Origin of the sequence: Psychrobacillus sp. (genome assembly GCF_032154225.1) — a bacterium.
Classification (GTDB): Bacteria; Bacillota; Bacilli; order Bacillales_A; family Planococcaceae; genus Psychrobacillus.
This window is the reverse complement of the sequence record NZ_JALDYF010000010.1, coordinates 1-57,671: the sequence shown is the minus strand read 5'-3', so window position 1 is coordinate 57,671 and position 57,671 is coordinate 1. Positions and strand designations below refer to the sequence as shown.

Annotated in this window: 65 protein-coding genes and 1 rRNA gene; 14 read left to right on the top strand and 52 right to left on the bottom strand. The window is 36.9% G+C overall.

What is annotated here, in order from left to right; all coding sequences use genetic code 11:
- Positions 1-490: 490 nt before the first annotated feature.
- Together groL and groES are read right to left on the bottom strand one after the other, a co-directional pair.
- Positions 491-2,122, bottom strand: coding sequence for a chaperonin GroEL (groL, locus tag RUH95_RS13680; protein ID WP_313893441.1), 1,632 nt, complete (start codon positions 2,120-2,122; stop codon positions 491-493).
- 31 nt (positions 2,123-2,153) lie between these two features.
- A complete protein-coding gene (groES, locus tag RUH95_RS13675; protein WP_313893440.1) occupies positions 2,154-2,438 on the bottom strand; it encodes a co-chaperone GroES in 285 nt (94 codons plus the stop codon).
- A 183-nt stretch (positions 2,439-2,621) separates the two neighbouring features.
- On the opposite strand from groES, the gene RUH95_RS13670 reads away from it, so the two are divergent.
- On the top strand, positions 2,622-3,335 hold the full coding sequence (locus RUH95_RS13670) for a CPBP family intramembrane glutamic endopeptidase (protein WP_313893439.1): 714 nt from the start codon (positions 2,622-2,624) through the stop codon (positions 3,333-3,335).
- Between the two features lie 22 nt (positions 3,336-3,357).
- Here RUH95_RS13670 and tatC read toward each other — a convergent pair whose 3' ends face one another.
- The 3 genes from tatC to RUH95_RS13655 form a co-directional block, all read right to left on the bottom strand.
- A complete protein-coding gene (tatC, locus tag RUH95_RS13665; protein ID WP_313893438.1) occupies positions 3,358-4,128 on the bottom strand; it encodes a twin-arginine translocase subunit TatC in 771 nt (256 codons plus the stop codon).
- Between the two features lie 17 nt (positions 4,129-4,145).
- Complete coding sequence (locus RUH95_RS13660; RefSeq protein WP_313893437.1) at positions 4,146-4,340, bottom strand: twin-arginine translocase TatA/TatE family subunit; 195 nt, start codon at positions 4,338-4,340, stop codon at positions 4,146-4,148.
- A gap of 101 nt (positions 4,341-4,441) precedes the next feature.
- The gene (locus RUH95_RS13655) at positions 4,442-5,074 is read right to left on the bottom strand and encodes a redox-sensing transcriptional repressor Rex (protein WP_313893436.1); all 633 of its coding nucleotides are present in this window, start codon (positions 5,072-5,074) and stop codon (positions 4,442-4,444) included.
- A gap of 129 nt (positions 5,075-5,203) precedes the next feature.
- Here RUH95_RS13655 and RUH95_RS13650 point away from each other — a divergent pair, with 129 nt between their 5' ends.
- A complete protein-coding gene (locus tag RUH95_RS13650; RefSeq protein WP_313893435.1) occupies positions 5,204-7,138 on the top strand; it encodes an ABC-F family ATP-binding cassette domain-containing protein in 1,935 nt (644 codons plus the stop codon).
- A 410-nt stretch (positions 7,139-7,548) separates the two neighbouring features.
- Here RUH95_RS13650 and tsaD read toward each other — a convergent pair whose 3' ends face one another.
- From tsaD to RUH95_RS13570, 16 genes are all read right to left on the bottom strand, one after another.
- A complete protein-coding gene (gene tsaD / locus RUH95_RS13645) occupies positions 7,549-8,568 on the bottom strand; it encodes a tRNA (adenosine(37)-N6)-threonylcarbamoyltransferase complex transferase subunit TsaD (RefSeq protein WP_313893434.1) in 1,020 nt (339 codons plus the stop codon).
- Positions 8,565-9,026 (bottom strand): ribosomal protein S18-alanine N-acetyltransferase, encoded by a 462-nt coding sequence (rimI, locus tag RUH95_RS13640; RefSeq protein ID WP_313893433.1) that lies wholly within the window; start codon positions 9,024-9,026, stop codon positions 8,565-8,567. The genes tsaD and rimI overlap by 4 nt, the downstream gene beginning before the upstream one ends.
- Positions 9,016-9,702: a tRNA (adenosine(37)-N6)-threonylcarbamoyltransferase complex dimerization subunit type 1 TsaB gene (gene tsaB / locus RUH95_RS13635; protein ID WP_313893432.1), complete on the bottom strand. Its 687-nt coding sequence runs from the start codon at positions 9,700-9,702 to the stop codon at positions 9,016-9,018. The genes rimI and tsaB overlap by 11 nt, the downstream gene beginning before the upstream one ends.
- Positions 9,699-10,151 (bottom strand): tRNA (adenosine(37)-N6)-threonylcarbamoyltransferase complex ATPase subunit type 1 TsaE, encoded by a 453-nt coding sequence (tsaE, locus tag RUH95_RS13630; protein ID WP_313893431.1) that lies wholly within the window; start codon positions 10,149-10,151, stop codon positions 9,699-9,701. The genes tsaB and tsaE overlap by 4 nt, the downstream gene beginning before the upstream one ends.
- A gap of 301 nt (positions 10,152-10,452) precedes the next feature.
- On the bottom strand, positions 10,453-10,863 hold the full coding sequence (locus RUH95_RS13625; RefSeq protein ID WP_313893430.1) for a YugN family protein: 411 nt from the start codon (positions 10,861-10,863) through the stop codon (positions 10,453-10,455).
- A gap of 262 nt (positions 10,864-11,125) precedes the next feature.
- Positions 11,126-12,130, bottom strand: coding sequence for a histidinol phosphate phosphatase domain-containing protein (locus RUH95_RS13620; RefSeq protein WP_313893429.1), 1,005 nt, complete (start codon positions 12,128-12,130; stop codon positions 11,126-11,128).
- Entirely contained in the window at positions 12,130-12,912 is a 783-nt protein-coding gene (locus RUH95_RS13615; protein WP_313893428.1) for a DeoR/GlpR family DNA-binding transcription regulator, read from the bottom strand. The genes RUH95_RS13620 and RUH95_RS13615 overlap by 1 nt, the downstream gene beginning before the upstream one ends.
- Positions 12,909-13,913, bottom strand: coding sequence for an ABC transporter ATP-binding protein (locus RUH95_RS13610; protein ID WP_313893427.1), 1,005 nt, complete (start codon positions 13,911-13,913; stop codon positions 12,909-12,911). The genes RUH95_RS13615 and RUH95_RS13610 overlap by 4 nt, the downstream gene beginning before the upstream one ends.
- On the bottom strand, positions 13,910-14,695 hold the full coding sequence (locus RUH95_RS13605) for an ABC transporter permease (RefSeq protein ID WP_313893426.1): 786 nt from the start codon (positions 14,693-14,695) through the stop codon (positions 13,910-13,912). The genes RUH95_RS13610 and RUH95_RS13605 overlap by 4 nt, the downstream gene beginning before the upstream one ends.
- Entirely contained in the window at positions 14,695-15,495 is an 801-nt protein-coding gene (locus RUH95_RS13600; protein ID WP_313893493.1) for an ABC transporter permease, read from the bottom strand. The genes RUH95_RS13605 and RUH95_RS13600 overlap by 1 nt, the downstream gene beginning before the upstream one ends.
- Before the next feature lie 72 nt (positions 15,496-15,567).
- Positions 15,568-16,404, bottom strand: a complete 837-nt coding sequence (locus RUH95_RS13595) for an alkaline phosphatase family protein (RefSeq protein ID WP_313893425.1) — start codon at positions 16,402-16,404, stop codon at positions 15,568-15,570.
- A complete protein-coding gene (locus tag RUH95_RS13590; RefSeq protein WP_313893424.1) occupies positions 16,394-17,482 on the bottom strand; it encodes an ABC transporter substrate-binding protein in 1,089 nt (362 codons plus the stop codon). Before RUH95_RS13590 ends, RUH95_RS13595 begins: the two co-directional genes overlap by 11 nt.
- 268 nt (positions 17,483-17,750) lie before the next feature.
- On the bottom strand, positions 17,751-18,449 hold the full coding sequence (locus RUH95_RS13585; RefSeq protein ID WP_313893423.1) for a 3D domain-containing protein: 699 nt from the start codon (positions 18,447-18,449) through the stop codon (positions 17,751-17,753).
- A gap of 148 nt (positions 18,450-18,597) precedes the next feature.
- A complete protein-coding gene (locus RUH95_RS13580) occupies positions 18,598-19,791 on the bottom strand; it encodes a thiolase family protein (protein ID WP_313893422.1) in 1,194 nt (397 codons plus the stop codon).
- A 41-nt stretch (positions 19,792-19,832) separates the two neighbouring features.
- The gene (locus RUH95_RS13575) at positions 19,833-20,465 is read right to left on the bottom strand and encodes a 3-oxoacid CoA-transferase subunit B (protein ID WP_313893421.1); all 633 of its coding nucleotides are present in this window, start codon (positions 20,463-20,465) and stop codon (positions 19,833-19,835) included.
- Positions 20,462-21,148: a CoA transferase subunit A gene (locus RUH95_RS13570; protein WP_313893420.1), complete on the bottom strand. Its 687-nt coding sequence runs from the start codon at positions 21,146-21,148 to the stop codon at positions 20,462-20,464. The genes RUH95_RS13575 and RUH95_RS13570 overlap by 4 nt, the downstream gene beginning before the upstream one ends.
- Positions 21,149-21,355: 207 nt before the next feature.
- Here RUH95_RS13570 and RUH95_RS13565 point away from each other — a divergent pair, with 207 nt between their 5' ends.
- Together RUH95_RS13565 and RUH95_RS13560 are read left to right on the top strand one after the other, a co-directional pair.
- Positions 21,356-22,162, top strand: coding sequence for an IclR family transcriptional regulator domain-containing protein (locus RUH95_RS13565; protein ID WP_313893419.1), 807 nt, complete (start codon positions 21,356-21,358; stop codon positions 22,160-22,162).
- A gap of 19 nt (positions 22,163-22,181) precedes the next feature.
- Entirely contained in the window at positions 22,182-22,706 is a 525-nt protein-coding gene (locus RUH95_RS13560; RefSeq protein ID WP_313893418.1) for a cysteine hydrolase family protein, read from the top strand.
- Here the strand turns inward: RUH95_RS13560 and RUH95_RS13555 are convergent.
- The 3 genes from RUH95_RS13555 to RUH95_RS13545 form a co-directional block, all read right to left on the bottom strand.
- A complete protein-coding gene (locus RUH95_RS13555) occupies positions 22,656-23,300 on the bottom strand; it encodes a LysE family translocator (RefSeq protein WP_313893417.1) in 645 nt (214 codons plus the stop codon). The genes RUH95_RS13560 and RUH95_RS13555 overlap by 51 nt on opposite strands.
- A gap of 11 nt (positions 23,301-23,311) precedes the next feature.
- On the bottom strand, positions 23,312-23,752 hold the full coding sequence (locus RUH95_RS13550; protein ID WP_313893416.1) for an Lrp/AsnC family transcriptional regulator: 441 nt from the start codon (positions 23,750-23,752) through the stop codon (positions 23,312-23,314).
- A gap of 225 nt (positions 23,753-23,977) precedes the next feature.
- Complete coding sequence (locus tag RUH95_RS13545) at positions 23,978-24,355, bottom strand: rhodanese-like domain-containing protein (protein ID WP_313893415.1); 378 nt, start codon at positions 24,353-24,355, stop codon at positions 23,978-23,980.
- Positions 24,356-24,498: 143 nt separating this feature from the next.
- Between RUH95_RS13545 and RUH95_RS13540 the strand changes: the two genes are divergently transcribed.
- Positions 24,499-24,825: a nucleoside triphosphate pyrophosphohydrolase gene (locus RUH95_RS13540; protein WP_313893414.1), complete on the top strand. Its 327-nt coding sequence runs from the start codon at positions 24,499-24,501 to the stop codon at positions 24,823-24,825.
- A 126-nt stretch (positions 24,826-24,951) separates the two neighbouring features.
- Here RUH95_RS13540 and RUH95_RS13535 read toward each other — a convergent pair whose 3' ends face one another.
- From RUH95_RS13535 to RUH95_RS13515, 5 genes are all read right to left on the bottom strand, one after another.
- Positions 24,952-26,001 carry a Gfo/Idh/MocA family protein gene (locus tag RUH95_RS13535; protein ID WP_313893413.1) on the bottom strand — a complete coding sequence of 350 codons (1,050 nt, stop codon included), beginning with the start codon at positions 25,999-26,001 and terminating at the stop codon, positions 24,952-24,954.
- Positions 26,002-26,012: 11 nt separating this feature from the next.
- Positions 26,013-26,987: an ABC transporter permease gene (locus RUH95_RS13530; RefSeq protein WP_313893412.1), complete on the bottom strand. Its 975-nt coding sequence runs from the start codon at positions 26,985-26,987 to the stop codon at positions 26,013-26,015.
- Entirely contained in the window at positions 26,980-28,494 is a 1,515-nt protein-coding gene (locus RUH95_RS13525; RefSeq protein WP_313893411.1) for a sugar ABC transporter ATP-binding protein, read from the bottom strand. Before RUH95_RS13525 ends, RUH95_RS13530 begins: the two co-directional genes overlap by 8 nt.
- A 78-nt stretch (positions 28,495-28,572) precedes the next feature.
- Entirely contained in the window at positions 28,573-29,541 is a 969-nt protein-coding gene (locus RUH95_RS13520; protein WP_313893410.1) for a substrate-binding domain-containing protein, read from the bottom strand.
- Between the two features lie 120 nt (positions 29,542-29,661).
- Positions 29,662-30,645 carry a LacI family DNA-binding transcriptional regulator gene (locus RUH95_RS13515; protein ID WP_313893409.1) on the bottom strand — a complete coding sequence of 328 codons (984 nt, stop codon included), beginning with the start codon at positions 30,643-30,645 and terminating at the stop codon, positions 29,662-29,664.
- Positions 30,646-30,847: 202 nt separating this feature from the next.
- On the opposite strand from RUH95_RS13515, the gene RUH95_RS13510 reads away from it, so the two are divergent.
- Positions 30,848-31,816, top strand: a complete 969-nt coding sequence (locus RUH95_RS13510) for a sugar phosphate isomerase/epimerase family protein (RefSeq protein ID WP_313893408.1) — start codon at positions 30,848-30,850, stop codon at positions 31,814-31,816.
- 54 nt (positions 31,817-31,870) lie between these two features.
- Here the strand turns inward: RUH95_RS13510 and trhA are convergent, their stop codons facing one another.
- Together trhA and RUH95_RS13500 are read right to left on the bottom strand one after the other, a co-directional pair.
- Positions 31,871-32,509 (bottom strand): PAQR family membrane homeostasis protein TrhA, encoded by a 639-nt coding sequence (trhA, locus tag RUH95_RS13505; RefSeq protein ID WP_313893407.1) that lies wholly within the window; start codon positions 32,507-32,509, stop codon positions 31,871-31,873.
- A 115-nt stretch (positions 32,510-32,624) separates the two neighbouring features.
- Positions 32,625-32,825 carry a cold-shock protein gene (locus RUH95_RS13500; protein WP_090568674.1) on the bottom strand — a complete coding sequence of 67 codons (201 nt, stop codon included), beginning with the start codon at positions 32,823-32,825 and terminating at the stop codon, positions 32,625-32,627.
- A 321-nt stretch (positions 32,826-33,146) separates the two neighbouring features.
- Between RUH95_RS13500 and RUH95_RS13495 the strand changes: the two genes are divergently transcribed.
- The 4 genes from RUH95_RS13495 (at position 33,147) to RUH95_RS13480 (ending at position 35,551) form a co-directional block, all read left to right on the top strand.
- Positions 33,147-33,866: an ABC transporter ATP-binding protein gene (locus tag RUH95_RS13495; RefSeq protein WP_313893406.1), complete on the top strand. Its 720-nt coding sequence runs from the start codon at positions 33,147-33,149 to the stop codon at positions 33,864-33,866.
- A 12-nt stretch (positions 33,867-33,878) separates the two neighbouring features.
- Positions 33,879-34,622, top strand: a complete 744-nt coding sequence (locus RUH95_RS13490; protein WP_313893405.1) for an ABC transporter permease — start codon at positions 33,879-33,881, stop codon at positions 34,620-34,622.
- 63 nt (positions 34,623-34,685) lie between these two features.
- Positions 34,686-35,144 carry a LytTR family DNA-binding domain-containing protein gene (locus RUH95_RS13485; RefSeq protein WP_313893404.1) on the top strand — a complete coding sequence of 153 codons (459 nt, stop codon included), beginning with the start codon at positions 34,686-34,688 and terminating at the stop codon, positions 35,142-35,144.
- Positions 35,141-35,551, top strand: a complete 411-nt coding sequence (locus tag RUH95_RS13480; RefSeq protein WP_313893403.1) for a DUF3021 domain-containing protein — start codon at positions 35,141-35,143, stop codon at positions 35,549-35,551. Before RUH95_RS13485 ends, RUH95_RS13480 begins: the two co-directional genes overlap by 4 nt.
- Before the next feature lie 218 nt (positions 35,552-35,769).
- Here the strand turns inward: RUH95_RS13480 and RUH95_RS13475 are convergent, their stop codons facing one another.
- The 9 genes from RUH95_RS13475 to RUH95_RS13435 all read right to left on the bottom strand — a co-directional run bounded on the left by RUH95_RS13475 (position 35,770) and on the right by RUH95_RS13435 (position 45,101).
- Positions 35,770-37,296, bottom strand: a complete 1,527-nt coding sequence (locus RUH95_RS13475) for a tripartite tricarboxylate transporter permease (RefSeq protein ID WP_313893402.1) — start codon at positions 37,294-37,296, stop codon at positions 35,770-35,772.
- Positions 37,297-37,313: 17 nt separating this feature from the next.
- A complete protein-coding gene (locus RUH95_RS13470; RefSeq protein ID WP_313893401.1) occupies positions 37,314-37,763 on the bottom strand; it encodes a tripartite tricarboxylate transporter TctB family protein in 450 nt (149 codons plus the stop codon).
- A gap of 57 nt (positions 37,764-37,820) precedes the next feature.
- Complete coding sequence (locus RUH95_RS13465) at positions 37,821-38,834, bottom strand: Bug family tripartite tricarboxylate transporter substrate binding protein (RefSeq protein WP_313893400.1); 1,014 nt, start codon at positions 38,832-38,834, stop codon at positions 37,821-37,823.
- 187 nt (positions 38,835-39,021) lie between these two features.
- Positions 39,022-39,711 (bottom strand): response regulator, encoded by a 690-nt coding sequence (locus tag RUH95_RS13460; protein ID WP_313893399.1) that lies wholly within the window; start codon positions 39,709-39,711, stop codon positions 39,022-39,024.
- Positions 39,695-41,320 (bottom strand): ATP-binding protein, encoded by a 1,626-nt coding sequence (locus tag RUH95_RS13455; RefSeq protein ID WP_313893398.1) that lies wholly within the window; start codon positions 41,318-41,320, stop codon positions 39,695-39,697. The genes RUH95_RS13460 and RUH95_RS13455 overlap by 17 nt, the downstream gene beginning before the upstream one ends.
- 6 nt (positions 41,321-41,326) lie before the next feature.
- The gene (locus RUH95_RS13450) at positions 41,327-42,256 is read right to left on the bottom strand and encodes an AEC family transporter (RefSeq protein WP_313893397.1); all 930 of its coding nucleotides are present in this window, start codon (positions 42,254-42,256) and stop codon (positions 41,327-41,329) included.
- A 104-nt stretch (positions 42,257-42,360) separates the two neighbouring features.
- Positions 42,361-43,524 carry a PstS family phosphate ABC transporter substrate-binding protein gene (locus RUH95_RS13445; RefSeq protein ID WP_313893396.1) on the bottom strand — a complete coding sequence of 388 codons (1,164 nt, stop codon included), beginning with the start codon at positions 43,522-43,524 and terminating at the stop codon, positions 42,361-42,363.
- A 52-nt stretch (positions 43,525-43,576) separates the two neighbouring features.
- Positions 43,577-44,122 carry an NUDIX hydrolase gene (locus tag RUH95_RS13440; protein WP_313893395.1) on the bottom strand — a complete coding sequence of 182 codons (546 nt, stop codon included), beginning with the start codon at positions 44,120-44,122 and terminating at the stop codon, positions 43,577-43,579.
- Positions 44,123-44,141: 19 nt separating this feature from the next.
- Positions 44,142-45,101 carry a D-2-hydroxyacid dehydrogenase family protein gene (locus RUH95_RS13435; protein ID WP_313893394.1) on the bottom strand — a complete coding sequence of 320 codons (960 nt, stop codon included), beginning with the start codon at positions 45,099-45,101 and terminating at the stop codon, positions 44,142-44,144.
- A 155-nt stretch (positions 45,102-45,256) separates the two neighbouring features.
- On the opposite strand from RUH95_RS13435, the gene RUH95_RS13430 reads away from it, so the two are divergent.
- Positions 45,257-47,419, top strand: a complete 2,163-nt coding sequence (locus RUH95_RS13430; RefSeq protein WP_313893393.1) for a M28 family peptidase — start codon at positions 45,257-45,259, stop codon at positions 47,417-47,419.
- A gap of 52 nt (positions 47,420-47,471) precedes the next feature.
- On the opposite strand, the gene RUH95_RS13425 is transcribed toward RUH95_RS13430, so the two are convergent.
- Positions 47,472-48,206 (bottom strand): sulfite exporter TauE/SafE family protein, encoded by a 735-nt coding sequence (locus tag RUH95_RS13425; protein WP_313893392.1) that lies wholly within the window; start codon positions 48,204-48,206, stop codon positions 47,472-47,474.
- 163 nt (positions 48,207-48,369) lie between these two features.
- Between RUH95_RS13425 and RUH95_RS13420 the strand changes: the two genes are divergently transcribed.
- Both RUH95_RS13420 and RUH95_RS13415 read left to right on the top strand, forming a co-directional pair.
- Complete coding sequence (locus RUH95_RS13420) at positions 48,370-49,368, top strand: PQQ-dependent sugar dehydrogenase (protein WP_313893391.1); 999 nt, start codon at positions 48,370-48,372, stop codon at positions 49,366-49,368.
- A gap of 37 nt (positions 49,369-49,405) precedes the next feature.
- Positions 49,406-50,545, top strand: a complete 1,140-nt coding sequence (locus tag RUH95_RS13415; protein ID WP_313893390.1) for an FAD-dependent monooxygenase — start codon at positions 49,406-49,408, stop codon at positions 50,543-50,545.
- A gap of 45 nt (positions 50,546-50,590) precedes the next feature.
- On the opposite strand, the gene RUH95_RS13410 is transcribed toward RUH95_RS13415, so the two are convergent.
- The 10 genes from RUH95_RS13410 to RUH95_RS13370 all read right to left on the bottom strand — a co-directional run bounded on the left by RUH95_RS13410 (position 50,591) and on the right by RUH95_RS13370 (position 56,747).
- Positions 50,591-51,484: an IS3 family transposase gene (locus tag RUH95_RS13410; RefSeq protein ID WP_313893389.1), complete on the bottom strand. Its 894-nt coding sequence runs from the start codon at positions 51,482-51,484 to the stop codon at positions 50,591-50,593.
- Positions 51,485-51,608: 124 nt separating this feature from the next.
- Positions 51,609-51,776, bottom strand: a complete 168-nt coding sequence (locus tag RUH95_RS21525) for a hypothetical protein (RefSeq protein WP_397469510.1) — start codon at positions 51,774-51,776, stop codon at positions 51,609-51,611.
- A 586-nt stretch (positions 51,777-52,362) separates the two neighbouring features.
- Positions 52,363-52,593 carry a hypothetical protein gene (locus RUH95_RS13405; RefSeq protein WP_313893496.1) on the bottom strand — a complete coding sequence of 77 codons (231 nt, stop codon included), beginning with the start codon at positions 52,591-52,593 and terminating at the stop codon, positions 52,363-52,365.
- A gap of 152 nt (positions 52,594-52,745) precedes the next feature.
- Positions 52,746-52,967 carry a phage holin family protein gene (locus tag RUH95_RS21575; RefSeq protein WP_483880138.1) on the bottom strand — a complete coding sequence of 74 codons (222 nt, stop codon included), beginning with the start codon at positions 52,965-52,967 and terminating at the stop codon, positions 52,746-52,748.
- A gap of 29 nt (positions 52,968-52,996) precedes the next feature.
- A complete protein-coding gene (locus RUH95_RS13395; RefSeq protein ID WP_313893388.1) occupies positions 52,997-53,698 on the bottom strand; it encodes a hypothetical protein in 702 nt (233 codons plus the stop codon).
- A complete protein-coding gene (locus RUH95_RS13390; RefSeq protein WP_313893387.1) occupies positions 53,695-54,429 on the bottom strand; it encodes a hypothetical protein in 735 nt (244 codons plus the stop codon). The genes RUH95_RS13395 and RUH95_RS13390 overlap by 4 nt, the downstream gene beginning before the upstream one ends.
- Positions 54,413-55,291 carry an ABC transporter ATP-binding protein gene (locus RUH95_RS13385; RefSeq protein ID WP_313893386.1) on the bottom strand — a complete coding sequence of 293 codons (879 nt, stop codon included), beginning with the start codon at positions 55,289-55,291 and terminating at the stop codon, positions 54,413-54,415. Before RUH95_RS13385 ends, RUH95_RS13390 begins: the two co-directional genes overlap by 17 nt.
- A 2-nt stretch (positions 55,292-55,293) precedes the next feature.
- The gene (locus RUH95_RS13380; RefSeq protein ID WP_313893385.1) at positions 55,294-55,662 is read right to left on the bottom strand and encodes a GntR family transcriptional regulator; all 369 of its coding nucleotides are present in this window, start codon (positions 55,660-55,662) and stop codon (positions 55,294-55,296) included.
- Positions 55,663-55,767: 105 nt separating this feature from the next.
- Entirely contained in the window at positions 55,768-55,893 is a 126-nt protein-coding gene (locus RUH95_RS13375) for a hypothetical protein (protein WP_313893384.1), read from the bottom strand.
- On the bottom strand, positions 55,890-56,747 hold the full coding sequence (locus tag RUH95_RS13370) for a helix-turn-helix transcriptional regulator (RefSeq protein ID WP_313893492.1): 858 nt from the start codon (positions 56,745-56,747) through the stop codon (positions 55,890-55,892). The genes RUH95_RS13375 and RUH95_RS13370 overlap by 4 nt, the downstream gene beginning before the upstream one ends.
- A 177-nt stretch (positions 56,748-56,924) precedes the next feature.
- On the opposite strand from RUH95_RS13370, the gene RUH95_RS13365 reads away from it, so the two are divergent.
- Positions 56,925-57,278: a VOC family protein gene (locus RUH95_RS13365; protein ID WP_313893383.1), complete on the top strand. Its 354-nt coding sequence runs from the start codon at positions 56,925-56,927 to the stop codon at positions 57,276-57,278.
- 130 nt (positions 57,279-57,408) lie between these two features.
- Here the strand turns inward: RUH95_RS13365 and rrf are convergent.
- Positions 57,409-57,524 (bottom strand): 5S ribosomal RNA (rrf, locus tag RUH95_RS13360).
- Positions 57,525-57,671 lie beyond the last annotated feature (147 nt).

Here is a 57,671-nt window from a genome sequence, read left to right as displayed (position 1 = left end):
CTTTCTATCATTATAACCTATAGGAAGAATGAACGACATATGTGAACGTTGAATACCCAGTTTATTAATTAAAGCAGTTTTTGCATAAGCATACATCCTTCCATTATTGAAAACTTGGATATTCGGTTAACAACATAATGAATAAAGAAGACACCCTTAGGATATAGATTTCATTTGAAAACTACTGACAATAAGCGTTTGCGGTAAAGAATACTCCGCCGAATCGGAAAAGTCTTCTAATTGATATTAATGCTATCCAATCTATTCCCTAATCCGTAAAGGATAAACCACAATGATTGTAACTCATGAGAAAACGTCTACATAAGTTTATTTATACATTATAAAAGAAAAACAAAAAAGGCCTCTCAAAAGTTTGGTCAACTAATGAGAAGCCTTCAATGGCCCGAAAATTATTTAAATTAAGTTTTTGGGCTTCAAAAATGATGACATATGACGCGAAAACCTTGTACGAAAGGGTTTAATATTCTAATTACATCATGCCGCCCATTCCACCCATGTCAGGCATGCCCATTCCTGCGCCGCCTTTTTCTGGAATATCTGCTACTACTGCTTCTGTTGTTAAGAATAAAGCAGCTACTGATGCAGCGTTTTGAAGTGCTGAACGAGTTACTTTCGTTGGATCTACGATACCAGCGTCCATCATGTTAACCCATTCGCCTGTTGCAGCATTGAAACCGATACCGATTTCTTCGCGTTTTAGGCGGTCAACTACGATTGAACCTTCAAGACCAGCGTTGTTTGCGATTTGACGAACTGGTTCTTCTAGTGCACGAAGTACAATTTTCAGTCCAGTTGCTACGTCGCCTTCTTGGCCAGCAGCTACTTCAGCTACTTTGTTGTATACGTTTACTAGTGCAGTACCACCACCAGATACGATACCTTCTTCAACAGCTGCGCGTGTTGCGTTTAGAGCATCTTCAATACGAAGTTTGCGTTCTTTTAGTTCTGTTTCTGTTGCTGCTCCGACTTTCACTACTGCAACACCACCAGCAAGTTTTGCAAGCCGTTCTTGTAGTTTTTCTTTGTCGAATTCAGAAGTTGTTTCTTCTAATTGAGCACGGATTTGACCAACACGGCTAGCGATGCGATCTGAATCTCCGTTACCTTCAACGATTGTTGTATTTTCTTTTGTTACAACAACTTTTGACGCGCGTCCTAGTTGAGTAATGTTTGTAGATTTCAATTCTAATCCTAAATCTTCTGTAATTACTTCAGCGCCAGTTAGGATAGCAATATCTTCTAGCATTGCTTTACGACGATCTCCGAATCCTGGTGCTTTAACAGCTACAGCATTGAAAGTTCCACGAAGCTTGTTCACAACTAGAGTAGCTAATGCTTCTCCTTCTACATCTTCAGAGATAAGTAAAAGAGGTTTACCTTGTTGTACAACTTGCTCAAGCACTGGAAGGATATCTTGAATGCTAGAGATTTTTTTATCTGTAATTAAAATATATGGATTATCTAAAACAGCTTCCATTTTATCAGTATTTGTCGCCATATATGCAGATGCATATCCACGATCAAATTGCATACCTTCTACAACGTCAAGCTCTGTCGTGAATCCTTTAGATTCTTCGATTGTAATAACACCGTCGTTACCAACGCGTTCCATAGCTTCAGCGATTAATTCGCCTACTTCTGTATCACCTGAAGAAATAGCAGCAACTTGAGAGATGGACTCTTTGCCTTCAATTTCTTTAGAAATTGCTTTTAGTTCTGTAATTGCAGCTGCAACAGCTAAGTCGATTCCTTTACGGATACCAACTGGGTTTGCACCAGCAGTTACGTTTTTCAATCCTTCACGGATCATAGATTGCGCTAAAACAGTAGCAGTAGTTGTACCGTCACCAGCGATATCATTTGTTTTAGAAGCAACTTCTGCAACTAGTTTTGCACCCATGTTTTCAAATGCATCTTCTAGTTCAATATCTTTTGCAATCGTTACACCATCATTTGTAATTAGTGGTGAACCGAATTTTTTTTCTAAAACGACGTTACGCCCTTTTGGTCCAAGCGTTACTTTTACAGCATCTGCTAGTTTATCAACCCCACGTAGCATTGCACTACGAGCATCTTCACTGAACTTAATTTCTTTTGCCATGTTTTTTTACCTCCTAATTATTATCCGTATATTAGCCGATTACAGCTAGAACATCGCTTTCGCGTAATATTAAATATTCAGTACCTTCATATTTCACTTCTGTACCTGCGTATTTAGAGAAGATGATGCGGTCCCCTTCTTTTACGTCCAATTCAACGCGAGTGCCGTTATCAAGTACTCGTCCAGAGCTTACAGCAATAACTTTCCCTTCCTGTGGCTTCTCTTTAGCAGAGTCTGGAAGTACGATTCCGAATGCTGTTTTTTCTTCAACTTCGATTAATTCGATTACGATACGATCACCTAATGGTCTTAACAAGTGAAACTACCTCCCTAAAATAGTGGTATTTTGTATTATTAGCACTCTTACTCTTTGAGTGCTAACACACTTTTAATAATAAATAATCGCTATCTATATTGCAAGCAAGAAGATTAACTTTTTGTTTTATTTCAAAATTGCTTTACAATTGAAAGAGAATTGATATTAGAAAGGAATAAACAAATGAAACAACAAAAAACCGCTCTATACATTTTAATTACTTATTGCATCATGCAACTTTCTGGTGTCGTGTTTGCACCGCTTCTTTATAAACTGTTCATAGCAATGGACTTAAAAAATTCCGAGCTTCTTGCTTCAGGTTGGTGGATATTTTTAAGTATGGGAATCGCTACCCTAATGACATTTTTAATCATTCGAAAAGATAAAACCTTTTTAAAACCATTAAAAGGACAAAAGTCTACGATGTCGGGTGCTATTGGTTGGGGAATTATTGGGTTTTTCCTTGTCTTTTTTGGGCAAGGTATCGCAGCATATATTGAGCTTACCCTTGGTGTAGAGCCTGGTTCTGAAAATACAGCACAATTTATTGAAATTGCTCATTCTGTACCGTTTGCTATATTTTCAATTGTTATATTTGCTCCGATATTAGAAGAGATTATTTTTCGTCGGATTATTTTCGGTACTTTATTGCCAAAAACTAATTTTTTCGTTGCTGCGATGGTCAGTGCCATTGTGTTCGCAACTATTCACTTTGAGTTCACACACATCCTACTATATGCGGTTTCGGGTTTTATATTCGCTTTCATTTATTACAAAACAAAGCGCATCATTGCCTCGATAATTTCACATATGATGTTAAATGGGTTCGTCGTACTCTTTCAATTTTACGGGGAAGCAATCCAAAAGTTTCTAGAAACATATTCTCAAATGCCATAAGAAAAAGCCTTCTCCCGAATGATTAATTCGATTGAAGGCTTTCTTGTTGTTCTTCTATTTGACGCTTTTGCTCTGCTTTTAAATACTTACGATAACCAATTTTAGAAATCGCTATACTAATCTCATACAAGATAAGTAATGGAACTGTCACTAATAAATGAGACATAATATCCGGTGGCGTAATAAATGCCGCAATTGTAAATAAACCAAAGTAAGCATATTTTCGTACTTTTACCATCATCATCGGGGTAATAAAGCCAAGTCTTGTGAAAAATAACAAGGCAACTGGCAACTGAAATATTACTCCAAAAGGTAATGTGATTTGAAAAAGAAAATTAAAATAATCATTAATCCCAATGAGTGGGGTAACTCCAAGATCCCCCGCTAATGTAATCATAAATTTCATCACAAATGGAAATAGCACAAAATAAGAAAAAGAAATTCCCGCTAAAAAAAGGATGAAAGAGTATGGAATATAACTTAATGTTGCTCTTCGCTCCGTTTCATGAAGACCCGGGCTTACGAATGACCATAATTGATACAAAATAACGGGTGACGTAATAACGAAGGCAAGAAATAAAATAACCTTCAAATAAATCATCACTGGGTCCGTTACTTGGAACACATTTAACGGTAAATTTTCCATTTGCTCATTAGCTTGTAAAAAGTGAATAAGCGGCTTTGCAAGAAAAAAACTTCCTACAATCCCAAGAATGAATACAATGGCAACTAGCCAAAGCCTTTTTCTTATTTCTTCTATATGTTCAATTACAGTTAAATCTTTTGAATTCATCGGACATACATCCTAACTTACTTTTCTTCAATCTTCTGAGTGTCGACTTTTTTTACCTCTTCGTCGTCATCATCTGCAAGACCTTTTGTTGCATTTTTAAATTCACGCAATGTAGTACCCATCGCTTTTCCAAGCTCCGGTAATTTCTTTGGACCAAACAATAGTAATGCAACAATTCCAATGATGATTAAGCTTAACGGACCTGCACCCATGTTAGGCACCTCCTCGTGTAATATTCTCTTATTTTACAACATAATTGATCATTTAGCTATTTCTGAGCGTCATTAAATGTGACATTTTTACGTCATTCGACTTACTCATTTCGTATTTGATAGATTAATGTTTGCAATTCAACAGACAAGTCAATGGATTGCACCCTTATATGATCTGGAACTGTGAGTCTCACTGGAGCAAAATTTAATATTCCTTTAATACCTGTTTTTACTAGACGATCTGCAAGGTCTTGTGCTGATCGACTTGGTACAGTGAATATTACTATCTCAATCCCATACTCTAGTAACTTTTCCTCTAGAACACTAGGATTAAACATCGGAATATCGCTTTTTACTACTCCTTCTACCGGTGCTTTTGTATCGAAGGCAATAACAATCTTCGTATTATGGTTCTTTTGAAAATTATATTTTAAAAAGGCTGTCCCGAGACTACCAACACCAATAAGTGCAACATTAGTAGCTTCATCTTGATCTAATGTTTGTCTGAAAAAGTTAAGTAAATGTGCGACATCATATCCGTATCCTTTTTTCCCTAATGCACCAAAATGAGAAAAATCACGCCTAATTGTAGCGGAATCGATTTTCATCGCATCGCTCAGTTCCTGTGAGGAAACTCTCTTTTGACCAGCATTAAAAAAGTTTTGGATAAATCTATAATATAAAGGAAGTCTCTTTGTTGTTGCTTGCGGAATTCTTTGAAGTTCAGGTTTCATAAAAACCTCCTAGTTTATTCGACGAAATCGATTTTATATTACTAGACATTTATCCTATTGTAAAGCTATAGCGTTGCAACCCCAAGCCCTATCTATTACACTTAAGAGAGAATTGAGGTGCCAATAATCGTGATTATTCTACAAGTGAATCAAGTAACAAAATCCTTTGCGGGAGAAGATATATTAACAAATGTAAAATTAGAAGTCCAAGACCGTGATCGCGTTGCATTAGTTGGTCGAAACGGTGCTGGGAAATCTACTTTACTTAAAATAATAGCTGGTGAAATGTCTCATGATTCTGGAGACATTATTATCCCTAAAAATATTCGATTCGGCTATTTAGAACAACATGCCGGTCTTGAATCCAAGTTGTCTATTTGGGACGAAATGATGACTATTTTTAATCATTTAATCGACTCTGAAAAAGAGCTTCGTTCCTTAGAAACACAAATGGCTGATCCCTCCATCTATGAAGATCCAGAGGCTTATGCAAAAGTTACTGCGACATATGATGAATTGCAAATTTCATTTAAAGAAGCTGGCGGCTATAGATTTGAGTCTGACATACGCTCTATCCTTCACGGTATGCAATTTTTCCCTGAAGACTACGAAAAGCCAGTCCAAGCATTATCTGGTGGGCAAAAAACAAGACTTGCTCTCGCGAAAATGCTGCTAAGTAAGCCTGATTTACTCATTCTAGATGAGCCTACTAACCATCTTGATATTGAAACATTAAGCTTTTTAGAAAACTACTTAAAAAACTATAATGGTGCCGTACTCATCGTTTCCCATGACCGCTACTTTTTAGATCAAGTTGTTAACTTTGTCTATGAAGTGTCTCGTCATAACGTCATTCGATTTGTCGGAAACTACAGCGCTTACTTGGATCAAAAAGCTAAAAACTATGAGCGAGACAAAAAAACATTTGATAAGCAGCAAGAAGAAAAAGCAAAACTTGAAGACTTTGTTAGTCGTAATCTTGCCCGTGCCTCTACGACGAAAATGGCACAATCTAGACGAAAAATTATCGAAAAAACAGATTGGATGGATGCGCCAGATGGGGATGAAAAATCCGCCACTTTTGGTTTTACGATTGATCGTCCTAGTGGCAATGACGTACTTCGACTTGAAAAAGTAGCTATCGGCTATCCAAACAAAACAATTTCTTCGAACATATCTTTTTCTGTCTACAAACAAGACCGTATTGCCCTTGTCGGACCGAATGGCGTCGGCAAATCTACTTTGCTTAAAACTATTATGAAGCAGCTAGAGAGCGCAAACGGGACGATTCAATACGGAACAAACGTCCAATTCGGATACTACGACCAAGAGCAAGCAGCCCTTTCTGGCAATAAAGCCGTCTTAAAAGAACTATGGGATGAATGGCCATTAATGAATGAACGAGATGTGCGAACAGTACTTGGACGATTCTTATTTTCAGGAGACGATGTGCAAAAAACAGTTTCCACCCTATCTGGTGGCGAAAAAGCGAGACTTGCTTTAGCTAAACTAATGCTGTTAAAAGCAAATACACTTATACTAGATGAGCCTACCAACCATTTAGACTTAGATAGTAAGGAAGTTCTCGAAAATGCGCTACTTGAGTTTCCAGGAACAATTCTTTTCGTATCGCATGACCGTTATTTTATTAACAGAATTGCAACGAAAGTAATTGAATTATCTACGGAAGATGCTGCACTATTCCTTGGGGACTATGACTATTACTTAGAGAAGAAGCTGGAACTAGAAGAAATCGCTTTAGAAAATGCAGTCGTTGAAAAAACCGTTGTCGTTAAAGCTAGCACTTCGTTAATTGACAAAGATGCGAAAAAGAAAGAAAGACAACTAAGACGACAATTAGAAGAACTAGAAGACCAAATTCCAACAGTTGATGACGGAATTGCTGCTATTGAAGAAAAGCTTTGCCATCCGGAAATTTTCCAAGACCACGAAGCAGTCCAACAACTACAAAGTGAATTGGATGAACTAAAGGAGAAGCAAGACAATTTATCGAATGAATGGCTTGAGCTACAAGAGCAAATTGAAGAACTTGAAACAAACTAAAGATGCCCTTGATGGGTATCTTTTTTTGTTCATTTGTCGGAATCGCAAGTTCAAGTGTCCAAATCGCAACATTAAGCAAATATATCCAACTATCCTGTCGATTCTCCTCCATATATGTAGGTCAAGTAGTTTTTTCAGCCAAATGTTTTTCCACAAATTTATTCACATAAAAAAACAAGTGATACCAACATATCAACAGACTTATCCACATCATCCACAGTTTTCAAAGTTTTTTTTCCACATAATTGTTTGTTAAATAGACACAATATATTGATATAGTTAATGTTATACACAACTTATCCACAAATTGTGCATAAGTACGAACGTTCCCTATTGACAACTCTCATTATTCCTGTTAAAAAAATCCTCTTTTCTTGTCGAAGAAAAGAGGATTTCATTTTATTGCTTATTTAGTTCCAGCTTTTAAGCTCTAATCCTGGTAAACCGTTCATCGATAAATCACCCGTTTTTCCAGCCGTAAACTTAGAACTTCCTGCTGCCGCAATCATCGCTGCATTATCTGTACATAGTGCAATTGGTGGCACATAAAAAGGAATGTTTTCTTTTGTAAATGTTTCTTCAAGCGCCTGACGGAGTCCTTTATTTGCAGCAACTCCACCTGCCGCTATTACCTGTTTCACGTTAAACTCTCTTGCGGCACGAAGTGTTTTTTTTGTTAATACTTCAATAACACTTTGTTGGAATCCAGCTGCTAAATGGTTTGGATTAATTTCTTCCCCACGCTGCACTGCATTATGCTGATAATTGATAACGGCAGATTTCAAGCCGCTAAAACTGAAATCATACGATCCTTCTTCCAACCACGATCGTGGAAATGGCACTGCTCCATCGCTTTCATTTGCTAGCTTGTCAATATGTGGTCCGCCTGGATAAGGAAGATTTAGCACTCGTGCTACTTTGTCGTAAGCTTCACCAGCAGCATCGTCTCGCGTTTCTCCAATTAGTTCAAACTGACCTTCTTCTTTCATTAACACTAGCTCGGTATGTCCGCCAGATACTACTAACGCTAAGAGTGGGAATTCCATCGGCTGTACAAGTGCGTTTGCATAAATATGACCTGCAATATGATGTACTCCGACTAACGGAAGTCCATTCGCAAAGGCAAAAGCTTTCGCTGCATTTATCCCTATTAAAAGTGCTCCTACAAGTCCAGGTCCTTCTGTAACTGCTACAGCATCCAATTCATTCGGTGTCATATTCGCTTGTTTTAATGCTTCTTCCAACACAATCGTAATTTGTTCTACATGATGTCTAGAAGCAATTTCTGGCACAACTCCTCCAAAACGTTTATGACTTTCGATTTGAGAAGCGACTACGCTAGATATAATTTCTCGGCCATTTTTTACAATCGAAGCTGCTGTTTCATCACAGCTCGTTTCAATTCCTAATATATATTGATCTTTTATCATTTGAACTCCACCCACATCACTAGTGCATCCTCTCCGGTATCTACATAATAATTTTTCCTAATCCCGCCATCTTGGAAACCTAGTTTATAATATAAGTTTTTGGCTACTTCGTTCGTTACACGTACTTCTAATGTCATCAGTACAACTTTCTGTTCAAGGACAATTCGAATAGCTTCTCTCATTAATCCTTCCCCAATTTTCTGCCCTCGCATACGTTCCGCAACTGCCACATTCGTAATATGGCTTTCATCCATTACAAGCCACATTCCGCAGTAGCCAATAATTTCATTCTGCTCCGTCTCTGCAATAACATAGTAGGAATATAGGTTTGTCGTCATTTCATGCTCAAATGCTTCTCGCGTCCAAGGAACCGTAAAAGCCTCTTCTTCTATAAGCAAAATTTGATCAATATCTTCTAATGTCATTTTTCGATAGGTGATTAGTTGATTATTTTCCATTTTTCTTCTGCTCTTTCATCCAGTTTGCTTCGGCCTCTGTCACTCGTAAATACTCTGGCACAGTCGCATGGACTTCCGTTGCCTCTTGTTTTTTCGCAAGTTCGATTAATACAGCTGCACTTGGCAAAGATAATGCTGCGGTTGCATATTGCACCTTATCTCCAAGTACTTCTTTTATTTGCTCCCAATGGATGCTTACGTCCATTCCGACGAATAAAACCGGTTGCCCCATTTCATCGAGCGTTTCCAAAAGATCTTCAAGAGACATATGCGATTCCTTCACTGTTTCTCCGTTCATATAAATACCAGCAAACACATTGCCACGTCTCGCGTCCATGATGGAACAAACGACTCCATTGAAAAACGGCGCATTCCCAGCTAAAACTTCTAAACTAGAAACGGACATGATCGGAATATTAAGCGTCCAAGCTAATGTTTTTCCGATTGTTACTCCAATACGAACTCCTGTGTATGAACCAGGTCCTTTTGCAACAGCAATTGCGTCGATTTCATTCGCTTGAACACCTGCTTTTTTTAGCAATTCTTCAATCGCTGGCATCGTACCAATTGAATGTGTAATTTTCATACCTGACTTGTACTCTGCAAGTACTTGTTCATCTTTCATGACAGCTACCGCTAGCGGTGTATGTGATGTATCTATCCCTAACCAAATCATCCAAAAAGCTCCTCGCATAATTGTTCATATCGTTTTCCAAAAGGTTCAAACGTAAAATTTCGTTTGTCATCTTCTACTCGATGTATCTGAATCGCCAAACGTTCTGACGGTAAATCTTCTTTTATTAGGTGAGCCCATTCAATAATACTCACTGCTTCTCCGTAAAATAGCTCGTCCCATCCTAAATCTTCATCGCTATTTGCTAAACGATACACATCTAGATGATTCAAAAATAGTCTTCCTTCATATTGCTTCAATATCGTAAACGTTGGGCTATTCACATTGCGTGTAATTCCAAGCCCCTTCGCCACACTTTTCGTAAATGTTGTCTTCCCTGCCCCTAAGTCTCCTTCTAATGTGAGCACATCTGCAGGCGCTAACAATGTCGCCAGTTTTCCAGCAAGCTGTTCAGTTTCTTGCTCCGAATTAATCATCCGTTCATATATCATCGGTCGCTTTCCTTTCAAGTACTGTTCTATTTGCTTTCTATTATAAAGAAATACGTAGCGGAATGTAAGTGTTGCGTATTAGAGGTGGATAAAGAGGGGAAATGTTCAAGTGGTTTCCGACTTGCTCTAAGCTTAAAATTGAGCTATATGTTAAACGTGAAAATTAAGAAATACCGTTAATTTCAGCTTGGAATGGAATCCATTCTAAACATTTATATAATTTTGTATTCAAAAAAAATACTATCTCCCTTAATTCACAATTAAACATAGTGTTTTTAAGTGAATTAGAGAAATAGTATATTTACATAACAAATCGTAGAAGTTGTTCTACAGCTTCTTTTCCAACATGCTCCCATTTGTTTTTATTTGATATTTGTCCATCCGTATCAAGTGGCTCTTGGAATTGATTAAACCCACTTGCACTGAGTAAAGAATTTCCATCGCTATCCAAGCCTATATTTACGACATGCTTAATAACAAAAGGCCTTTGAAATTTTATGTACGCTCCGCTTTCATCGAGTTCGCCCTCTACTACAAGAAAAGGTATTCTCAAATAAATTGTTTCACCGCCTTCTCTCCATAAAATGGAGTCAAAACTCCCCTTATGATATTCCCATCCCCCTCCCAAACAATAGCCCAAGCTTTTAATGCCATCTCTTACATATCCAAAGTAAGTATTTTTTCCTTCAAGATCAGTTTGTAATTCAATCACACTCATCCACTCCCTTATTATCTTTCCGTAACATTATTACCTCAAAATCAATTAATAATACGGATAGGTAGATCTAAAATCCATTTTTCTTCAATTAGAATAACCTTTGATTTCCGTTATGGCGAACACAATCCTTGTATAACAAAACGCCACAAAAGTCTGTGATTACTCCGTTCATAACATACCAATTATATAAATATATCCCCACATATCTTTCAAAGAAAAAGACCGCTTCATGTTTTCACATTGAAACGGTCCCTTCTTATATTGAATGGTATGTTCTTTCTCTTTTATCAAACCCGATAAGTCTCTCAACACCCAAAGACTTTAAACTTTCTGTATTTACTAAAGTATATTTTCCTAAGTCATCCGGGAAATGTGAGTCGGAGGAAACCGTAAATTCTACTCCTTTGGCAACTAATGTTTTCAAAAATGCTGGCCCAGGGCACATTTCTTTTACAGGATATCTATAAAATAACCCAGCATTCACTTCTGTTGCAGTATTCGTTTCTACAAGTGCACTTGCAATTCGTTCATACCACATTTGATTAAACGCCTCATCCTCTACTTTATAGCCAAATACTTTTAAGTTATCTAAATGAGCAACAAAGTCAAACATACCTGAACGAATTGCTTGTTCAACTGTTTCAAAAAAACGTTCGTAAAGCACTTTTAAGTCTACCTCTTCAAATTTATTTGCTGTTTGGGGATTATCAAACCCCCAGCCATCTACAAAATGAATGGACCCTATGACATAATCCCAAGGCTGATTTTGAAGCAATTCCGCAAGTTCCCGTTCACAGCCTACAAAATAGTCAGCTTCTATCCCAAGCTTCAACTCAACGCCTTGCTCACTCCAGCGTTTCTTCTCCTGTACAATGAAATTTGTAAAATCGTTCATATTTTCAGTCATCACTTTCCCAAGCCAATCCGACTGTAACTTTCCAATTGGATCATTCTCATCTAACAACATATTCTTCTCAAAATAATTCTTCGTCTCTTTAAAACGATATAAATGATCGACAATACCTACCTCTTTTAACCCTAGCTGCTTTGCTTTTTGCAAATAAAGATCAAGCCATTCTTGACTAAAACAACCTTTGTCCAATCTATTTTTCAATGCATCAACTTGCCATTTCATATATTCCTTCGAATTTTTATCAAGGTCCTCACTTTGCCTAAAAGAATTAATAGCCTTCGCAGTTCGATCTAACCAACCAAATGAGTATGGTCCTTCTTCTAAATGCACATGATAATCTATTTTCATTATCTTTGTCCTCCGTTCGTACACACCCATATATTTCGAAACACTTCCCAATCCGCAGGACAGCTTTCATTACAAATCACTTCTGTTAATTCAGATATTTTACATATTGTATAAAATGATTTTTGTTTTATTTTACTAGCATCTGCTAACAATATTCGAAACTCACTTTTTTCCACCATTTTAGAAGAAACGAGCGACTCATCTAAATCATAGTCATATGCAATACCGCCATCCATGCCACCACAAGATAAGAAAACTTTGTCTATACTCATTTTGTCCAGCCATTCTAATGTCATCGCACCTGCAACAGACGATTGCGTTGGATTTGTTAAACCACCGAGTAAAATAACTTTCCCTGTCATTCGTTGCTCTTCCATCGCCAAGTTAAATCGTTCAGCTGCCGCAATGGAGTTTGTTACAACGGTTACATTACTCACTTCCTCCACAAAATCTGCAATATGAACGGTTGTTGTTCCAACATCCACTGCAATAATATCTCCATCCGAAATTCTTTGGGCTGCCATCTTTGCAATTTGACGTTTCGCTTCTTTTTGCATGTCCAGCTTTCGCAAAAACTCCGGCTCTTTACGCAAATTCAAAAACTTCACAGCACCGCCATGCACCCTTGTTAATAAATGCAGTACTTCTAATTCAGCAAAATCTCTACGAATCGTTTCAGGTGCAACTTGAAGCTCATCTGCAATTTCAGCAACAATTACCTTCTTGTTGTGTTGTAATTTATCCAAAACATACGCATGTCTTTCTACTTTCGAAAAAGTCATGTTAACTCAATCACATCTTTTGGTGCAACATAGCATTCATAAGCTTTTCCAACTTCAAAATGCTGCGCACGTTGATGAAGCTGTTCAACTGAATAAGTTCTGTCTCCTGCTTGAAATACAGTTCGGATAACATTTCCACTCATTACAGATTCCTTTGCAATACCAATCATATAAAAATCATCTGCTTCCATTTTCACATGAATTGCTTCGGGTCTAATCGCAAATTTGGCACCTTTACCTGGCAATGTCTTGCCAATCATTTTCTCCAGCTCCTGACGTGAAAACACATTATAATGTCCGATAAAGTTAGCGATAAACTCGGTTTTAGGCTTCGTATAAATTTCAGTTGGAGTTCCTATTTGCGCTATTTCTCCTTTATTCATAACTAAAATCTTATCCGAAACAGCCATCGCTTCCTCTTGGTCATGTGTTACTAAAACCATCGTCATCCCCAGCTCCATTTGAATAGAACGTAAATCCGATTGTAATTTTTTACGAATTTGTGCATCGAGTGCACTTAAAGGCTCGTCTAATAACAATACTTTCGGACGCACAATAAGCGCACGAGCAAGTGCAACGCGTTGCTGCTGTCCGCCTGATAGCTCATGAGGATACGCATCCGCTTTTTCAGTTAAATGTACAATATCCAATATTTCTTGCACTTGTTTTTCTATTTCTTTTTGCTCCATTTTTTTCATCTTCAAACCAAAAGAAACATTTTCTTTCACAGTCATATTTGGAAACAAAGCATAGGATTGAAACACCATCCCTACTTCCCGGTTTTTCGGCTGAATGCGGGTCATATCTTTTCCTTCAATTTTCACTACTCCAGCAGTTGCATCTGTTAGCCCAGCAATAATTCGTAAAATCGTACTTTTCCCACATCCACTTGGACCAAGCAATGTGACAAACTCCCCTTTTTCAATCGTCATATCAATATTAGATAACACCGTAGAAGTACCGTATTTTTTATGAAGACCTTCAATCACAACATAGCTCATGTATTTGCAACACCCTTCGATCGTTTAGTTAACACAGAAATTGTAATTGTTAATATCCCCATCAATACTAGGTAAACAAATACTACTGCACTCGCAATATGGCCGCTCGTTTCTAACTTTTTCACCAAATATATTTGCACTGTTTCAAAACGAGACCCTACAACTAAGTTAATAAGAACAAATTCACCGAACAAAACGGAGAAAGACAATAATGCCCCGGCAAATAATCCTGGATACACCGATGGCAATAAAACCTTCAAAAACGATTGCACTTTAGAAGCACCTAACAACTCCGCTGCATCTAATAACTGCCTTGCATTCACATTACGCAAACTATTTCGTGTGCTTTGATAAATATACGGCAATATTCCTATCACATACGCCCCTAAAACAACGAATACCATCGGCACACCTATTTTCGAATATGCACGTATTAAACCTACTGCCAAAATAACACCTGGAAATGCATACACCATAACTACTATTGCTTGAATCCACTTCTCATACTTCGGAAAATAAAGAACAATAACAAAAATAGCTGGTACGACAAACAAAAATGCGATGACGACTGCTCCACCCGACAAAAGGACAGTTCTTCCAAACGCTTCGATGAAATTCATATCTTGAAACAATGTAGAAATCCATTTAAACGTAATACCTTCTGGAAAAATAGTTTTGTTCCATTTTGTTGCAAAAGCATAAAGAGAAGTAGCTAATATAGGAAAAAACAAGTAAAGAACTAGAATGACAAAAAACAGATCAGGCAATCCTCTTTTTTTCACTATAAATTCCTCCTTGTCTTTTTAATGCTCCACTCACTTAACAGCATCGCTGTAATCATCGTTACCCCAAGTAAAACGGCAATCGCACTTGCAAGCTCCGGTTGTGCGAAAATATCTCCTGTTAATAATGCCCCGATTCTAATAGCAACTAAATTATACGAACTGCTCGTTAAGGCATAGGCTGATGCATAGGCTCCCATTGCATTGGCAAATAAAATACTAAACGTCCCAACAATCCCAGGAAGCATAATAGGAATTCCTATCTTTCTCCAAAACTGAAAAGGAGAAGCACCCAACAACGCTGCCGCTTCCTTCCATTGCTGCTGAATACCGTAATAGATTGGATAGAGCAACATTAACGAAAGTGGTAATTGAAAGTAAATGTATATAAGTAATAAGCCACTCCAACTATATAAAGAAAAAGATGAAAAAGAATCTATTCCCCATTTTTCAAATAACAATGTAAAAAGCCCACTATTTCCAAGCAATATGATAAACGCAAATGCCAAAGGAACACCTGAAAAATTGGATGTTAAATTCGAAATAACTAAGATCCGTTCTCGTACAGGCTCTGAAAAACGCATCATGGCATACACAGCAAACAATGTAACAACAAGTGCTACTACTGCGGAAACCGCCGAAAGTGTAATACTATTTTTAAATCCTTGGAGAATATAACTATTCGTAAATACTGTTTTATATTGCACAAACGTGAAGCCACCACTATTACTAAAGCTTGAGATTACCATATACAGCAACGGGACGATAAAAAATAGAAGAAGCAATACGACAAATGGCATGAGCAAAAACAACGACTGCTTTTTCGTAGACAATAAAATCCCCTCTTTCTATACTTTCTAAAAAAAGAGGCACTAGGCCTCTTTTAGCGAACATACACCATCGAGAAGAAGAGGAACCATCTCGTCTGAAGGCTTTATATTTAACAAATGACATACTAAAGGAGCTACTTGAAGCTGAGAAACGATTCCCTCATGAACACCCTTTTTCACTTGATTGGACAAAACAAACATCGGTACATGTCGATCTTCCACCGTATTGCCACCATGATTGCCATCACTCGTCATCCCATGATCTGCCGTCACAATAACCTCATAGCCTTGCTCCAAACACTTCGGAATGAATAAAGAAAGAATTGCATCCACAGCTAATACGCGATTACGATACTCTTTCGAATCCGCCGTATACTTATGCCCATCATCATCCACATTCATCGGATGAATATATAGAAAATCTGGTTGCTTCTGATCCATTAACCAAGCTGCCTCTGCAAATAAATGACTATCTGGATAATGATCTTCAAAATAGAACAGTCCATTTTCAATAGGACGCTCCATCTCTAATTGAATACGATCTTCAAAATGATTAAATGGCGCTCGATTGTACAGTTCACTCACCCAATAGTAAGCAGCAGCAGCGGTAGTTTTCCCGCTGCTTTTTGCTAGATGGAACAAACTTTGTTGCGTAGATAATCGCACCGTTGCATTGCTCGTAACACCATGAATAATTGGTGGAGTTCCCGTTAAAATCGTTTCATACAAAGGACGAGACAAAGATGGTACTTCCGAGCGTACTTCAAAGCGTGCTGCCGCATCTCTTTCTACTAAATGTTGCATATATCCCATATGTGTACATGCTGTATCATAACGAAGAGCATCTACTACAATAAGTACTACTTGATTATTTGACATGAATTAAAACCTGATCTTGCCACATTTGTGGAATTTGTTTTGTCGTCTCTTCCCAAGCTTTTTGATCCTTCACCGGACGAGCATTTTCATACATTTCCTGTGGTAATAGTAATGCTTCAACTTCTGCTGACAACTTCACATTTTCACGAATTGGGCGCGCATACCCTTTTGCAAGATTTTCTTGTCCAGCATCCGATAAAATATATTCACGCGTTAACATTGCAGCATGTGGATTTTTTGCGTATTTATTAATAACCGTTGCATAACCCGAAATGACAGAAGCCTCTGATGGAACAACCACGTCAAAACGCGTTTCATCAATTTGGCTACGGTAACCTAATGAATTGAAGTCCCAAAGAACTGCTACATCGATTTCGCCTTTTTCTAAATTAGCAACAGTAGGGTCCCCTTGAAGACGACCTTGCTTAGCAAGTTCTGCAAAGAAATCAATTCCCGGTTGTAAATTCGTTTCATCTCCACCAAATGCGTACGCAGCAGCTAAAATAGCAAACTGAGCTTGGTTCGCAGCCAACGCATCTCCAATACTTACTGTATAGTCACCATTTTTCAAATCGTCCCATGACTTCGGAGGATTCGAAACATTATTCGTATCTGTTAAAAATGAAATAGTTCCTGTGTATCCTAAAACCCAGTCCCCATCATCGTCTTTAGCCCAGTCTGGAACGTCATCCCAATAAGAAGTTTTATAAGCTAATGTCAAATCTCTATCCTCTGCAATTGGCCCAAATGCAATACCAACATCTCCAATATCTGCAGTTGCATCGCTCTTCTCTGCTTCAAACTTTGCCAGCTCTTCAGCACTAGACATATCTGTATCCGAATGCTTCAAGCTATACTCTGATCCTAGCTCTTCCCAAGTTTCTACCCAGTTCGCCCAAGTATCTGGCATCCCAACAGAGTTTACTGTTCCTTCTTCCTTCGCCTTTTTAGTAATTTCTTCAAGCGTCAATTCATTTCCTTCGACACCCGCATCTCCAGAACTATCCGAACAAGCTGCCAACATCGAAATAGCTAACATACCAACCAAACTTTTTTTCCAGACATGATTAAAAGCCATTAAGTAGAACCTCCATTTGTTTGTGTTTGTTTTTATTTGCTTACAAGTATAACTATAGAAAATAAACATTAAGCAAGTGTGTAGCTGTTAATAATGTTACGTAAAGATTGTTGAGGAAATGTTAAGCTGAAGGAAATGATGTTGCCGGACTCACAACAAGTTATGCGAAACTCCTACTTATTTATTCCTAGCTTATATACAAATTAAAAATCCACATTCCAACATCACGAAAATGTTGGAATGTGGATTTTTAATTATTCATATACCGTTAATTCAGCACTTTAATTTTCACCTTTTTAACTCCCCACTCCATTGCATTCTCATGCGATGGAATGAACACATCGATTTTATTTCCTTTAATAGCCCCTCCAGTATCACCAGCAATTGCCTCCCCGTATCCTTCCACCCAAACCTTTGTGCCAAGCGGGATAATTCGTGGATCTACGGCAATTACTTTCTGATCTGGATTGGAACGTAAGTCAATTCCATAAGCCGTTGTCCCAGAACAACCTGTACAATAGGCGGTATACGCGGTTGCCGTTACAATCATTTCTTCCTCCACCGCTTCCTCTACAACAGTTGGCGTAAACACGGTCGCTACTTGCTGATTTTCCTCAGCCTGAACAACCGCCGCCTCTGTTCCATCATCACTTACAATTAATACATCTTCAGGATAAATTAAATCCCCCGTAAGATTGTTCCAGCTCATAAGCGACTCTAATGGAATATTGTGATTGACTGCAATCCGATACAAATTATCTCCTGCCACGACTGTGTAAGTTTCCGGTTCTTTCTGAAAATAGTCATCCGTTATTTCATCTAGGCGATCAATAGTAGACTCCCCATCATAGGCAATAGTTAATTCGACATTGCTTGGAACAATAGATAAAACATCAAATGCTTTCGCTACCGAACTTGTTGAAAAAGTTAAGAGTATGCTGAACAAAATAATTCTAAATTTCAACATAAAGTTCCTCCTTTAGAAGTAATTTGACTCAGTATTGCCCTAAAACTTTGAAAAACAAACATTGTCATAAAATAAAAAGAAATACCGCACAATAAAAAGCTACTAATCATTCAATTAACGAATGATTGGCAGCTTTCAACTCACCATATTAAACTTGTATATTCTCCACGATTGTCGCAATTCCCATACCACCTGCAATACATAATGTTACTGCACCGTATTTTTTCCCAGTGCGTTCTAACTCATGTATTAATTTCGTTAATAAAATTGCACCAGTGGCACCAATCGGATGACCCATTGCAATAGCTCCTCCATTTGGATTTACTTTGCTATAATCCAATCCTAACTCATTTATGCATGCAACAGCTTGTGAAGCGAATGCCTCATTTAACTCCACAATATCTAAGTCAGCAATTGTTAAGCTAGTTTGTTTCAAAGCCTTTAATATAGCGTAAACTGGTCCCATTCCCATCAAGTCAGGTGAACACCCTACTGAAGCTTGAGCAATGATTCTTGCTTTTGGTTTGTATCCACGTTTTAGCGCCTCATCTTCGGACATTACTAATAGTGCTGCTGCCCCGTCATTACGCCCACTTGCATTTCCTGCTGTTACGGTTCCACCTTCTTTAAAAACTGGTTTTAATGCTGCCAATTTTTCTAAAGTAGTTTCTCTTGGATGCTCGTCGATTTTAAACTCAATAATACCTTTACGAGTTTTCACTGGGTAAGGCACAATCTCTTTTTCAAACAATCCTTTATCCATCGCATTTTCCGTTTTTTCTTGACTACTTAGTGCAAATTCATCTTGAGCCTGTCTTGAAATACCATACTTTTCAGCAACATTTTCTGCTGTAACTCCCATATTCAAATCGCCGTAAATTTCTCTTGGCTGCGAGCCTGGCTGACTTGCAGTATTCGGATCTTTCAGCGATACATCTCCAGACTTTGCACCAAACCTCACATTGTTCACATAGTATGGTGCAGTGCTCATCGACTCCGCTCCGCCAGCAATAATAATATCGCTTATACCCGTCTGAATTTGTTGTGTTGCAGAGTTAAGAGCTTGTACTCCAGACCCACATTGACGATGAACCGTATAAGCTGGTGTCTCTACCGGAATACCAGCACGAATCATAGCGATCCTCGCGACGTTTGAGGCATCTGCACTTTGTTTCGCCTGGCCTAAAATAACTTCCTCAACAGCATCCTTATCTAAATTCGTGCGCCGTATCAATTCTTCTATGACATGTGCGCCAAGAAAATCTACCGTTTCATTTCCAATACTCCCACCTAGTTTCCCTATCGCTGTACGCACTGCATCTACGATTACTACATTTCGCAATTCATCATCCCCTAAATAAAATTCACTCTGAATACTTTTATTTATTCAAAAAAACCTGCTTCTGTTTTCTCCCTTACCTCTTCGATTGTTACACCTGGCATTAAATCCACTAATTTCAATTGCTTATTTACGACTTTAAATACCGCTAATTCTGTAAAAATCATATCCACATTTCGTGTTGATGTAATCGGATATGTACAATGTTTTAATAGTTTGCTAGTGCCATCTTTCGATGTATGACTCATTGTGACAAACACTTTCTTTGCCCCCACCAATAAATCCATGGCACCGCCGACCCCCATAATATTCTTTCCAGGAACTGCCCAGTTTGCAATAACTCCTTCTTGATCCACTTGAAGTGCACCGAGAATCGCTACATCCACATGTCCTCCGCGAATCATTGCAAAAGAGTCCGAGCTATTAAAATAAGACGCACCTACTGCTTCCCCTACTGGTATTTTTCCTGCATTAACAATATTCGGATCGATATCTGCCTCTTCCACATCCGTTACTCCGAGTAAGCCATTTTCCGTATGCATATAAATATCTGCCGCATCCATATACTCCGCAACAAGCGTTGGTATGCCAATTCCAAGGTTCACGACACAAGGTCCTTCTAATTCATCTGCAACCCGTTTCGCGATTAAATGCTGCATATCTTCTTTACCACTCATTTGTTCGCAACCCCTTCCTTCGTCAGCACTTGTTTTGCCTCAATGATCATATCAACATATAAAAAAGGTGTGATAATCTCCTCTGGATTCAGCTCTCCTGGCTCCACAATTTCATCTACTTCTACGATTACTTTTTTTGCTGCTGTGGCCATTAACGGATTAAAATTACGGGCAGTTTTATAATAAACAAGATTGCCAAGTGTATCTGCCTTATGCGCACGAATTAAAGCTACGTCCGCACGGATCGCTTTTTCAAAAATATACGTCACTCCATCAATCTCTCGCTCTTCTTTTCCAATTGCAAGGTCTGTTCCAACAGCAGTTGTCGTATAATAGCCACCTAACCCTGCCCCTCCAGCACGTAAAGATTCTGCCAACGTTCCTTGAGGAAGCAATTCTAACTCTATCTCCCCTTTTTGATATTTATCACCGATATCTCTATTACTCGTAAAATAAGAGCCAACACCTTTTTTTATTTTGTTTTGATTCAATAAAATACCAAGCCCTTTACCAGACTCACCAAGATTATTGCTAACAATCGTAAGATTCTTCACATCTTTTTTCGTTAATCCTTCTATTAATGATAGAGGAGCCCCTACTAATCCAAAACCACCTACTAAAACGGTGTGCCCACTTTCCACACATGCTAAAGCTTCTTCAATACTTTCTGTAACTTTCGACATACTTTCCACTCCTTAATCTAACTTCTTCTACACTTATCGTACGTTAATCGTACGATTTGTTTTTATTCGTACAATCTATGTATTTATCATAACAAAATATTCCGAAAAGTCTAATAAGAAAGTGTTTGCAAAATAGATTTTATTGTCGTACGATATGCGTACACATAGATTTTATACGTATTATTTCACTTTATAGGAGGGGTACATTTGTCGACAGAAAGATTGGACGACCTTAAAAAATCGGGGGATTATATTCAATCATTAGAACGTGGCTTACAAGTGATTCAAGCATTTTCACAGGAACATCAAGCATTGACAGTTAGCCAAGTTTCAAAAATAACAGGACTTAGCAGACCTACAGCACGAAGAATGTTACTAACACTAGAACATTTGGGATTTGCAGAATCTAGCAATGGCATGTTTACATTAACAGCCCGTACCCTTTCACTTGGCTATGCTTATTTATCTTCCAATAATAAGTGGAGCATTGCACATTCATTTATGCGTGACTTTGTCAATAAAACTGGGGAATCCTGCTCGATTTCTATATTAGATGGGACAGATATTATTTATGTTGCACGTGTTTCAACAAAACGAATTATGTCCATTAACATAGACGTCGGTTCACGCCTACCTGCTTACGCGACCTCAATGGGCCATGTTCTACTTGCCTATTTACCAAAAGCAGAACTCGAAAAATACCTTGATACTATTAAATTCGAAAAGTTTACAGAGAAAACAATAGTTGATAAAAAGGGGTTGCTTACTACGTTACAGAAAGTTCGGGAGCAAAACTGGGGTGGTGTTGATCAACAACTGGAGGAAGGACTTAGTTCCATTGCAGTTCCACTTTACGATGCTACTGGAAAAGTATTTGCAGCCTTTAACTGCTCCGTTCACGCTGGACGAGTGTCGAGGGAAATACTAAACAATGAATTTTTGCCATTACTTCAAGACAACGCTGAAAAAATTAGTCAAGCAATGGCAATTACAAATAACTCAAAATACGTGTAGGAAAGTGAGAAGAATAGTTATGGAAAAAACTGCCTTACTAATCATTGATGTACAAGAGGCAATGTTCTTAGAACAAAATCCTGTGTTCGATTCGAAAGCACTTATACTTAATCTAAAACAACTTATATCAAATGCACGAGAAAATAATATCCCTATCATTTATATTCAGCATAATGCTCCAATCGGGAGAGCTTTGGAAAATGGTTCCGAAGGTTGGCAAATATATAATGAAATTGCCCCATTTAATATGGATACAATTATTCAGAAAACAACACCGGATTCATTTTATAAAACAAATTTACATGAAGAACTGCAAATACTTTCAATTGAACACCTAGTACTTGCAGGTATCCAAAGTGAAGTCTGCGTAGATACTACTTGTAGAAATGCCTATAGTTTAGGTTATGATATCACTCTTGTTACAGATGCCCACAGTACTTGGGATTCGAAGGAGTTATCTGCCCAACAGATTATTGATCACCACAACAAAGTATTAAGATGGTTTGCTAAAACTCAAGAAACTAAGGATATTACTTTTAGCTAAAGCTTTTATACCAAATCCCATAAGCACTAATCCTACGAGCAAATTTAATACTTTCAGAACAACTGGAGCTAAAAATACCGTTAGGAAACTGCCTAATATAGAAATAGTAGTTAAGAATAAGAAGGTAGATAACAACGCACCTAATCCGAAAAAGTAGATATCTAGTTGCCCGATTTTTTCTTCTACTATTTTAGTAGAAAAAACACCAGCCCAAAAGATGATCGTTAATGGATTGGACAGCGTTAAAATTAATGTTTTCCAAAAAACACTCTCCATGCTTTGTTCAGAAAGGAAATCTAAACTTGGCATGAGAGTCACTCCGAAAAATCCTACTACATTGCTCAATCCAAAAACAATAAGTACTCCTGCTCCGAAATACAGCATCATTTCCTTTGCTTTTTTATACGTATTCAGCAAAGCCCCTATCCCAAATATAGCTGCGAGTATAAATAGAGCATCAATTATAACTACTCCTACGACACCAATTTCAGCTGCCCAAAATCCGGATGCAGCCGCAGTTTGAAAAATAAATACACAAATAGGACCTACAGCAATCTGTAGCAACATTCCAAATCGAAAACCTCTCCAAATCATCCGCCATTCTCCTACCTGTTTAAAATTTCTTTCAACGTAGACAAAACAATCGAAGTGTTAGACTTCTGAACCCCCTTTATATCTTTTAATTTATTACTCAAAAAATCCTCTAATTCAGTCGTATCCTCGATCAATACTTTTAACATATAATCATACTTGCCTGCCATATGATGACACTCAATCACTTCGGAAAATTGAATAATTGCTTCTCTGAAATGTTGAATACTAGCCGAATGATCAATATTCACAAAAATTATTGCTAACAATTTATAGCCCATTTTTTCGCGATTTACTTTGACTGTATATTGCTCAATAATCTTTGATTCTTCCAGCTTTCTAATCCGTTCCGAAACTGCAGGTATAGAGAGGTTTACTTTTCGACTTATATCAGATGCAGTCGATCTTCCATTTCGCTTCAAAGCATCTAAAATTTGTCCATCAATTATATCCATCGGTCATCTTCCCTCAACATATTTTTAACTAATTATAGACAACACTTTAAAATTAATAAATAACTAATGTAAAATCAAATAAAAGTTAAAGACTTTTACAATAATGCTTAAGTATATTAAGTCCAACTGTCCATTTAAAATATAATTCTTAACAAATTAAAGCGATACTTATACAGACAATATAAAAAATCCAGGCCCAAATTATATCTGGCCTGGATTACAATTTTATTTCTCAATTTCACCCGTCCAAGAAGACATCCCTTCCGAAACATTCAATACTGTATATCCTTCTTCCACTAAAATCTCACTCGCTTGCTTCGAACGATTCCCACTTTGACAAATAATAATGTAGGAATCCTCTTTACTTAATAGCTCAAAATTACTTTTTTGAAGCTCCGTTAAAGGCTTATTCGCTGCTCCAACGATATGACCAGTAGCATATTCACTAAATTCACGCACATCCACGACTTTATAACCTTCTTTTACCTTCTCTTCTATTTGATCAATAGCAATCGTTTCATATGTACCCTTTTTACTTTCCTCCGTACCACATGCTGCCAGTGCAATGACGGCAATAAAAAGAAGCATAAATAATTTCTTCATTGGAATCCTCCTTAGACTAATAACTACATATAACATAATATACCCTCTAAGGTATTCGATTGTCTAATAGCCCAATCCATACTTGCTTCTCTTTAAACTTTGGAACATCTTCCCTATAATGAAAAACATAAGGGGGATTTCAAATGCCAATCTACAACAAACTAGTCCGAGATCTAATACCACAAGTAATAGAAAAATCTGGAAGCAAGGTCACTACACGCATTTTAGATAAATCCGAATATCTTACAGAATTTAAAAATAAATTACACGAAGAAGTACAAGAATATACAGACACAGACAATCGCCAAGATGCATTAGAAGAACTTGCAGATATTTTAGAAATAATCCATGCTGCTCTTTCTATTTATGAAGCTACCTTTGAAGAATTAGATAAAATCCGAGTTGCCAAAAAAGAAAAGCGTGGTGGATTTGAAGAGGGGATTTATTTGATAGAGGTTGAGGATAAATAAGAGTTCGGTAAGTGACAGCATCACATACCAAACTCTTTAACGTCTTAATTTAATTACCTAGTAAAGTGCAGTACGCTATGGAAACAGAGGGCAACAAAGTACCAGCGTTTACAATTCTAAGTCCAGTTACAAATTAACGCTTTCTATAGTAACTACCGTATTCGTTTCCGCAGCTTCTATAATACCTAGAATTACCTTTAGTGCAGAAAGGGCATCATTTCCTGTTACAAGTGGAGGGTGATCTTGGAGAATACTATCAATGAAAGCATCGATTACCCCACTGTTTGTCTGATTGTTATTCGTTTGGATGTTTTCTAAGTGATACTGTACCCTCTCTCCATCCTTTGTAATTACTTCGAGTTGATGTTGATCACTATGGTAGATTTTCAAAATGCCTTTTTGGCAATAAATAATCGTGCTATTGTCTTCTTCGCCATAATAAGTCCAAGAGAAAGAAGCTGTACCTAAACGACCTTTTTTTGTTTTTAAACTACAGACGATATTATCGCATACTTCGATTGGCTCGTTATGTTCATTGACTTTGTCGAGTGCTCCTTGAAATGCACTTACATGCTCGATTTCGTCATCCAATAAATAATGCAATAAATCTACTTTGTGGATTCCTAAATCCCCTGCTACCCCGGGACCAGAACGTTCCTTTTGAAAGAACCATGTAGAATTTGATTTATTGACCCCCCATTGTTCGGGTCCGGAGTGTCCAAATGTTGTTTGAAAAGTGAGCACTTTACCAAGTTCTTCACTCTTTATAATTTCTTTCGCTTTTTGATGAGCTCTTGTAAACCGTTGATTATGATCTACCATTAACTTTTTTCCCGATTGCTTTTGTGCATCGACTATTTCTTGTGCATGTTCCAGTGTTAGCGATATTGGCTTTTCACATAGTACATGTTTCCCGTTTAATAGTGCTTTTGCAGAAAATATATGATGGCTTTCATTGGAAGAACAATCGCTAATTACTTCAATAGAAGGATCCTCTAGTAATTCGTCGACAGAGTGTACTACACTACCACCGAACATAGCTGCTAGTGTTTCTGCACGTTCAGGATTTCGGTCATAAAAGACGATTTCATCTACAAATGGATTCGCTTTATATTCAGGTGCGTGACGCAATTTTGTTATGGAGCCGCATCCAATAATGCCTACTTTAATACCCATATGATCACTTCCTATTCTCTCTTTTGGAATACTACTGCAATAATAATGATTAAACCTTTTACAAACCCTTGTAAATACGGGGAAACGTTCATTAAATTCATCATATTATTTAAAATACCTAAAATAAGCACCCCAAAAAGTGTACCAATAATTTTCCCACGTCCACCTGTCATCCGTGTACCACCAATAATAACAGCAGCAATCGCATCTAATTCATATTGAACTCCTGAACTCGAAGATGAAATAGAATTCAAGCGTGATGTCTCAATAATCGCAGCTACACTTACTAGTAGACCAGCCAAACTATAGACACCAATTTTTATACGGTCCACCCGAATTGCTGAAAGCGTCGCAGCTTTTTCATTGCTTCCAAGCGCATACACATATCGTCCGAAACGCGTCTTGTGCATTAAAATATAAACCAATGCAGTCATAGCGAAAAAAATAATAACAGGGTAATCAAATATCCATAAATCATTATTTGCGATAGCAGTAAATCCCTTCACTTCTCCTGAAACGCTACCGCCTTCTGCAATATACAAGGCAATGGAACGGGCGGCGGCCATCATTCCTAACGTCGCAATAAACGAGGCTATCCTTCCTTTTGCAACCATTAATCCGTTCAAAAATCCTGCAAAGGAGCCTATGACTAATGCAGTGAAAATCCCAAATAATATACTGCCTGAAGCATTTAATGCTAATACCGTAATGACACCGACTAGTGCGAGTACAGATCCGACAGACAAATCGATACCACCTGAAAGCATAACGACTGTCATACCCAATGCAATTATTCCGATAATAGAAACTTGCATGAGTATGTTGAGGAGGTTATTCATATCTAAAAATCTTTGATTCATAATAGATGATCCAATAAAAATAACGATAAACGCTATAATAACGCTGTACTCTGTCCACAACCATGTAAGACGACTTTTTACATTTGAAACTTGCGGACTATATTCTTTTACATTTATATTAGCCAATTTTTTCTACCTCCCTTTTCGAACCAGTTGCATAAGTCATAATTTCTTCTTCCGTAGCTTCTTCTCCATAAAATCTTGCTGTAATTTCTCCTTGATACATTACATGAATTGTGTGACAAATCCTCATTACTTCTGGAGCTTCCGAAGACAAAATAATAACCGATTTCCCTTGTTCAGCGAGTGCTACAATTTGTTGGTAAATTTCTTGCTTAGCCCCAACGTCAATTCCTTGCGTTGGGTTATCAAAAATTAAAATATCTGCTCCGACTTCAAGCCATTTCGCAATAATTACTTTTTGTTGATTGCCACCACTTAGCTTGTCGATTGTAATGCGTGGGTTATGCACTTTAATATTCAGCAATTCTTTATAATGTTGGAATTTTTCCTTTTCTGTACTATCTTGTATAAAGCCAGACTTCTCGAAATTTCCTATGGCCGATAAGCTCATATTATGAATAACACTTAAGTCTTTAATGATCGCATTTTCTTTCCGATCCTTTGGAACAAGCCCCATTCCTGCTTCTACTGCTTTACGTGGGTGATCTATTTTTACAACCTGGTTATTAATCTTTATCTCACCAGTGTATTTTTTTCGATATCCAAATAGGCTTTCAAAAAGCTCTGTTCTACCGTCTCCGGCTAGACCAGTAAAGCCTACTATTTCTCCTTTTTTCACATTAAAATTAATACCTTTAAACGATCCATGACTCGTTAAATTGTTCACTTCTAAAAAAACAGGTCCCAATGAATGTTCCAATGCGAATCTCTCTTGAGAAATCGATTTTCCAACCATTAGCTTTGTTATCGAGTCTAGGTTTTCCTGTTCAATATCGTCCGTCTTAACCATTACTCCGTCACGTAATACGGTATAACGATCACATACTTCTTTGATTTCCTTCAGTTTATGAGAAATATAAATAATCGAGATACCAGATTTCTTTAAGCTCTTCATTAGTTCAAATAAACGATTTACTTCATGCTCTGCTAATGAGGTTGTTGGCTCATCCATAATTATTAGTGTGGATTTATGAAGCAATGCCTTTGATATTTCTATCAGTTGCTTATAAGAAGTTGCTAGATTTCTTACATACTCTTTTGGATCGATGTCCACACCTAGCTTCGCTAAAATGTCATACGTTTGCCGGCACATCTCTTCCACTTTTAAAAAACCCATTTTATTTCGAAGCTCTGAACCTAAAAACATATTTTCATAAACTTTGAGATCTGAAACCATATTTAGTTCTTGATGGATAAAGCTAATTCCCTGCGTCTGAGATACTCTTGGATTATTCATCTTAACTTCTTTTTCGTTTATGTAAATAGTACCGCTATCAGGTTGATGAACTCCTCCTAAAATATTCATCAAGGTGGATTTCCCAGCTCCATTTTCACCTAATAATGCATGAATCTCCCCTTTTTCAATCTGCAATGTCACATTCTTTAAAACGGGTACTCCATTAAATGATTTATTTATATTCTTCATTGCTATAAAAGGATTTGTTGTCATGGCATTCATCCCTCCTTATATAAGAAAAGAGGAAATACAATAATTGTTTACACACCCATTGTATTTCCCGCTATTCATTTAAAATTTTGAATCCGCATTATAGTACTCATCCACGTTTTCCTTTGTTACTTGTGTAGCTTCTTTTACTACGATCGATTCCTTTGGGTCATTACCTTTTGCAATATCCGCCGCAATTTTCACTGCATCTTCTACCATCGTTGGTGAGTAAAGGAATGTAGCCGTAATAAGACCATCAGCTTTCATGTCATCAAATACTGCTTTTCCTCCACCAGCTCCAGTTACAAATTGAATGTCAGTACGTTTAGCTTCTTTAATAGCTTGAAGCACGCCAAGTGCCATACCGTCATCTTGTGTAAATACAGCATCTATTTGTGGATGTGCTTGTAAAATATTTTGCATAACTTCTAACGATTTTTCAGTTGAGAAATCACCACTCTGTGAAGCAACTACTTCCATTCCTGCATTACTTTCCATCGCAGCTTTAAATCCTGATCCACGTTGCTCCGTAACTGAGCTTGGCGGTCCAGTAATTTCTACAATTTTACCTTTTCCATTTAGCTTTTCTACAAAATACTTTCCTGCATTTACTCCGATACCTTCATTGTCTCCTTTTATCACAACTGTAGCTGCATCATTTTCAAGTTCGCGGTCTACAATTATTAAAGGAATACCAGCATCTTTTATTTTTTGACCAACAGGAGAAAGTGCCGCAGATTCAATTGGAAGCATGACAATAACGTCCACACCTTGTGCTATTAAATCGTCTACATCATTTGCCTGCTTGTTTGGATCAGCTGCATTTGTCATCACATATTCAATGCCATCACTTTCTTTCAGTGCTTTTGCTTGCTTTTCTGCACTATCAATTAGTGCCCCCATCCATCCATGTGTTGCGGAAGGTAGAGAAATGCCAATTTTTAGAGTATCATCTTTTTTTCCACCTTCAGAATTTGTACCCCCACTACAAGCTGCCAAACTAAAGATTGCTACTAAAGATAAACATAAAATTAGAAATTTCTTCAACACCGTTCCTCCTTTTTTTTTATAACATGCTCCCCTTTTGTAATCGTTTACATTTAAAACTAAGGGCAACGCTCTATTATTAATGCTTATTAATAACAGAGCGACAATCTTAGTTAACTATCCTTATGTAGACTCTCGAATAACTAATTCATGATCCAAAATGACGCTATCCACTTCATTTCCTTTAATTTTTTCGATCAACATTTCCGCTGCCACAGTACCCATCTTATACATCGGCTGAGCAATAGTTGTGAGGGTCGGATTTGTCATGCTCGAAAAATCAATTTTGTCAAAACCTACTACCGCTATATCGTTTGGCACATGTAATCCAGATGCATTTACTTCTTTTAATGCACCGATTGCCAAAAGATCCGATACCGCAAATACCGCTGTTGGGCGATCCTGTAAAGCCAATATCTTTTTCATAGCTTGTTGTCCATGTTCAAAGCCTAGATGCTTTGTATAAAAGATGTAATCATCATTTAAAGATAAACCGTGTTCTTCTAATGCGCGTTGATAGCCCTCTTCTCTCTGTCTCGAGTATAAAAATTTCCCATCAGAATTCATCAAAGCAATCTTTTTATGACCAATCTGAATCAAATGTTTGACTGCTCGGTAAGAAGCTTCCTCATTATTAATCGTTACGTAGGGAATCCCACTATCGGTACTATACTCACTACATTGTATGATGGAATACTTTTCTGCTAGTACTTTTAATGTTTCGATATTAACGGCTGGATCCATTGAAATAATTCCATCCGCCATCTTTTTCCTAACAAGATCAAAATAAATATTCTCTTTTTCCGGGTTAGAATCTGTTTCGCATAATAAAATATTGTAATTCTGACTGAGCGCAATATATTCGATTCCTTTAATAATTTCTAAATAAAACGGGTTGGATATACTAGGAATTAATATTAAAAAAATTCGACTTTCAGAATTTCTTAGATTCCTCCCTAATATGCTAGGTTCATAATTCAAACTTTTTATAGCCTCTTCTACTTTAATCCTTGTCTTCGACGATACTGTATTTTGTCCGTTCATTACCCTTGATACTGTAGCTACAGAAACCCCCGCTTGTTTAGCCACCTGCTGAATGTTTGTCATCTTAGTATTCTCACTTTCTACGATTTCACCTATAAATTGTAATGAAACCGTTTACATTTTCATATTATTATATTCAGAATTGCTAGTCAATATTTATTTTAAAATTAGAAAAAGCTATTGATTTATTTGCATAATTTATATATGTTTATAATGTAAACGATTACATTATAGTATTTTCTAATAAATAAAGGGGGTAGTTTCATTGAAATTAGGTGTTTTTACCGTACTCTTCTCCGATAAAAATTTCGACGATATGTTAAGTTATGTATCTTCTAAAGGAATAGAAGCAATTGAATTAGGTACTGGAGGATATTCCGGTGATGCTCACTGTAAAGTGGATGAACTATTAAGTGATGACACAAAATTGCAAAGCTTTAAGCAAAAAATTAGCGATCATGGATTAATCATCAGTGCACTTAGCTGTCATTCAAATCCACTGCATCCTCAGAAACAAATTGCAGATCCCGCTGACGAATTGTTTGTGAAAACTATTCATTTAGCATCTAAATTGGACGTTCCTGTCGTTAATACGTTTTCTGGATGCCCAGGTGATCATGAAAATGCCCTTTATCCTAACTGGCCAGTAACTGCTTGGCCTCATGATTTCCAAGAAATATTAAAATGGCAATGGGAAGAAAAACTGATTCCTTACTGGAAAGAAAAAAATGATTTAGCACAGTCACTTAACGTGAAAATCGGATTAGAACTACATGGAGGATTCTCCGTACATACTCCCGGTACACTGTTGCGATTAAGAGAAGCTTGCGGTCCTATGATTGGCGCTAACCTTGACCCTAGCCATATGTGGTGGCAAGGCATTGATCCCATCGAAGCTATTAAAATTCTTGGACGTGAAAATGCCATTCATCATTTCCATGCAAAAGATACAATTATCGATCAGCAAAACATGAACCGAAATGGTCTTACCGATATGACTGACTATGGAAATATGCGTGATCGTGCATGGTACTTTAGATCTGTTGGTTTTGGACACGATCAAAAAACATGGGCAGACATCATTAGTACGCTAAGACTTTACGGATATGATTATGTAGTAAGTATTGAACATGAGGATGGGTTAATGTCGATTGAAGAGGGATTCACAAAAGCAGTTGAAAACTTAAAGCCGGTTATTGTTAAAGATTCCATCGGTCAGATGTGGTGGACATAGTTAAGGTGTTAAGGAACCCAAACAATTCCAGATTGTTTGGGTTCCTTACAGCTTTTACGGCAATAACGTCAGGACAGCAAAGAAATGTAAAATAGACGCTGCTAGCACAAATACATGCCAGACTGCGTGATGATAAGTAAAGCCTCGCCATACATAAAAAATTGCGCCAAATGTATAAAGTACACCACCTACTGCCAGTAAAACTAGTCCTTCTGTCGATATATTCGTCACAAGTGGCTTCCATGCAAATACAAGTAACCACCCCATTACTACGTACATTAACGTCGACGTATGCAAAAAGCGTTTCACAAAAAAGGCTTTAAACACCGTGCCAGCAATTGCAATTCCCCATACGACTCCAAACAATGTCCAGCCAAGTGGCCCTTTCACTGCGATGAATAAAAAAGGTGTATAAGTCCCAGCAATAAAAAAATAAATGGACGAGTGGTCTAGTACCTCAAATACATCTTTTGCTCGACCTGCTGGAAACGAATGAACTAATGTTGAAGAAGCATACAAAATCACCATTGTCGCCCCGAATAACGTAAAACTTACTACATGCCAAGCAGTTCCGTGCATTGCGGAGAATACGATCAAAATCACGAGTGCCGCGACACTTAACAGAGCACCAATCCCGTGAATAATTGCATTAGCTATTTCCTCACGCTTTGAAAATATATGTGTATTGCTCATCCTTACTCAGTCCCATCTAATTCGTTACATACATTTTATCATTTTTCAGCATAAAAAAAAGACATCCGTAAAGGATGTCTTTTTACAATAAACCATATATTTTAATTCTTAGGAATTAAAGTTTTACGATGTTTACTGCTTGTGGTCCACGTTGACCATCTTCAACGTCAAATTCAACTTTTTGACCTTCGTCAAGAGATTTGAATCCTTCGCCTTGGATTGCTGAGAAATGAGCGAATACGTCGTTTCCACCTTCAACCTCGATAAATCCAAAACCTTTTTCTGCGTTAAACCATTTTACTGTACCTTGTGTCATGTAAAAAACCTCCAATATAATTGTGAATAAAAAATTCACATATTACAAAAAGTACCCAATAAACACGATTACTCTTTGTAATATGTGAATTCATTGTTTCTGTTAAGCAATTTAATTATTATCCTTACTATATAACATGTTGAAGCATTTGTCTAGTAAAGTACATCTTTTTATTTTAATTGACATTTAAATCGATGTAATTGACCCCCATTTTTTCGCAAGTTACTCTGCATTTCCCGCCACTCACCGAAAAACGCCAGACATATCAAGCTATTCGTCATACACTTTGGGTACAAAGAAAAATTACTGGAGGCAATTGCAATGAATATTATCAACGTCAGCAACTTAAAAAAAGATTATGGAACGAACAAAGTTTTACAAGGTATAGAATTTCAAGCGAATGCAGGAGAGATCATTGGAGTAATCGGCAAAAATGGTGCTGGTAAATCAACATTCCTAGAAATATTAATGACACTAAAACAATATGATACAGGTACAGTTACACTGTTTGATGAAAATATAAAATCCCTTTCTACAAATAAACTCGAACAAATTCGCAAGCAGATTTCTGCAGTCCTGCAACCAACTCAATTTTATAAAACATTAAAAGTAGAAGAGCTATTAAAATTATTCAAATCCTATTACAAATCAACCGTCGACATTCAAAAAATTATGGAAGACTTCAAGTTGGAGCCTCATCGAAAAAAATACTTCGATAAACTTTCTGGAGGATGGAAGCAAATCGTTAGCTTAGCAATCGCATTTTTATCCGAACCTAAGCTTCTCATATTGGATGAGCCGACTACTGGACTTGATCCACATATGCGCAATATTCTATGGTCTTACATTACGGAGTATAACAAACGAACAGGTGGCACGGTTATTTTGACGACACATAATATGGATGAAATCGAGTTGTACTGCGATAAAGTATTGCTTATCAATAACGGAGTGAATGAATTTTTTGATACAACCGAAGAAATTTTGGCATCTGGCTACAAATCAATCAATGAATTTTATCTTATGAAAGTATCTATTTAAGGGGGAATTAGTATGTTAGCGACACAACTAAAATACGATTTATTAATGTTTTCGAGGGAATTATTTTACTTAGTTTTTACGATCATTGTACCACCAGTAACGTATATTTTCATGGGGCAATTGTTCGGTGACCAAACATATGGCGGCAACTTGAGCTATGCACAAACATACACACCATCATTTATCTTACTTATTACATTCTCTGTTGTTTTCTTTGCCTTTGGATTTGATCAAGTAACACACCGCACAACAGGCGTTGAGAAAAGAATAAGCCTCTCACCTGTTTCTAAAAATATTCTTTTACTGTCAAGTATCACCCGTTCTGTCATCATTACAAGTCTTGGATATGCACTTATTTATATAATCGGTTTGCTTATATATGATCTGCAATTCAACTTATTTAACGTACTAGCTTCTTACGCTTTTTTCATCTTATTGAATGCAGTACTACTTTTACTTGCGTCTGCTATTTATTCTTTTTTCAACAACATGAATAGCGCATTAGTATTTTCCATCGTCATTTTCCAAATCGTTATATTTACAGGTGGATTTGCAATTCCAGTTGCTATGATGCCGAAGTTTGTTCAAGTTATCGCAGAGATTAATCCGTTGTATCATATGAATAATATGTTTATCTCTGTTTGGAACGGGCAACTTTCTATGAACAATAGCACATTCCTTTCCATCGGATACATCATTGTACTAGTTATCGCCTCTTTCATTATTATCCGTTTTATGAATAAACGAAAAATTTAATTAAATCCTTACAGACAATTGGAAACGAACAGTTTACAATTATGTCTAAAGGGGTGTCGAAGATTGAAGGTTTCATTAAATATTGATAGTGATTTTAAAGAAACAAAAGTAAAGATTGAAACGCCTGAATTGGACGATTCGATCCAAGAAATTCTCGATTTTATAAAAGGGCGTGAAACGGAATTCCTTGTTGGAAAAGATGGAGAGATGCAACATATTTTAAAACCAGATGAAATTCACTATTTTCATACCGAAAATGATGGAGTAGTTGCAGTGACATCAACAGGTTCCTTTAAGTTAAAAGAGAAACTCTACGAACTAGAAGGAATTCTTCCCACCAATAAATTCATCCGACTTTCGAAATCTGTCATTGCAAATTTGCATGCATTAAGCCGTTTTGAAGCATCATTTAACGGAACACTTTGTGTATATTTTAAATCGGGTGAAAAGGAATATGTTTCACGAACTTATGTTAATACGATTAAAGAGGCATTAAAGATGAACAGGAGGAAAGGTGAATGAAAACCTTTTTGTTTCGTAGTATGGTTGGTATTTTCTTCGGTGCATTTATCGCAGTCATTTTAACAAATTCTGTTGTACTTTTTAGTGAAAATGATACGTTGGACGGACAATTATTCCTGAAAAACTCACTTGGTTCTATATTTTGTGGCTGGTTTTTCACCGTTAGCCCTCTCTATTTTGAAAATCAAAATTTAAGTCTTGCTCGACAAACAGTACTTCATTTTATCACTGTAAGCATTCTATCTTTTGTCTTATCATTTGGGATCGGTTGGCTTCCCTTCAACCTAACTAGCGTGTTGCTAGCAATTGCATTCTTCCTATGTTTCTATGCAGTTATTTGGATCACGTTCTATCTTTATTTTAAGCGTCAAATGAAAAAACTGAACGCTGAAATAGATTTACTTTGAATGATATAAAAAATACATAGTAAAAAGAGCAACTAGTGCACTACTAGTGATTTATAAAATATTGAAAATGAATTTCAAAAAATATCCAAATTTCAACTCATTTTCGCTACTCGCAATTTTTCCGTCACTAGATGGTTGGATGAAACAGAATCCATTCTATAAATTTATATATTTTCTATCTAAAAATACAGACTCATCAAACTGAGTCTGCATTTCTATTAATCCTCTTCATTTATAATAATTTGACGACCTTTAAATTTTAAGATTAAAGGAACAAGTAACCATGCTGCTGCACCCACGATGAAAACAAGTGATAACGGCTTCGCAAAGAAAATACCAAAGTCTCCATTAGAAATAGTTAACGCACGACGTAAATTATTTTCAATCATCGGTCCTAACACTAACGCTAATACTAAAGGGGCTACCGGGAAATCATTTTTCGATAATAAATAACCTAAAATACCACAGCCAATTAATAAATACAAATCAAACGTTGTATATTGAACTGCATAAACCCCGAAGAAAGAAATTGCAATAATCATTGGCAATAAATACTTTTTCGGCGTTTGAATAATCTTTGCAAAAACACGTACTAACGGCATATTCAGAATCAGTAACATTAAGTTACCGAGGAACATACTTGCGATTAGCCCCCATGCAACTTCTGGATGCTCATCGAAAAGTAACGGGCCTGGCTGAATATTGTACATGATTAATGCTCCCATTAATATTGCTGTTGTGCCTGATCCAGGAATTCCCAAAGTAAGTAGTGGAATCATTGCTCCACCAGAAGCTGCATTATTTGCTGACTCAGGGCCAGCTACACCAGCAATATGCCCTTTTCCAAATTTCTCTGGATTTTTACTGAATTTTTTCTCTGTTGTATAAGAAAAGAATGACGCAAGTGTTGCACCCGCTCCAGGTAAAACTCCGATAAAGAAACCTAAAAGTGAACCACGTACAATAGGTACTGCACTATCTTTCATATCTTGCTTGGTTGGTAAAATTCGATGGATTTTCGCAATTGCCCCCGATTCTTTATCTTTCTCTAAAATCGTTTTAACTACTTCCCCAAGCGCAAATAATCCTACTGCAATTGTTAAAAACTCTAACCCTGAATATAACAATGGTTGGTCGTATGTAAAACGAGCGATACCAGAAACTGCATCAATCCCTATTGTCCCAAGCATAAGTCCAAAAACAGTCATCATTAAAGCTTTCGTCATCGATTTTCCAGCTAAACCACTAACTGCCGCTAATCCTAATAACATTAAAGAAAAATATTCTGCTGGTCCGAACTTTATCGCTATATTGGAGAGCGGCTCCGCTAGCAGTACAAGACCTATTAAAGAAATAATTCCTGCACAAAATGATCCGATTGCTGAAATGGCTAAAGCTGCACCTGCACGCCCTTGCTGCGCCATCTGATAACCGTCTAACGTCGTAACTACCGAAGATGATTCACCTGGTGTATTTAACAAAATAGACGTTGTTGATCCGCCGTACATCGCTCCATAATAAACCCCTGCTAACAAAATAATCGAACTCGCCGCAGCTGCACTTGCAGGCATTCCCGAAGTAATCGTTGCTGTTACAGGAATAAGAAGAGCGACACCACTCATCGGACCGATACCTGGTAGAACTCCTACTGCCGTTCCAATAACAACGCCCACAAATGCGAACAATATATTATGCCATTGAAAAGCTAGTTTGAATCCTTCCACTAAAAATTGTAATGTATCCATAGTTTAACCCCTCTCTCCTAGAACAGTGGAAATCCTGGTAATGAACCACCAAGAAGCCCCGCGAATAAATAATAAACACCAAATGAAAACACTGCTGCAATGAGTACCGAGTTAATTATTTTCCCTCGTTCTACTGTTTGAAAAGCAACAAGCAAAAAGGCAAACGTCGAAACGATATATCCGATTTTCTCTAAGAAAAAGGCATATAAAAGTGCGCTTCCAAAAATGATAAAAAACTTTTTATATTGTAATTGCTCTTTCTCAGATCCTTCTTTTTTATATTTAAATGTTTCATATAAAAGTCGAATACTTAACCCCATTAAAATAATACCTAGCCACATTGGAAATATTTTCGGTCCTACAGAGGAACCATAAGCACTGTCAGAAATTTTCTGACTTTCTATTAAAAACAACAGTCCAATGAGCAGAAAAGCAACTCCAGCAAATTGATCGAATTTTTTAGTCATATTCATAACTCTCCTAATAGAAAAGGCGACCGCACATGGTAGTCGCCCCCACCTATCTTATTTTTGCATGCCAAGTGCTGTTAATAACTCAACAATTACTTTATCTTGATCTTCTAAATAAGTAGTAAAGTCTTTTGAATTACGATATTCGCTAGCCCACCCATTTTTCTCTAACTCTGCTTTCCACTCATCTGTTTCTACCATTTCTTCGATCTTTTCATTCCAATAGTTAGATGCGTCGTCTGACATTTCTTTCGGTCCGAAAATACCGCGCCAAATTGTAAACTCTGCATCTGTTCCAGCTTCTTTAAATGTTGGTACGTCTGCTAAATCACCTTCTAAACGCTCTGTAGAACTAACCGCCAATACTCGTACATCACCTGATTTTACATACATTGAAATCGTAGAAGCATCTGTAGCAATTACATCCGCATTTCCACCAAGTAGAGCCGCAACTGCTTCCCCACCACCATCATACGAAACATACTTCACTGATTTCGGATCAATTCCAGCTTTAAATGCCGGTAAAATTCCTACAAGATGATCCATTGACCCTGGTGCTGATCCCCCCGCTAATGTTACGGCTGTTGGATCTGCTTTCAATGCATTTAAGAAATCTTCCATCTTATTAAATGGAGAATCTGCTTTTACTACAATTGCACCGTAGTCACGAGTTAATTGCGCTAATGGCTTTGTATCTTTAAAGCCGTAAGGACTATTTCCTTCTGCTTTATTGTTATTTATAAGAATTGGTGGAGATTTAACCATCAATACATGATCATTTTTCACTTCTTTTGTTGCAAATTCAGCCATGTAAACTGCTCCGCCGCCACCTGGCTTGTTTTCAACTTGAATAGATTTTTCAACCAGTCCTGTATCACCCATTGTTTTAGCAATCGCACGTGCCGTTAAATCCCATCCACCACCAGCACCTGATGGAGCAACGACCACAATATTATTCTTTGGATAATCAGACTTCGATTCTCCGCCACCATCTGATGAACAAGCAGCTAGTCCAACCGCTAAAGTAGTTACTACAGCTATTGAACTAATCTTTTTCCATATTTTCATAAAATCCCCCTCAATCCAAAATGTTTTGATAGCGTTTTCATACGCCTGTCGTTAATTTATCAAAACATTTCAACTATTTAAAGCTTATGGTTATAAGTTCGATAATGAAAATTAAAATCATTTTGTTCATTCTGTTCACGGCGCTGAAGCTAGACAATCACTAAGTATGAAAGCTTATACTTTCTTATCAGTGGATAAAGTACCTTCGCTCTGGTCTACCAACTGTTCCGTAGATTAGTTCTGCATGCACACGTCTTTCTGAAACTAAATATTCTAAGTATCTTCTAGCTGTCGAACGGCTCACACCAATTTCTAATCCAAGGCCCTCTGCTGTAACACCTTGCTCGATTTTCTGCATATGCTTCACTACTTTTTCTTTTGTAATCGGGTCAATTCCTTTTGGTGGAGCCGCCTCTAACTCATAGTTTGGAGTAGCAGCATTATTATTCCAAAGGGACTTGATAAAATCTTCCTGTACGTCTCCATCACTTGCTAAAATATCTCTTTTGGCTTTATATGAAAATAAACTTTCTTTAAACTTTTCAAATGTTAGCGGTTTCAAAATATAATCCGCCACACCACTTCGAAATGCCTTCTTTACAATATCCGCTTCTGCAGCGGCCGTTATAAAAATAATATCCGTTTCTGGACTATGGTCTTGAATAATCGTCAATAAATCTGTACCTAAAGTATCTGGAAGGTATACATCTAAAAGGATTAAATCCGGTCGATACGATATAATCCAATCCTTTGCCTCTTCCCCTGTATAAGCCGATCCAATCACTTGAAAACCTTCCACCTTCTCGATAAACCGCCTATGAATATCAGAAATTCGCTTATCATCCTCAATGATCAATACTTCAATTTTTTTTGTCATGCAAATACCCCCCTTTTGGAATAGAAACGATAAATAACGCTCCACCTAAATCCCCTTTTTCTAAAGCAATCGAGCCACCTAAATCATCTATATTTTCTTTTACTTTTACTAAACCAAACCCTCGCTCTTCATCACCTTTTGTGGAGAATTTCTTCGTCCAAAGAACATCGAGCACTTCCTCTGACAGCCCTGTACCAGAATCTTCTACCTCGATCAATATTTCTTCTTCATTTTCGATTAATAATATACGAACCATTCGTTCCTCTTCTGAAAACTCCTCTACCGCTTCAAACGCATTCGTTACTAAGTTTCCGATAATCGAAACAAACAAATGCTTTTGCAAATGCTTCGGTAATTTTTCCAAATAACTATCTTCATCCAAAATAAATCGCACCTTTAATTCCCTTGCACGATTTAAAAATCCAATAACAATTCCACCAAGAAAAGGGTCTTGTAAGCGCTTCGTCATAAATTGAATTAATGATTGATGCTCTGCTGTTTCTACATGTATTAAGCTAAGCGCCTCCTCATAAGAATTCAATTGGATCAATCCGGATATTGTATATAAAAAATTATTGTATTCATGTGTTTGGGCACGTAATGCTTCCGTATACTGCTTTACTTGTGACAATTCCTCTGCCAGTCGATCAATATCCGATTGTAGGCGAAAACTAGATACTGCTCCAATAATCTTATCCCCTACACGAATCGGTATTCGATTGACAATCGCTTTTTTTCCCTTAATTTCCATTGGACGATCTAGCTGTTTCTCCCCTGACTCCAGCACTTGTGGCAAATGAGTATTCGGTATAAGCTCCCAAATATCTCGTCCGACGAGCCCTGTTTCTACTGGCAATGATAACATTTCATACGCTGCTGAATTGACCATCGTTATTGCGCCGTATTCATCTACCATAATAATTCCTTCTCGTACGGACTCGATCAATGCATTACGTTCTGTAAATAAATTCGCAATTTCGGCTGGCTCTAAATTAAATAATTCCTTTTTAATACTACGCGCTAATATACCCGAACCAAAAACACCTATTAATATAGCAAGAACTACGTTAAACGTAATATTATCTGTATATGACATAAATACAGTCGTCATTCTATTTTGCAAAAAACCAACTGAAATAACACCAATAATTTCTCCACTCTCATCGAATACCGGTGCTTTTCCTCGTAAAGCACTTCCAAGTGTTCCAGTAGCTTCTGAAACATAAGATTGACCATGTATAAGTGCTAATTCGTTGTCATCACCAACCATTTTCTGCCCAATTCGTTCTACAACTGGATGCGCATAACGGATGCCGTCTTTATTTCCAATAACAACATACGCTGCTCCTGTACTTTCCCGAATAGACGTTGCAATCGGCTGAAGTTGCTCGGTTGGGTTATCCGCCTGAAAGCCTTTAATAATATCCGGTCGCTCTGCGGTTGTTTTCGCAATGCTAAGCGCTCGTTCTCCAATTTGCTGCTCAATTGCATCCGTCATTATAAAATAAAAAGAAACTCCAATAGTAATTGCTACTAACGATACAACAGCTGCACCAAAGGAAAAAATCCTAGATTGCAATGATGCTCTTTTCGTTCCCCTTTTCTTCATGTGTTGCTACCCCCATAAAATATTTGACAAATAAATCACGATTGTTACAGTCACACAGCTAACTACAGTTGAAAACAACACAATTTGAGCTGCTAAATTTGGTTCTACATCATACTCCAATGCGAGAGTAGAACTATTTCGAGAAGTTGGAAACGCACTTGCTATAAACAAGGACTGCGCAACTACTCCCTCTAATCCCATAAGCATGATTAAACATAAAGCAAGTACAGGTCCTACAACTAATCTACCAATCGTACTCGTTATAATGAGCTTATTAAAAATGGTCTTAATATCTAGTTGGGCTAACTGTGCACCAAGCGTAATTAATGCAATCGAAATAAACGCATTCGCTAAATAATCGATGGGAATGCGTAAAAAAACAGGAATGCCAATATTCCAGAAGTTCATCACTGCACCTAAAATTAGTGCATGAACGATTGGCAATAGGAGCAAACTGCGCAGTATATCTAGACCTGACTTCGTCGATGATATTAAATTATATAGGCCATATGTATACGTAATAATATTTTGGAAAATCACAATGATAATTTGAATGGAAGTACCTAGGGGATTCGTAGCAAACAGCATCTGACTAACCGGAATTCCGTAATTCCCTGAATTTATCAATACAATACTATTTTTATATATAGCAGATTGGTTTCTATCTAATTTTAATAGTTTACTAATAAATGAGCTCAACACCATCAAACACACGCTGAAAATGACTAAGTAAACAATAATTTCTACTAACACTTCCACATTAACACTCGTTTCATAAATATTAATAAAAACAGCCGCTGGCATTAAACAATACGTGATTAAATTAGATAACGCTTTCAAATTGAATTTAAACTTCAACTGCAATGCTGCTCCAATTCCAAGCATTATTAAAATAGGTGCAACTACTTGAAAAAAAACCATGCTTAAATAAACCAATGGAATTGCTCCTTTCACCAAACAAAATACTCTTTCCAAATATTATCATAGTTTTTTAAATTTTCTATCAAAAAGCTCCTAACAATTAGTTAGGAGCTTTTTAGTTACTCATTTAGTGATACGTATCCAGTTTTTTCAATCAATTCTTGTCCTTGTTCAGATAAAATCCATGCAATCAATTTCTCCACATTCGGATTATTAGTATTAGCTGTCACAATATAAAACTCCGAACTAATCGGATAAGTCCCTAATAGAATCGTATCTTTTGTTGGGGCTACACCATTTATTTCAAGCAATTTAATCTGATCGTTTTGGACCATCCCTGTTGAATAATAGCGGAATGTATAACCAATTGCATTTTTATAATTTTTGTACTGAGACACTTCATTAATAATTCCACCCATTCCAGAAGCAATATCCTCCGTCGGTGCCGCCATTATTGGCGTATCTTCCATTACATGCTGTAATGCTGACTGACTTCCACTACCTTCAGGACGCTGAAATGCACGAATTTGGTCATTTCCACCACCAAATTCTTTCCAATTCGTTACTTTTCCAGAGTATATATCTTTAATTTGCTCCATAGTAAGACCATTGATGGAATTTTTTTTATTAACAAAAAAGACAAATGCTTCTCGTCCAATAGGTGTCATTTTTAGCTCTAGTCCATTTTGTTTAGCTGTGACTAGTTGCGCCCTTGAAGGAGCTGCTGCAAAGATCATATCTACTTTTCCAAAGATTAAATTACTATAGGCATCTGGCGTCGTATTGACCATTACTTCACTTTCATATGGGTTATAGCCTTTTTGGGGATATGTTGCTTGCACGAAAGCAGAATACAGTGGGTATAAAGCAGTTGCACCATCTATTTTGGGCAAATCCCCTGTCAATTGTAGCGTAGATGCATCTTCCAACGTTGCAACTTTTGAAGACTCAGTAAAAGGCTTATATTCATATACATTCACCTCTGCATAAACAGTTGGAATCCGATTTTTATACGCATGATTTATCGCCGGAATTGTACTAATTAAAACAGCTGCTCCCACGACACTTGCAAAAATGACCTTTCGATTTTTCGTTATGAAAAAATGAAAAAGTAACAATACGAAAAAAATATAGGATACAATTGATATCGTTATTATTAGTGCCACATAGTACACTTTTCCAACTAGCAACATCATAAACAGAATAATAACAGTAAAGAAGACCATTCCAATAAGGATAAAAAATGAATATAAAATTGGTTCAATAAGTGACCGTTTCTTCAATACTATTCCCCCTTACTTGCTCATTCTCTACCGGCGATTGGAAATCCTTTTTTTATCTTTTCAAATATGCTTTCGCCATATAGTAAGCACTTGCTGTGAAAAGCTGTGTTGTTATTTTATTTTCACGAATTAAGTTTTCCATGTTTTCAAAGTTCACTAGTTTCACAGTTACTTCTTCCGTATCGTCTAGGTCTTGCTCAAAAGCATGAAATGCTTCTTGGATTAAGTACGTTCTTATTTTATTCGTTTGAGTAGCAGGGTTTACCATGAATTCTCCAAGTAAAATTGGCATTTCCAAAGATGTGAAGCCAGTTTCCTCCTGTACTTCCCTTAATATGCCTTCTTCGTAAGATTCGTTCTCTTCTATCTTACCTGCTGGAATTTCTACAAAGAATTCGTTGGCGGCATGTCTATACTGTTCAACGAGTACAAGTTCTTTTTCTTTTGTAATCACAATTGCATTTACCCACTCTACATATTCATTTACATAATAATCATTGATGACGATGCCATTTGGGAGCTCACATGTATCTTTTCGTAAATTACCAAATGGAGTTTTATATACGTATTCTGTTTGCACCGTTTTCCACTTTTGCATTGTTTCTCCTCCAACTAAATTAATTAATCTTTCGTATAACCGCTCCTGCTAAATATGCTTCGATATCTTCCACTGTTTCACTGTAATACGTTTGATAGTTTCGTTGTGTTACATAGCCAAGATGCGGTGTTGCCAATATGTTCGGCAACTTTCGGAACGGATGATCTACAGGAAGTGGCTCGACTTCAAATACGTCTACCCCTGCTCCAGCAATCCCATTTTCATGAAGTACTTCTATTAGTGCCTCTTGATCGACAATTGCAGCACGTGATGTATTGATCAAATACGCAGATTTTTTCATTAGCTGTAATTCACTTTTCCCAATTAGCCCTTTTGTTCTTTCACTCAAAACTAAATGAATCGAAACAAAGTCGCTTATTTCAAGTAATTCTTCCTTTGATGCTGTAAGCTGCACACCCAACTTATCTGTTTGTTCTTTCGTTAAATTTTGGCTCCATGCAACAACTTCCATTCCAAAAGCCTTTGCTATTATTGCCATTCGACCACCAATTTTACCAAACCCTAATAGCCCTAAACGTTTCCCGTGAAGATCAGCCCCGACTGTACTTTGCCAAGCTCCATTGCCCCGAAGTTCGGTGTTTTCTTGCGTAATATGACGAGCAAGATTCAATAACAAAGCCCAAGTTAGCTCAGTTGGTGGTTCAGACATACTTGCCGTTCCACAAACAGTTACCCCATGCTTTGATGCTGCCGTAAGGTCAATTGATGCATTTCTCATACCCGAGGTTATAAGTAATTTCAATTTAGGTAGCATTTCAAATAAAGATGCAGTAAAAGGTGTCCGCTCACGCATAATAACTACTATATCGAATTCGCTAATTGCTTCGGCCAACTGATCTTCCGTCTCAAAATGATTATGAAAAGATTTTACATCTACCACATCCATAATCCTCGACCAATTAGCCATTTTTAAAGCCACATTTTGATAATCATCTAGAACTGCACATTGAAATTTCATCTTACTATTCCCTCCCACTTTGTTTATTCTCACCTTACACTAAGTTACAATTAAATTCCAAAAACATATTACTATTCTGAAAAAATATTGCTAATCTTTATTAATTGTCGTTTAATTATCTAGTTCGACAAAAATTTTGAAGAGGAATGTGATAAATGAAAAAGATAGTCAGCTACCTGACATTGTTGGTATTCGTCACAATGACATTAATAGCATGCACCCAAGAAGATTCACAAAAGAATGTACAAAAAGAGACTGTTCAAGATGGCAAAATTGTTAGTGTAGAAGATACAAATAACAATTACCTATCTGCTGTAGATGTAGATTATGCTTATAATTTCACAAAAAGTCTCGAAGAATTTAAAACGAATGAAAAATTAGGTTATCGCACTGCCGGATCAGAAGCAGAGTTGAAAACTGGTGAAAAAATTGCTGAAGAAATGAAGAAAATTGGGCTTACTGAAGTTACAAAAGACGAATTTACAGTAGACACATGGGAATTCGAAAAAGCCGATTTAACTTTCATCGATGAAAATGGCAAAGAACATCTTGCTGTTTTAGGAGGCTATCAAGTCAATTTTGATACTAATGGTGTGAAGGATTTAGAAATAGTTTACGCTGGAAAAGGAACAGCAGCTGACCTTGCTGAACTCGATATCCAAGGGAAACTAGTTTTAATTGATATAAATCAACGTGAAGAATGGTGGATTAACTACCCGGCCTATCAAGCACATGTTAAGGGCGCAGCAGGCGTTATCGCTGTCCAAGAAGCTGGATATGGTGAAATCGACCCCGATGCACTAAATGCACAAGACATTTGTGGCCCAGATGATGCACCTGCATTTTCCATGTCTCAAACGGATGGCAATAGTTTAAAGAAAGCATTAGAAGCAAGCGAAAACGGAACTCTTACCGTTAAGTTTGATGCAAAATCTACTGTTAAATTTAATGGTAAAGCTTATAATCATTACGGTAAAATCATTGGTAAAGATCCAGAATCGTATATCATTTTATCTGCACACTATGACTCTTACTTCTCCGGATTCCAAGATGATAACGCGGCTATTGCTCTAATGATGGGAGTAGCTAAAGGATTAGTTGATAGTGGATACCAACCAGAAAAAACGATTATTTTCAACGCGCTTGCTGCGGAAGAATGGGGCGTTTCGAACTCTCGTTATGACTGGTCTACAGGCGCATACAATCAAATTTTCAATGTTCATCCGGAGTGGGTTGGAAAAGCATTTGCTAACATGAACTTTGAGCTTCCAGCATACGAACATACAACACAAGATGAAATCCGTTCCGTTTATGAGTTAAATAATTATTTGACGAAGTTTGCAAAAACGGTTCCAACTGTGGAAGGTGTTTATAAAGACGGTATTTCCGTAGTATCACCACTTCGCACTTGGTCAGATGACTTCTCTTTTGCCATCGCAGGTGTTCCGGCGCTTCGAAATGACTTCCAAGATAGTGATTTCATGCGCTCTCATTACCATTCTCAATTTGATAATGAAGACACATATAACAAAAATGCATTGGAATTTCATTTGAATTTATATGGTTTACTTTCTATGTACTACGATAAAACAGCTGTAGTACCACTCGATTTCACTACTCGATTAAATGCATTAAAGGAAGATGTTAATCCAGAAATATTTGGACAAGCAAACATTTCTTCTGACAAGCTTATTGCTGAAATCGACAAGACAATTGAAATTGCAAATGAAGTAAACACAAAAGTAACAGATATAAATGAAGATTACATCTTAGCATTAACAGCTGGTGATGAAAAACTTTCTAAAAAGCTTTATGATGAAAGCCGAGAATTGAATAGTGGCTTACTTGCTGCATTTAAATATGCAGAAGATCAATTTGTGCGACTAACTTGGGAAGACGAACCAATTTTCCCTCATATGCATGCACAAAACAACATCGAAAATTTAGCATTATCTATTGATGCATTAAATCAAGGAGATATAGCTGCTCCGTTGGATGAGTACTTATATGCAATTGATAACAACTGGTATGCATATGATTTCGATAAGGAAGTATTCACTTACTTTACAGACTATGTGCTTAAAGCTCCTAAAGAAAAACTTATGTGGGGTGCTGGCAGAATCGTTGATCATGAAAACTTGTTCGACACGATTAAATCTTTGCAAGAAAAAAGAGATAATCCTAACGCTGATGTTTCAGCCGAGTTAGCAACATTGACTGATGCTCTAGAAAGACAAAAAGAACTTTTAAAAACGGCTGTTGCAGATGAAGAAACAAGTGTACACGAACTTGGCAATATGCTGTCAAAGCTGAAATAATTAGTATTTGAAACGACCCATCCAACAGGTGGGTCGTTTTTATAATGTTGACCTATTTCAAATAATCTACAACAATTTGTACAATCAATAAAACAGTTACTAATCTAAGAAGTGGCTTAATATGTTCCGATTTTAATTTGCGTGCTAATCTTACTCCAAGCTGGGCACCCACAATAGCCCCGAGCATTAACGCAAATGTAATGGGCCAAATGATTTTTCCGGTAGAAATATACGTGATGGATGCGCCAAAGCAACTTGCAAAAACACCAATGCGCGACAAGCCTACCGCTCGAATATAAGCGATTTTTTGACTCGCATACAAATAAAGTGCAAGCGTACTACTCCCTGGACCAAACATTCCATCATAAATACCGATTCCAAGTAAAGCAGGTCCCGTTTTTTTATTCACATGTAAAACTTCTTCCCCTCCAAAGTTTCCTTTCCCCATGAAAGATGTAATAAAAGCAAAACTTAATAACAAGATAGCAATAATCGTTAACACTTCACCACTCAAAAAAGAAGCAATTAAACCACCTAGAATTCCTCCGCCTAAACAAAATGCAACGACAGACATCGCTTCTTTCACTGATACTTCTTTCTGTTTAAAAATAACAAGGAAACTAGACAAAGAGCTTACTGTATTGGATACTTTGTTCGCACCGATTGCAGAGTGAACTGGCAGCCCCATAAGTAACATCGTTGGTAAGCTGATAAGCCCTCCTCCTCCAACTAATGTGCCAATAATATTACCAACAACACCGACGAAAAAAAATAGGATAAATTCCATCTTAATGCCTTCTTTCATGTCAAACCTAATGTGCTCCTAGCATACCCCTCCTTTCTTGATAAGTAAATTCGATAGTTTTTATCATTTACCATTAGTAATACTTATCGCTACTTGCAGGAGAATTCACTTAGTAAAGGGAAATACTATTAAAGGAGGGATTCCATTGAAAAAATTAGTCTTCATTTCACTTATCTTATTCGGTTGCTCCGATGAAACGATCGAGCAAGAAAAATCTGCCGCAACAAAGATAGCTACAAACTTACAAATTCCATGGTCTATTAACGAACACGATAAAGCATTTTATATTTCTGAGCGAGTAGGTACAATTGCAAAGATAGAAAGGGATGAAGAAGTTACACACGAAAAAGTAGAACTTTCAAGCACTCTTTCCAATGCCTCCGAAGCTGGGTTACTCGGTTTTATTTTAAAAACTGATTTCCAACACTCACAGGAAGCATTCGCTTATTACACTTATGAGCAAAATGGTTCTTCCTTCAATCGTGTAGTGACGGTCAAGAACGAAAATAATATATGGCATGAAACAAAAATTCATCTAGATAGCATACCAACTGGCAATATCCATCACGGTGGACGTTTAGAAATTGGACCAGACGGACTTCTTTATGTAACAGTTGGAGACGCTGGAAACCCTGACAATTCTCAAGATAAAACATCTATCAATGGCAAGATTTTGCAAATGAAAGAAGATGAGTCATTTGAAATTTTTTCAACTGGTCATCGCAATCCTCAGGGGCTTGCTTGGGACAAAGATGGAATACTTTATGAAGCAGAGCATGGACAATCCGCAAATGATGAGATTAATCGATTAGAACAAGGAAACAACTATGGTTATCCTATCATTCAAGGAACTGAAACAAAAGATGGCTATAAATCACCAATTATAACTTCCAAAGATATAGAAACATGGGCACCTTCTGGTATTACGTTTCATAAAGGAAAACTATATGTTGCCACTCTTCGTGGAGAAGCGATTAAAGTGATGAATGTGGCGACAGGAGAAGTTGAGCAATCCATTACCGGCTTTGGTCGTATACGAGATGTTTATTCTGATGGCGAATCCCTTTATTTCGTAACAAACAATACAGATGGGAGAGGAACCCCAAACGCTGAAGATGATGTACTGTACCGATTAAATGAGTGATTTGTTAATATAGTATGTATGAGAGGTGTTGGACACAATGGAAATTGTAATTATTGGCGGAGGAATTGGTGGTCTTTGTGCTGCTGTGACACTTCAAAAACAAGGACATTCAGTTAAAGTGTATGAAACCTCCCCTACTTTTCAACCTGTTGGGGCAGGTATAGGAATCGGATCAAACGCCATGCAAGCACTCATGAAAATTGGAGTTGGAGAGCAAGTTTTCGAAAAAGGAAATATACTACACACGCAAATTTTTCAAAATGCTCAAGGACGCACGTTAAACACAATTGATTTCAGCGTGCTGAAAAAACGCTTTGGTCAAGAGAGTATTACGATCCATCGCTCAGACTTACATCGCACATTTTTAGAAGCACTCGAACCAAATACCATTCATTACAAAAAAAAATGTGTGAACACAGAACAAACTACGGAAAAAGTAACTGCTTGGTTTGATGATGGAACGCAAATAATAGCAGATTTACTAATTGCTGCAGACGGTATACACTCCCCGATTAGAAGAAACCTAATGCCCGGATCTGAAGCCCGCTATGCAGGATATACGTGCTGGAGAGGAATTGCGGAAAATAAAGGGCGAATAGATGAGTACACCTCGACAGAAATATGGTCCACAGGTGGACGCTTTGGTATGGCACCTATGAGTAATGGACAAGTATATTGGTTTGCATGTATTAATGCGAAGGCAAGAGATCCTTTTTATCAAAACCTTGAACGAAATGAAATTGCCAATTTGTTTAAAGAACTCCCGGAGGTTGCATCTGAACTAATTCGCGATACACCTTTCGAAAACATTCTTCACCATGACATATCCGATATGAAACCACTTCGACAATTTGTTTTTGACCGAATCGTCTTACTTGGTGACTCTGCACACGCAACGACTCCAAATATGGGGCAAGGTGCTGGCCAAGCAATAGAAGATGCACTTATATTAGGAAACGCAATTCAACAATTTACAAATTGGAAAGAAGCATTAATCCACTATGAAAAAAAGCGAGTAATACGGACTGGAAAAGTCATTCGAATGTCTAGACAAATTGGAGCAATCGCACAGCTTCCCTTTCGCTCCATTGCAAGTGTTCGTGATTTTTTATTTCCCTTTATCCCTTCTAGTTTATTGCTTAGAAGGCTGAAGTTTTTATTTGATGTAAAGCTTTAAAAAAATACCCCCAAGTGGGGTAGTGACCCCTTAAAGTTAGAGTTTTTATTTTGCAGCTGATTGGCTGGTTTGAGTTCGGTATTGTACTGGACTTAGGCCAGCCAATTTTGCTTTAATTCGTGTGTTATTGTAGTAATCGATATATTGCTCAATTTTTCGTTTTAGCTCCTCATACGATACCAACTCTTCGCCATAATACATTTCTTGCTTTAGAATACAAAAGAAATTTTCCATTGCCGCATTATCTGCGCAAGTTGCCTTTCGGGACATGCTTTGAAAAATTTTGTTTTGCTTCAATGTATTCATCCATTTTTTATGCTGGTAATGCCAGCCCTGGTCCGAATGAATGGTCGATCGATATTCCGCTTCCTTTTTTATCATCTCTACCGCTTGATTTAATGTCTCCATCACGAAATCGAGTGTAGGTCTATTTGAAATGCCAAAAGTGATAATTTCACTATTATATAAGTTGAGCATTGGGCTTAAATAAAGCTTGTTGCCTTTTGTACATTTAAATTCCGTCACATCTGTTACAAGTTTTTGAAGAGGAACAGACCTATTGAATCTACGATTCAGGAGATTTTTGACTACTTTACCAACTGTGCCTTTATACGAATTATAGCGAGACTTTCGTGTGAATTTCACGCATTTTAATCCAAGCTCGCTCATAATGCGCTGAACCTTTTTATGATTGATGACATAATCTTGCGCTCTTAACTCTAAATAAACACGACGGTATCCGTATCTTCCTTCGTGTTGTTGAAAACTTCTCCTATTAACTCTCTCCACTCTTTGTCTGGATCTTCTTTCTTTAGTTGTTTCACTTGGTAGTGATACGTTGCCTCTGGAATCTTTACTATCTCTAGTACATCGCTTAATCGGAATCCTGCTTCTTTGAGTTCGAATGCCAGCGCTGCTAGTGCTTTTCGAGGAAGGCATTCGGCTTCTCCTGAAAAGCTTTTAACTTTTTTAAATAAGCAATCTCTAGGAGAAGAAGCTCATTTTCACGTTCTAACTGTTCTTCACGAGATAATTCTTTTTCTAGTTTTCCTGGTTTCGCTTTTTAATTTTTAGACATAGGAGGCCGTCCTTTCGCTTTTTCTTTCAAGCCTTCTATACCTTCTTTCAGTAAAATACGGTTCCAGTTCGCGATTAAAGAAGGATTATTCATGTTAAATTCAATCGCAGTATCTAGGTAAGAAGTTCCTGTTCGTTTCATAAAGTTTAATATATCTAACTTGAATTGAACAGAATAAACTTGCCTTGTCTGCTTCCTACGTAGTCCTTCTTCAGTAAATCCTTTATAAGCACGTACCCATCTTTTGATTTGAGATTTGCCGGGTATACCGAATTAAATAGCTAATAATCTATAGCCTAAAGTACCTTCTAAGTATTCTTTAACAACCTTTAATTTTAATTCATCGCTATATTTTGCCATACAAAAACACCCCAAAGGTTAGATTTTTTACTCTAACTTTTGGGGGGCAGCACTTGGAGATGCTTAGATAGAATTTTTTTTAAATGTTTTTTTCAAAATGTCAGAGAAACCCATAAAAAAAACAACTAGTGAAACTGCAATTTGTTGTATTAAATCTAAATCGTTTAAATAAAAATAAAATATAATGCATGAAACTAATAGTAGTGATAACATTTTAAACCTTTTATTCTTATTATCTTCATCTAACAAAGATAATAATATTGGAAAAATAAATAAATAAGGAATGGTTGGATACCAAATAAAAACCAAATAAGATAGTAATTGTACCATACGAAAAAATAAGTTTGATTTAGAATCCAACTTCATAGCAGATTGCTCCTTACATTCTTATGTCTACTCTAAAAGCAGTATCTTTAGCATAATGAGTGTCGTTTGCTTTATAGCTGTTATTAAGAATATTATAAGTAAATTTTTTTGAACTAAGTATTTCCTTTTTATAGATTAACTCAAAAGTCCATTCACCACGTATAAGTTTTGAACTTGTTTTTAATACAGCGTAGTAGTTTCTAATACCGTTTTGATTATTTTCTTGTAATAATTCATGATCCATAAAATAAAGATTTCCTTTTCCATCTTTACACCATTTTCTGTAATGCTAATGAATTCTATCGCAATATAAGCAATTGCTATACCGTCACCAACATGTTCGCTTCCAAATAAAATACTTTCCACTAAGTATACTGCTGCAATGAGCAATAGAATTTATAGCTTTCTAGCAAATCCAATTGTACCAATTCGACTAGATAATTGTTTATTTACAAAAGCGGAAATTATTCCTGTAGCGTAATCAATCGCCAGAACTGCTAGTAATATAGCCACTGCAATACCCACTCCATTTACAAGATAAGATACTAAAAATCCGACTGTTCCTGTTATTCCTGCAATCCATTTTTCTAATATGTTCACTCCTTGTTGTTTATACACAAAAAGAGCACACGAATGGGTACTTTTCGTTAATATAGCAGAAATCCCAGTTCATCTACTACATTCATATGTTTTGGTACTTTCAAGTAAATATACGTTTCCCCTTGCATGTCTAGAGATCCATACTCATGCCTTGATAAAATTCCAGAAAGACTAACTAACTGATTTGAAAACCCATAGAATTTAATTTCCTGCTTAGCAGGCCTTTCTATAAGAAGTTCATTTCCTTGCCACTGCATTTTCAACAATGGAAGTTTATCCTTCAAGTTTGAGCCATACATATATAAATTCGTTCGATACATTTTTCCCTCTACTACCCGTTCCTTTGTATCTGTCCATTCGACATATCCCCTTACTGCTGGCCTATCTGATCCTGGAGAAACGATTGCAAACGTATCACCTTCTAACTCCTGTGTCCATTCTTCTATTAAAAACTTGGTATCCAGTTTACTTACTTCATTATTACCAAATGCTTGTTTAAATGCTCGATTTTCATTTTCAAACTGATGATATTCTTTTTGAGTAATCATTTCATACCCGCTATCAGGGAGAAATTCATACACTACAGCGGCTAATAAAAGAAGACCAGTATAAACAATAATAACCCCTTTATTAAAACGCTGATTCATACTTATATGCTTTGCTACTTTTTTTAATCCTCCAAAAATAAGCCATGCGATGACTAGCATAATAATAACAGGAAGAAGTGATAATATCGCCACATTACTCATGCCCTAACCTCCAATCTATTAGAGGTTACAATGGCAAGCGCAAACAAAATAATCGTTATACTAACCAGTTTAACAAGCAAAAACAACATAGATTCATTTTCCATAAATACGTATGCAAGAAATGCTTGCCCCGACTTAGTCACTGGTATGGCTATTATGAATGCAGGTATTAAAACCATAAATACCTTACTTTTTTGAAGTAGCATTCCCCCAAAATAGCCTGCTGAAGCGGCAGTTAAGATTAGTATTATGATCACCATAACGTTTAGATATGAACTAAGTGGATTTTCTAAAATACCTGGACTTTTCAAATAACTAGAACTACCAAAAAGAAGAAGTACAACTCTTAATAAATAATTCGATAAAAAAGTGGTTACTCCAGCAAATACACTCACCATACAAAGTATAATAATATTCGCGATATTACCGCTCAGACGAGTTGTTACAAACGAAAAATCATCATAACGATATGCTTTTGTCGTAATAAGATTTCCCACAAAAAGTGCCCAAATAGCAACAAACATAAAAACACCATCATGAGTAACAATATTTACTTGGATCGAAATATTGTCGATGCTAGTTCCCATCGAGCCAGTTCCATTTAATGAGATAATGAGGCCTACTAGCTGTACAACAATTAGTGATAAAACAGCTCCCATATATGCAGTCATCTTGAACCTAACTTGTGCCCTAACCACTTTTCCAAGAGAACTTTTACTTAAAAACATCATCGATTCCCCCCTTCGTATCACTCGTTACATACATACAAACATCACTTGCAGATACAGGCTGAATTGTAACCCCTTCATATTTCATCGAACTATCTTTCCTCACCACTGTATATTGAAGTTCTCTATTTAGTTGTTTCGTATGAAGGATTTCCTGTTGATTTATATACGCTTCAACTTTTTCTGTAGGACCTTGAATACCAACCGCATACTCTTTCACTTCATCTAGTGACTGATGAAAGACAACTTTTCCTTTATGAATCAAAAGAATATCTTCTAGCAAATGTTCTATTTCTGCTAAATGATGACTAGAAATAAGAATTGAGCGAGGATACGCAATATATTCTTTGAGTAATGCACGATAAAAATCAGTTCTAACTGCCTCGTCCATCCCGTTTGTAGGCTCATCAAACATTGTTAATGAACATCGTGTCGCTAATCCAAAAATTGCATTAAACATAGCCTGATTGCCCTTAGATAATTTCGAATGTTGCTGTTTTGCATCCAAATTAAAATATTCGAATAAACCTGTAGCAAGTTCTGCATTCCAATTTGGATAAAAGCTAGGTGCCATCATTAAAATTTCTGTGAGTTTTAATGTGTCAGGGAAGCTCATTTGATCATCTACAAGGATACTGTTTTCTGATACGCATAAATTATTAAATGGATTATTTGAGAATACTTTAACCTCTCCAGAACTTTCTTTCATAAAACCAGCTAGTATTTTTAGTAGTGTCGTCTTACCAGCACCATTACGCCCAATCAATCCAGTAATTTTTTTGTCTTCTAATTGAAATGTTATACTTTCAAGTGCATTCTTTCCCATATATCGTTTTTTTACATTTTGGCATTCAATGACCGTCACTTCTATTCCTCCTCACATTTTTTTATTAGATGAATGAGTTCCTCTTCTGAAACAGATAGCCTTCTTGCTTCTAATACAAGGTCCATTGCCATCCGTGTGAGCGTTTCACTTCGTCGTTTTTCCAAAATCATTATCTTCGCCTCTGGTGCAACGAACATGCCCAGTCCCCTTTTCTTATACAATACTTTTTCTTCCACAAGTATCGTTAATCCTTTTGCAGCAGTTGCAGGATTAATATTAAATAAATCTGCCAATTGATATTGAGAATGTACTTTCCCGTCACTTAAAAATCGTTCTGCAATAATTTCATTCTCTATCCATTCTGCAATTTGAATATAAATAGGTTTCGTACTATCTGCATTTAGATTCATGCTATTCATCCTCCCTTCATGTATAGTGCATTAGTGTTGTAATGTAGTATATAATACTATACATATAAAGTCTACTAAAAAAAGCCCATTCGATTGAATGAGCTTTTAGAATAATCCTCTTATAAATTGACCAATGATGTTACCAATATAATACTTAGCGATAATGATAAGAACGATGAGAAGACCAGTAGTAATAACAATTCCTAACTTTTTTACATTGCTATCAATCATTCATGGCTTTCCCCCATATCTTTAAATTCTAATTCAAAGTCTAAGTTAGATGGTTTCGATGGCATATTTTCTGGCATCATTATATTGGTAGAAGGAGTTTTTTTATCAACTTCAACAAAAGTAAACTCATCCATCCATACCTCTCCACTGCCCTGAAGCATAACACCAAAAAAGATAGCACCTGCATTTTCAGGGACATCTAATACAACGGAATAATAATTCCACCCGGTCGTCCCTGTAATCGGTCGATTTTGCATATTATCAAATTGCAAAGTGTCTCCGTCTTTTCCATCTATCCGCATCCATAATCCCGTAAAACCCTCAACTCCCTTTGTTTGGATAAAACATGACAATTTCATACGCTTCTCATACCATTCATTTGCATGAAACTGTTGCATTACAGTACCGAACTCACCTTCAAGAATGGATCTTACTGATCGTAGATGCCCCGCTACTTTTCCTTGATGGACATTTTTAAAGTCCCTTCTCATTTCATAGCCTTTATTATGTGCACCACTTAAAAACCAACCTTCCATCATCTCTACCTCCTGCTCGTTTTTTTCTTCCAATAAAGTTCGCATGAGCCCACGATACTTGCCTGGTGGTAATCCATAAGCTTTTCTAAAAGCCCTTGTAAAAGATTCTTGCGATTCAAATTGATACTTAAATGCAATGTCTAATATTCGTGTATCTGTATAGATTAAGATATTTGCTGCACTCGTCAGTCTGCGCTGACGCACATATTCATGCAGTGACATTCCTACTTTTTCTTGAAACAAACGATGAAAATGAAAGAAAGAATAACCTGTTAATTGAACCACTTCTTCATTTTTGACTGGTTCCTCTAGCTTCATTTCTAGCCAACTTATTGTCCTTTGAATAATATCCACCAGCCCATGCACCTCCCTTAATACTAATATTAATAGTTTTACTATGGATTATTTTGATAATTTTTGCGAACTTTGTATTCTATAAAGGGATTTTTACATCTAATATTGAATTAGATATAAGAGAGACGGAGGTTATGTTAATTGAAATTAGGACAAGTTGCTGTAAATGTAAAAAACGTGGACCGTGCTGTTGCGTTTTATAAGGATGTAATCGGTTTGCCATTACTATTCGAATCAAATGGTCTAGCTTTTTTCCAATGTGAAGAGACACGCTTACTATTAAGTTGCGCTGAAACAGAAGAATTCGATCATCCTAGCTCTGTACTGTATTTTACAGTAGATGATTTATCAACATCTTTTAATAAGCTGAAAGAGGCAGGAACAGTATTTATTAATGAACCACATATGGTTGCAAAAATGGGAGATACAGAAACGTGGATGGCTTTTTTTAGAGATACTGAAGGAAATACACATGCTCTTATGAGCGAAATTTAGTTTAGTGCTCCTCTTAGAAGCATTTTTGTTTAATTTATATAAATTTCATATAGCCATCCGATTAGCCAAGTTTTCTCTTATAAACCACAAAAAAGCCGCTACCGATTACTCGGTAACGACTTTTTTCAATGCCCAGCGACGTCCTACTCTTGCAGGGGGAAACCCCCAACTACCATCGGCGCTGAAGAGCTTAACTTCCGTGTTCGGTATGGGAACGGGTGTGACCTCTTCGCCATCATCACTAGACTAATTAAGTTTTCACTACACTAATGTGTCTTGAAACGCTTAAATTAGAGTGTTTGTTCACTCAAAACTGGATAAACGACAATTGAAACAAGTAAATTCATATTTGGTTAAGTCCTCGATCGATTAGTATTCGTCAGCTGCACATGT

Excerpts from the sequence above, each read along its gene's own strand:
- RUH95_RS13440 (WP_313893395.1), bottom strand. The coding sequence starts at position 44,122 with ATGCAAAAGTGGAAAACGGTGCAAACAGAATACGTATATAAAACTCCA.
- RUH95_RS13465 (WP_313893400.1), bottom strand. The coding sequence starts at position 38,834 with ATGAAAATATGGAAAAAGATTAGTTCAATAGCTGTAGTAACTACTTTA.
- RUH95_RS13540 (WP_313893414.1), top strand. The coding sequence starts at position 24,499 with ATGCCAATCTACAACAAACTAGTCCGAGATCTAATACCACAAGTAATA.
- RUH95_RS13570 (WP_313893420.1), bottom strand. The coding sequence starts at position 21,148 with ATGTCGAAAGTTACAGAAAGTATTGAAGAAGCTTTAGCATGTGTGGAA.
- tsaD (WP_313893434.1), bottom strand. The coding sequence starts at position 8,568 with ATGATAAAAGATCAATATATATTAGGAATTGAAACGAGCTGTGATGAA.
- RUH95_RS13380 (WP_313893385.1), bottom strand. The coding sequence starts at position 55,662 with ATGAATCTAAATGCAGATAGTACGAAACCTATTTATATTCAAATTGCA.
- RUH95_RS13480 (WP_313893403.1), top strand. The coding sequence starts at position 35,141 with ATGAAAACCTTTTTGTTTCGTAGTATGGTTGGTATTTTCTTCGGTGCA.
- trhA (WP_313893407.1), bottom strand. The coding sequence starts at position 32,509 with ATGAGCAATACACATATATTTTCAAAGCGTGAGGAAATAGCTAATGCA.
- RUH95_RS13615 (WP_313893428.1), bottom strand. The coding sequence starts at position 12,912 with ATGACTTTTTCGAAAGTAGAAAGACATGCGTATGTTTTGGATAAATTA.
- RUH95_RS13535 (WP_313893413.1), bottom strand. The coding sequence starts at position 26,001 with ATGGGTATTAAAGTAGGCATTATTGGATGCGGCTCCATAACAAAATTG.
- tsaE (WP_313893431.1), bottom strand. The coding sequence starts at position 10,151 with ATGATATATGAACGGATGATTAATTCGGAGCAAGAAACTGAACAGCTT.
- tatC (WP_313893438.1), bottom strand. The coding sequence starts at position 4,128 with ATGAATTCAAAAGATTTAACTGTAATTGAACATATAGAAGAAATAAGA.
- RUH95_RS13415 (WP_313893390.1), top strand. The coding sequence starts at position 49,406 with ATGGAAATTGTAATTATTGGCGGAGGAATTGGTGGTCTTTGTGCTGCT.
- RUH95_RS13370 (WP_313893492.1), bottom strand. The coding sequence starts at position 56,747 with ATGAAGCTAGAGGAACCAGTCAAAAATGAAGAAGTGGTTCAATTAACA.
- RUH95_RS13595 (WP_313893425.1), bottom strand. The coding sequence starts at position 16,404 with ATGTCAAATAATCAAGTAGTACTTATTGTAGTAGATGCTCTTCGTTAT.
- RUH95_RS13525 (WP_313893411.1), bottom strand. The coding sequence starts at position 28,494 with ATGACAACAAATCCTTTTATAGCAATGAAGAATATAAATAAATCATTT.
- rimI (WP_313893433.1), bottom strand. The coding sequence starts at position 9,026 with ATGGAAAATAATCAACTAATCACCTATCGAAAAATGACATTAGAAGAT.
- RUH95_RS13430 (WP_313893393.1), top strand. The coding sequence starts at position 45,257 with ATGAAAAAGATAGTCAGCTACCTGACATTGTTGGTATTCGTCACAATG.
- RUH95_RS13495 (WP_313893406.1), top strand. The coding sequence starts at position 33,147 with ATGAATATTATCAACGTCAGCAACTTAAAAAAAGATTATGGAACGAAC.
- RUH95_RS13655 (WP_313893436.1), bottom strand. The coding sequence starts at position 5,074 with ATGAAACCTGAACTTCAAAGAATTCCGCAAGCAACAACAAAGAGACTT.
- RUH95_RS13670 (WP_313893439.1), top strand. The coding sequence starts at position 2,622 with ATGAAACAACAAAAAACCGCTCTATACATTTTAATTACTTATTGCATC.
- RUH95_RS13590 (WP_313893424.1), bottom strand. The coding sequence starts at position 17,482 with ATGGCTTTTAATCATGTCTGGAAAAAAAGTTTGGTTGGTATGTTAGCT.
- RUH95_RS13455 (WP_313893398.1), bottom strand. The coding sequence starts at position 41,320 with ATGAAGAAAAGGGGAACGAAAAGAGCATCATTGCAATCTAGGATTTTT.
- RUH95_RS13515 (WP_313893409.1), bottom strand. The coding sequence starts at position 30,645 with ATGACAAACATTCAGCAGGTGGCTAAACAAGCGGGGGTTTCTGTAGCT.
- RUH95_RS13410 (WP_313893389.1), bottom strand. The coding sequence starts at position 51,484 with ATGCCTTCCTCGAAAAGCACTAGCAGCGCTGGCATTCGAACTCAAAGA.
- RUH95_RS13460 (WP_313893399.1), bottom strand. The coding sequence starts at position 39,711 with ATGACAAAAAAAATTGAAGTATTGATCATTGAGGATGATAAGCGAATT.
- RUH95_RS13575 (WP_313893421.1), bottom strand. The coding sequence starts at position 20,465 with ATGAGTGGTAAAGAAGATATGCAGCATTTAATCGCGAAACGGGTTGCA.
- RUH95_RS13390 (WP_313893387.1), bottom strand. The coding sequence starts at position 54,429 with ATGATGTTTTTAAGTAAAAGTTCTCTTGGAAAAGTGGTTAGGGCACAA.
- tsaB (WP_313893432.1), bottom strand. The coding sequence starts at position 9,702 with ATGATTTGGTTAGGGATAGATACATCACATACACCGCTAGCGGTAGCT.
- RUH95_RS13470 (WP_313893401.1), bottom strand. The coding sequence starts at position 37,763 with ATGACTAAAAAATTCGATCAATTTGCTGGAGTTGCTTTTCTGCTCATT.
- RUH95_RS13620 (WP_313893429.1), bottom strand. The coding sequence starts at position 12,130 with ATGAAAATAGATTATCATGTGCATTTAGAAGAAGGACCATACTCATTT.
- RUH95_RS13610 (WP_313893427.1), bottom strand. The coding sequence starts at position 13,913 with ATGAGCTATGTTGTGATTGAAGGTCTTCATAAAAAATACGGTACTTCT.
- RUH95_RS13550 (WP_313893416.1), bottom strand. The coding sequence starts at position 23,752 with ATGGATATAATTGATGGACAAATTTTAGATGCTTTGAAGCGAAATGGA.
- RUH95_RS13405 (WP_313893496.1), bottom strand. The coding sequence starts at position 52,593 with ATGGATCATGAATTATTACAAGAAAATAATCAAAACGGTATTAGAAAC.
- RUH95_RS13555 (WP_313893417.1), bottom strand. The coding sequence starts at position 23,300 with ATGATTTGGAGAGGTTTTCGATTTGGAATGTTGCTACAGATTGCTGTA.
- RUH95_RS13475 (WP_313893402.1), bottom strand. The coding sequence starts at position 37,296 with ATGGATACATTACAATTTTTAGTGGAAGGATTCAAACTAGCTTTTCAA.
- RUH95_RS13435 (WP_313893394.1), bottom strand. The coding sequence starts at position 45,101 with ATGAAATTTCAATGTGCAGTTCTAGATGATTATCAAAATGTGGCTTTA.
- RUH95_RS13490 (WP_313893405.1), top strand. The coding sequence starts at position 33,879 with ATGTTAGCGACACAACTAAAATACGATTTATTAATGTTTTCGAGGGAA.
- RUH95_RS13375 (WP_313893384.1), bottom strand. The coding sequence starts at position 55,893 with ATGATTGATAGCAATGTAAAAAAGTTAGGAATTGTTATTACTACTGGT.
- RUH95_RS13600 (WP_313893493.1), bottom strand. The coding sequence starts at position 15,495 with ATGCCATTTGTCGTATTGCTTCTTCTATTTTTTATCGTCCCGTTGCTG.
- RUH95_RS13660 (WP_313893437.1), bottom strand. The coding sequence starts at position 4,340 with ATGGGTGCAGGTCCGTTAAGCTTAATCATCATTGGAATTGTTGCATTA.
- RUH95_RS13500 (WP_090568674.1), bottom strand. The coding sequence starts at position 32,825 with ATGACACAAGGTACAGTAAAATGGTTTAACGCAGAAAAAGGTTTTGGA.
- RUH95_RS13395 (WP_313893388.1), bottom strand. The coding sequence starts at position 53,698 with ATGAGTAATGTGGCGATATTATCACTTCTTCCTGTTATTATTATGCTA.
- RUH95_RS13545 (WP_313893415.1), bottom strand. The coding sequence starts at position 24,355 with ATGAAGAAATTATTTATGCTTCTTTTTATTGCCGTCATTGCACTGGCA.
- RUH95_RS13560 (WP_313893418.1), top strand. The coding sequence starts at position 22,182 with ATGGAAAAAACTGCCTTACTAATCATTGATGTACAAGAGGCAATGTTC.
- groL (WP_313893441.1), bottom strand. The coding sequence starts at position 2,122 with ATGGCAAAAGAAATTAAGTTCAGTGAAGATGCTCGTAGTGCAATGCTA.
- RUH95_RS13585 (WP_313893423.1), bottom strand. The coding sequence starts at position 18,449 with ATGTTGAAATTTAGAATTATTTTGTTCAGCATACTCTTAACTTTTTCA.
- RUH95_RS13425 (WP_313893392.1), bottom strand. The coding sequence starts at position 48,206 with ATGGAATTTATCCTATTTTTTTTCGTCGGTGTTGTTGGTAATATTATT.